At 63.6% G+C, this 54,519-nt stretch carries 40 protein-coding genes, 2 pseudogenes and 2 riboswitches; of the genes and pseudogenes, 20 read left to right on the top strand and 22 right to left on the bottom strand.

Annotated features, from left to right (window positions below; all coding sequences use genetic code 11):
• Window positions 1-95: 95 nt before the first annotated feature.
• Window positions 96-590: a DUF934 domain-containing protein gene (locus tag M1B35_RS22410; RefSeq protein WP_123335984.1), complete on the bottom strand. Its 495-nt coding sequence runs from the start codon at window positions 588-590 to the stop codon at window positions 96-98.
• On the bottom strand, window positions 574-2,232 hold the full coding sequence (locus M1B35_RS22415; protein WP_123335986.1) for a nitrite/sulfite reductase: 1,659 nt from the start codon (window positions 2,230-2,232) through the stop codon (window positions 574-576). Before M1B35_RS22415 ends, M1B35_RS22410 begins: the two co-directional genes overlap by 17 nt.
• A 599-nt stretch (window positions 2,233-2,831) precedes the next feature.
• On the opposite strand from M1B35_RS22415, the gene M1B35_RS22420 reads away from it, so the two are divergent.
• The gene (locus M1B35_RS22420) at window positions 2,832-3,917 is read left to right on the top strand and encodes an ABC transporter substrate-binding protein (protein WP_268263105.1); all 1,086 of its coding nucleotides are present in this window, start codon (window positions 2,832-2,834) and stop codon (window positions 3,915-3,917) included.
• Between the two features lie 4 nt (window positions 3,918-3,921).
• Here the strand turns inward: M1B35_RS22420 and M1B35_RS22425 are convergent, their stop codons facing one another.
• Window positions 3,922-4,140 (bottom strand): DUF2970 domain-containing protein, encoded by a 219-nt coding sequence (locus tag M1B35_RS22425; protein ID WP_123335990.1) that lies wholly within the window; start codon window positions 4,138-4,140, stop codon window positions 3,922-3,924.
• Window positions 4,141-4,302: 162 nt separating this feature from the next.
• A pseudogene (gene metH / locus M1B35_RS22430) lies at window positions 4,303-8,012 on the bottom strand (methionine synthase).
• A gap of 154 nt (window positions 8,013-8,166) precedes the next feature.
• Here metH and M1B35_RS22435 point away from each other — a divergent pair.
• Together M1B35_RS22435 and nfuA are read left to right on the top strand one after the other, a co-directional pair.
• A complete protein-coding gene (locus M1B35_RS22435; protein WP_268263106.1) occupies window positions 8,167-10,458 on the top strand; it encodes a fatty acid cis/trans isomerase in 2,292 nt (763 codons plus the stop codon).
• A 156-nt stretch (window positions 10,459-10,614) separates the two neighbouring features.
• Window positions 10,615-11,199: a Fe-S biogenesis protein NfuA gene (gene nfuA / locus M1B35_RS22440; protein WP_123335996.1), complete on the top strand. Its 585-nt coding sequence runs from the start codon at window positions 10,615-10,617 to the stop codon at window positions 11,197-11,199.
• 155 nt (window positions 11,200-11,354) lie between these two features.
• Here the strand turns inward: nfuA and cobM are convergent, their stop codons facing one another.
• The 4 genes from cobM to M1B35_RS22460 form a co-directional block, all read right to left on the bottom strand.
• Window positions 11,355-12,101 carry a precorrin-4 C(11)-methyltransferase gene (cobM, locus tag M1B35_RS22445; protein WP_268263107.1) on the bottom strand — a complete coding sequence of 249 codons (747 nt, stop codon included), beginning with the start codon at window positions 12,099-12,101 and terminating at the stop codon, window positions 11,355-11,357.
• Between the two features lie 81 nt (window positions 12,102-12,182).
• Window positions 12,183-12,596, bottom strand: coding sequence for a cobalamin biosynthesis protein (locus M1B35_RS22450; RefSeq protein ID WP_123335999.1), 414 nt, complete (start codon window positions 12,594-12,596; stop codon window positions 12,183-12,185).
• Complete coding sequence (locus tag M1B35_RS22455) at window positions 12,593-13,294, bottom strand: CbtA family protein (protein WP_268263108.1); 702 nt, start codon at window positions 13,292-13,294, stop codon at window positions 12,593-12,595. Before M1B35_RS22455 ends, M1B35_RS22450 begins: the two co-directional genes overlap by 4 nt.
• Before the next feature lie 11 nt (window positions 13,295-13,305).
• Complete coding sequence (locus tag M1B35_RS22460; RefSeq protein ID WP_123336003.1) at window positions 13,306-13,494, bottom strand: CbtB domain-containing protein; 189 nt, start codon at window positions 13,492-13,494, stop codon at window positions 13,306-13,308.
• Window positions 13,495-13,593: 99 nt separating this feature from the next.
• Window positions 13,594-13,814: riboswitch (cobalamin riboswitch) on the bottom strand.
• Window positions 13,815-13,953: 139 nt separating this feature from the next.
• A riboswitch (cobalamin riboswitch) is annotated at window positions 13,954-14,164 on the top strand.
• A 96-nt stretch (window positions 14,165-14,260) separates the two neighbouring features.
• On the opposite strand from M1B35_RS22460, the gene cobW reads away from it, so the two are divergent.
• The 6 genes from cobW to M1B35_RS22490 all read left to right on the top strand — a co-directional run bounded on the left by cobW (window position 14,261) and on the right by M1B35_RS22490 (window position 23,392).
• Entirely contained in the window at window positions 14,261-15,328 is a 1,068-nt protein-coding gene (gene cobW, locus M1B35_RS22465) for a cobalamin biosynthesis protein CobW (RefSeq protein ID WP_279653303.1), read from the top strand.
• A 3-nt stretch (window positions 15,329-15,331) separates the two neighbouring features.
• Window positions 15,332-19,105, top strand: coding sequence for a cobaltochelatase subunit CobN (cobN, locus tag M1B35_RS22470; protein ID WP_268263109.1), 3,774 nt, complete (start codon window positions 15,332-15,334; stop codon window positions 19,103-19,105).
• A gap of 67 nt (window positions 19,106-19,172) precedes the next feature.
• Window positions 19,173-20,180 (top strand): magnesium chelatase ATPase subunit I, encoded by a 1,008-nt coding sequence (locus M1B35_RS22475; protein WP_268263110.1) that lies wholly within the window; start codon window positions 19,173-19,175, stop codon window positions 20,178-20,180.
• Window positions 20,181-20,182: 2 nt separating this feature from the next.
• Window positions 20,183-20,851, top strand: a complete 669-nt coding sequence (locus M1B35_RS22480) for a vWA domain-containing protein (protein WP_425273438.1) — start codon at window positions 20,183-20,185, stop codon at window positions 20,849-20,851.
• A 244-nt stretch (window positions 20,852-21,095) separates the two neighbouring features.
• Entirely contained in the window at window positions 21,096-22,655 is a 1,560-nt protein-coding gene (locus tag M1B35_RS22485) for a tyrosinase family protein (protein WP_185039387.1), read from the top strand.
• Window positions 22,656-22,657: 2 nt separating this feature from the next.
• Window positions 22,658-23,392 carry a copper chaperone gene (locus M1B35_RS22490; protein WP_268263111.1) on the top strand — a complete coding sequence of 245 codons (735 nt, stop codon included), beginning with the start codon at window positions 22,658-22,660 and terminating at the stop codon, window positions 23,390-23,392.
• A 54-nt stretch (window positions 23,393-23,446) separates the two neighbouring features.
• Here the strand turns inward: M1B35_RS22490 and M1B35_RS22495 are convergent, their stop codons facing one another.
• From M1B35_RS22495 to M1B35_RS22505, 3 genes are all read right to left on the bottom strand, one after another.
• The gene (locus M1B35_RS22495; protein WP_268263112.1) at window positions 23,447-25,462 is read right to left on the bottom strand and encodes a hypothetical protein; all 2,016 of its coding nucleotides are present in this window, start codon (window positions 25,460-25,462) and stop codon (window positions 23,447-23,449) included.
• Window positions 25,463-25,571: 109 nt separating this feature from the next.
• Window positions 25,572-27,296 (bottom strand): thiamine pyrophosphate-binding protein, encoded by a 1,725-nt coding sequence (locus M1B35_RS22500; protein ID WP_123336019.1) that lies wholly within the window; start codon window positions 27,294-27,296, stop codon window positions 25,572-25,574.
• The gene (locus tag M1B35_RS22505; protein ID WP_268263113.1) at window positions 27,283-29,040 is read right to left on the bottom strand and encodes a flavin monoamine oxidase family protein; all 1,758 of its coding nucleotides are present in this window, start codon (window positions 29,038-29,040) and stop codon (window positions 27,283-27,285) included. The genes M1B35_RS22500 and M1B35_RS22505 overlap by 14 nt, the downstream gene beginning before the upstream one ends.
• Before the next feature lie 492 nt (window positions 29,041-29,532).
• Between M1B35_RS22505 and M1B35_RS22510 the strand changes: the two genes are divergently transcribed.
• From M1B35_RS22510 to M1B35_RS22535, 6 genes are all read left to right on the top strand, one after another.
• Window positions 29,533-30,081, top strand: coding sequence for a hypothetical protein (locus M1B35_RS22510; protein WP_123336022.1), 549 nt, complete (start codon window positions 29,533-29,535; stop codon window positions 30,079-30,081).
• Window positions 30,082-30,179: 98 nt separating this feature from the next.
• Window positions 30,180-31,388 carry a PAAR domain-containing protein gene (locus M1B35_RS31965; protein WP_279653873.1) on the top strand — a complete coding sequence of 403 codons (1,209 nt, stop codon included), beginning with the start codon at window positions 30,180-30,182 and terminating at the stop codon, window positions 31,386-31,388.
• The gene (locus tag M1B35_RS22520) at window positions 31,385-31,840 is read left to right on the top strand and encodes a hypothetical protein (RefSeq protein ID WP_123336026.1); all 456 of its coding nucleotides are present in this window, start codon (window positions 31,385-31,387) and stop codon (window positions 31,838-31,840) included. Before M1B35_RS31965 ends, M1B35_RS22520 begins: the two co-directional genes overlap by 4 nt.
• Window positions 31,841-31,970: 130 nt before the next feature.
• Entirely contained in the window at window positions 31,971-32,492 is a 522-nt protein-coding gene (locus M1B35_RS22525) for a sigma-70 family RNA polymerase sigma factor (RefSeq protein WP_268263114.1), read from the top strand.
• A gap of 6 nt (window positions 32,493-32,498) precedes the next feature.
• Window positions 32,499-33,473 carry a FecR family protein gene (locus tag M1B35_RS22530; RefSeq protein ID WP_268263115.1) on the top strand — a complete coding sequence of 325 codons (975 nt, stop codon included), beginning with the start codon at window positions 32,499-32,501 and terminating at the stop codon, window positions 33,471-33,473.
• Window positions 33,474-33,548: 75 nt separating this feature from the next.
• Complete coding sequence (locus M1B35_RS22535) at window positions 33,549-36,002, top strand: TonB-dependent siderophore receptor (RefSeq protein ID WP_268263116.1); 2,454 nt, start codon at window positions 33,549-33,551, stop codon at window positions 36,000-36,002.
• An 86-nt stretch (window positions 36,003-36,088) separates the two neighbouring features.
• On the opposite strand, the gene M1B35_RS22540 is transcribed toward M1B35_RS22535, so the two are convergent.
• The 3 genes and pseudogenes from M1B35_RS22540 to M1B35_RS22550 all read right to left on the bottom strand — a co-directional run bounded on the left by M1B35_RS22540 (window position 36,089) and on the right by M1B35_RS22550 (window position 39,806).
• On the bottom strand, window positions 36,089-37,504 hold the full coding sequence (locus M1B35_RS22540) for an amino acid permease (protein ID WP_268263117.1): 1,416 nt from the start codon (window positions 37,502-37,504) through the stop codon (window positions 36,089-36,091).
• Window positions 37,505-37,664: 160 nt separating this feature from the next.
• Window positions 37,665-38,719: pseudogene (locus tag M1B35_RS22545) on the bottom strand (ornithine cyclodeaminase).
• A gap of 58 nt (window positions 38,720-38,777) precedes the next feature.
• On the bottom strand, window positions 38,778-39,806 hold the full coding sequence (locus M1B35_RS22550) for a histone deacetylase family protein (protein WP_268263118.1): 1,029 nt from the start codon (window positions 39,804-39,806) through the stop codon (window positions 38,778-38,780).
• A 124-nt stretch (window positions 39,807-39,930) separates the two neighbouring features.
• On the opposite strand from M1B35_RS22550, the gene M1B35_RS22555 reads away from it, so the two are divergent.
• Window positions 39,931-40,467, top strand: coding sequence for an Lrp/AsnC family transcriptional regulator (locus M1B35_RS22555; protein ID WP_123336041.1), 537 nt, complete (start codon window positions 39,931-39,933; stop codon window positions 40,465-40,467).
• 69 nt (window positions 40,468-40,536) lie between these two features.
• On the opposite strand, the gene poxB is transcribed toward M1B35_RS22555, so the two are convergent.
• Window positions 40,537-42,303, bottom strand: coding sequence for a ubiquinone-dependent pyruvate dehydrogenase (poxB, locus tag M1B35_RS22560; protein ID WP_268263119.1), 1,767 nt, complete (start codon window positions 42,301-42,303; stop codon window positions 40,537-40,539).
• Between the two features lie 470 nt (window positions 42,304-42,773).
• On the opposite strand from poxB, the gene M1B35_RS22565 reads away from it, so the two are divergent.
• The gene (locus M1B35_RS22565; protein ID WP_268263120.1) at window positions 42,774-44,360 is read left to right on the top strand and encodes a TerC family protein; all 1,587 of its coding nucleotides are present in this window, start codon (window positions 42,774-42,776) and stop codon (window positions 44,358-44,360) included.
• A gap of 401 nt (window positions 44,361-44,761) precedes the next feature.
• On the opposite strand, the gene M1B35_RS22570 is transcribed toward M1B35_RS22565, so the two are convergent.
• The 7 genes from M1B35_RS22570 to M1B35_RS22600 all read right to left on the bottom strand — a co-directional run bounded on the left by M1B35_RS22570 (window position 44,762) and on the right by M1B35_RS22600 (window position 50,980).
• Complete coding sequence (locus M1B35_RS22570) at window positions 44,762-45,223, bottom strand: YccF domain-containing protein (RefSeq protein WP_123336047.1); 462 nt, start codon at window positions 45,221-45,223, stop codon at window positions 44,762-44,764.
• 28 nt (window positions 45,224-45,251) lie between these two features.
• Entirely contained in the window at window positions 45,252-45,701 is a 450-nt protein-coding gene (locus tag M1B35_RS22575) for an Sbal_3080 family lipoprotein (protein ID WP_268263121.1), read from the bottom strand.
• Window positions 45,702-45,966: 265 nt separating this feature from the next.
• The gene (locus M1B35_RS22580) at window positions 45,967-46,998 is read right to left on the bottom strand and encodes a hypothetical protein (RefSeq protein WP_268263122.1); all 1,032 of its coding nucleotides are present in this window, start codon (window positions 46,996-46,998) and stop codon (window positions 45,967-45,969) included.
• Window positions 46,999-47,067: 69 nt separating this feature from the next.
• A complete protein-coding gene (locus tag M1B35_RS22585; RefSeq protein WP_268263123.1) occupies window positions 47,068-48,426 on the bottom strand; it encodes a hypothetical protein in 1,359 nt (452 codons plus the stop codon).
• Between the two features lie 203 nt (window positions 48,427-48,629).
• On the bottom strand, window positions 48,630-49,280 hold the full coding sequence (locus tag M1B35_RS22590) for a response regulator (RefSeq protein WP_268263124.1): 651 nt from the start codon (window positions 49,278-49,280) through the stop codon (window positions 48,630-48,632).
• Window positions 49,277-49,957: a sensor histidine kinase gene (locus M1B35_RS22595; protein ID WP_268263125.1), complete on the bottom strand. Its 681-nt coding sequence runs from the start codon at window positions 49,955-49,957 to the stop codon at window positions 49,277-49,279. Before M1B35_RS22595 ends, M1B35_RS22590 begins: the two co-directional genes overlap by 4 nt.
• Before the next feature lie 543 nt (window positions 49,958-50,500).
• A complete protein-coding gene (locus tag M1B35_RS22600; RefSeq protein WP_123336059.1) occupies window positions 50,501-50,980 on the bottom strand; it encodes an Lrp/AsnC family transcriptional regulator in 480 nt (159 codons plus the stop codon).
• Window positions 50,981-51,114: 134 nt separating this feature from the next.
• Here M1B35_RS22600 and M1B35_RS22605 point away from each other — a divergent pair, with 134 nt between their 5' ends.
• From M1B35_RS22605 to M1B35_RS22615, 3 genes are all read left to right on the top strand, one after another.
• A complete protein-coding gene (locus M1B35_RS22605; RefSeq protein ID WP_268263126.1) occupies window positions 51,115-52,155 on the top strand; it encodes a zinc-dependent alcohol dehydrogenase family protein in 1,041 nt (346 codons plus the stop codon).
• Between the two features lie 224 nt (window positions 52,156-52,379).
• Complete coding sequence (locus tag M1B35_RS22610; protein WP_268263127.1) at window positions 52,380-53,813, top strand: RtcB family protein; 1,434 nt, start codon at window positions 52,380-52,382, stop codon at window positions 53,811-53,813.
• A gap of 306 nt (window positions 53,814-54,119) precedes the next feature.
• Window positions 54,120-54,519 (top strand): two-partner secretion domain-containing protein (locus tag M1B35_RS22615; protein WP_268263128.1); only part of this gene is annotated, 400 nt, incomplete at its 3' end.

Below are 54,519 nucleotides of genomic sequence, written 5' to 3' on the forward strand. Positions count from 1 at the left end.
AAGCCGGGCTCCTACAGGTTTGTGGTGTCAGCGGGAACAAAAAAGCCCTGAACCGGGATGACCGGCTCAGGGCTTTTTGTTTTAGCGCTTAAGGCTTAACGACGACGGAACAGCGGCAGCGGTTCGTCGGTGGCGGCCTGGTAGGTCACCGAAAAGTCCTTGAGGCTTTCCAGGGCGTCGTACGGGTCTTTGTCGGCCCGCAGCGCGTAGGCGTCAAACCCGCAGCGGCGCAGGTAAAACAGCTGGTCGCGCAGCACATCGCCGATCGCCCGCAGTTCGCCTTTATAACCGTAGCGGTCGCGCAGCAGGCGGGCGTTGGAGTAGTTGCGGCCATCGGTGAAGGCCGGGAAGTTCAGGGCGATGACCTGGAAGTGCTCCACGTCAGCGCCGATTTCTTCGGCTTCTTCATCGCTGTCCAGCCATACGCCGAGGCCGCCATCGCGGGCCTTAAGGGCGTGGGCATGTTCGCGCCACAGGGCCAACGGCACGATCAGGTCGTCGCAGTTGGAGATGCCGTCGAGGGTCGCGTCCTTGGGCAGCAAGTGCCAGGTTTCGTCGACCACCTCATTGTTCTTAATGATTCGCTGCATAGACGCGCTCCTTGAAGAGGTCGATACCGATACGTTGGTAGGTGTCGATAAAGCGTTCGTCTTCGGTACGTTGTTCCACGTAGACGTCGATCAGTTTGGAGATCACATCCGGCATGGCCTCCTGGGCGAAGGACGGGCCGAGGATCTTGCCCAGGCTTGCATCGCGGCTGGCGCTGCCACCCAGGGATACCTGGTAGAACTCTTCGCCTTTCTTGTCCACCCCGAGGATCCCGATGTGACCCACGTGGTGGTGCCCGCAGGCGTTCATGCAGCCGGAGATGTTCAGGTCCAGTTCGCCGATGTCGAACAGGTAGTCCAGGTCGTCGAAACGGCGCTGGATGGATTCGGCGATCGGGATCGACTTGGCGTTGGCCAGGGAGCAGAAATCGCCGCCCGGGCAGCAGATGATGTCGGTCAGCAGGCCGATGTTCGGCGTGGCGAAACCGCCTTCGCGCAGCTCGCCCCACAGGGTGAACAGTTGGCTCTGTTCAACGTCCGCGAGGATGATGTTCTGCTCGTGGGAGGTGCGCAGTTGGCCGAAGCTGTAGCGGTCGGCCAGGTCGGCGACGGCGTCCAGTTGCTTGTCGGTGAGGTCGCCCGGGGCAACGCCGGTAGGCTTCAACGACAGAGTCACGGCCACATAACCCGGCTTTTTGTGAGCCAGGGTGTTGCGGGTGCGCCAACGGGCGAAGCCCGGGTGTTCTTTGTCCAGGGCCGCCAGTTCGGCGTCCTGGTTAGCCAGGGCTTTGTAGTCTGGATCGACAAAGTGTTTGGCGACGCGGTGCACTTCGGCGTCGGTCAGCGTGGTCTGGCCACCGCGCAGGTGTTCCATTTCCGCGTCGACTTTTTGTGCGAACACTTCAGGCGTCAGTGCCTTGACCAGGATCTTGATCCGCGCCTTGTACTTGTTGTCACGACGGCCGTAGCGGTTGTAGACCCGCAGGATGGCGTCGAGGTAGCTCAGCAGGTCCTGCCACGGCAGGAACTCGTTGATAAAGGCGCCGACCACCGGGGTACGGCCCAGGCCGCCCCCCACCAGGACTCGGAAGCCCAGTTCGCCGGCCGCGTTGTGTACTGGCTCCAGGCCAATGTCGTGGACTTCGATGGCTGCGCGGTCCGAGGTCGAGCCATTGATGGCGATCTTGAACTTGCGCGGCAGGTAGGCGAATTCCGGGTGGAACGTCGTCCACTGGCGAACGATCTCGCACCATGGGCGCGGGTCAATCAGCTCATCGGCGGCCACACCAGCGAATTGGTCGGTGGTGACGTTGCGCAGGCAGTTGCCGCTGGTCTGGATGGCGTGCATCTGCACGGTGGCCAGTTCCGCGAGGATGTCCGGGATGTCTTCCAGGGCCGGCCAGTTGAACTGCACGTTCTGCCGGGTACTGATATGGGCGTAGCCCTTGTCGTAGTCGCGGGCGATCTTGGCCATCATTCGCGTTTGTCGCGAGGTCAGTTGCCCGTAAGGCACGGCCACCCGCAGCATGGGGGCGAAACGTTGGATATAGAGGCCATTCTGCAGGCGCAGGGGGCGGAATTCTTCTTCGCTCAGCTCGCCTGCCAGATAGCGTCGGGTCTGATCACGGAACTGCTTGACGCGGTCCTCGATGATCCGCTGATCGTACTCGTCGTATACGTACATATAGGTCCAGTTCTCAGGCTACAGGTGTCGCACAAAGCGGCACTCGGCAAATACTTCGGTGAAAGCCTTGGGGCAGTGCTGGTTGACCGGGGTCAACATGGCGCTTGCGCCCGTCTTCGCCTCGTCTTGCCTTCGTTTGCGCTTCAGGTCACCCATGTAAGCAAATCTGCGCGCACGGCCGCGCACTCCCAACGGAGCCGGGGGAAGATACCAGTTTGCAGTTATGCGCAAAAGTGATGTTTGAGTATATGCAAAGAACCAAAACGACTAACGGTAGTCGCTGATGCATTACCCACATTTGAGCTAAGGGCAATCCTGAACTTTACTGTGAGCGAGTCTTTGAGCAATCACCGATAAAACCGACAAGAGGCGATGCTATGAGCAATCCAACCAAGGCCAGGAAAACTGACAGCAGCGTGGATGCCTGGGCCATTCTGTTTCTGATCATTCTGGTCGTGGGAACGGCCGTGTTTTGGGTCAGCCACCAGTAATCGATAGCAGTAAAGAGCCCAGATTGTCGGACAAATACGACGATTTGCCGCCTTTGGCCAGGATTTAGCTCGCTATACTACGGCGATTATTCTGGGGCTCTTGTCACGATGTTGAAGGTGTTAGGCAAATGTTTGCTGTGGTTGAGTATTCCATTCTGGGCTTGCGCCCACGCCACTTCAGTAGTGTTCCTCAACCCCGGTTCCTCGAATGAAACCTTCTGGGTCAGCTACTCGCAGTTCATGCAGGCGGCGGCCAAAGAGCTGGGGTTGGATCTGCAGATCCACTATGCCGAGCGCAACCCCGATCGCACCCTTGAGCAAGCTCGCAGCGCGCTGCAAGGCGCCCGGCGCCCGGATTACCTGCTGCTGGTCAATGAGCGCTACGTGGCACCGGAAATCTTCCGTCTGGCCGAGGGCAGCGGGGTCAAGTTGTTTGTCGTCAACAGCCCGCTGACGGCGGATCAACAGCGCCTGCTCAGCGAGCGCCAGAGCGCCAGCCCTGAGTTGATTGGCAGCATGGTGGCCAACGACGAGGAGGCCGGTTACCAGATGCTCAAGGCGCTGATCCGCAAGCACGGCCCGGTCGCATCGGGGCAGCGCATCGATCTGTTGGCATTTTCCGGCTTGAAGGTCACCCCGGCTGCCCAGTGGCGCGAACAAGGGTTGCGCCGTGCCCTGGCCGAGCACCCCGAGGTGCGGTTGCGCCAGGTGGTCTCCGGCGAGTGGAGTCGCCAGCGCGCCTATGAACAGGCGAGCCAGTTACTCAAGCGTTACCCCAAGACGGCCCTGGTATGGTCGGCCAACGATGAAATGGCCCTAGGGGCCATGCAGGCGTTTCAGGAGCAGCAGCGCCAACCCGGCAAGGACGTGTTGTTCAGCGCCATCAACACGTCGCCACAAGCGTTGCAGGCCTTGCTCGACGGCCGTCTCAGCACGCTGTTCGGCGGTCACTTCACGTTGGGGGGCTGGGCCATGGTGGTGGTGCATGACCATGCCCTGGGAATCGACGTCAAGCGTATGGGTGGCCCTGACTGGCAACTGGCGTTGTTTCAGTCGCTGACCAAGCTCCAGGCCCAACGGTTGCTGAACGCCAGCGCCAGCCAGGATTACGGTGTGGATTTTCGCCGTTTGTCCGCCCAGGGGCAGGCGGACGGTTACCGCTATCCGTTCGGCTTGCAGTTGTTGATGCGTTAAGCGCTCAAAGCCCTGACAGGTGCAGCACCAGCTTGACGATGCCCAGCAGCGTCAGGGCGAAAATCGCCGTGAACAAGATGCCCAGGAAAATGAAATGGCTGGGTTTGCCGTGGGTGAAGTCACGGGCGCGGTTCTTGCCGCTCTGCACCCCGAACGCGGCGGCGATGACGCTTTGCAGCATCTGCCAGAAGGTTGGAGGCTTGCCGTTGCTTGGGTCGTCCATAAAGCCCTCGACACGGATGAGTGTGCACAGAGCATAGACGGTCCGGAGCGTGCTCTCGTAGGAGCCGGCTTGCCGGCGATGGGGCCCTCGGGTTTTGCATAGCGGTGAGGGCGTTATCGCTGGCAAGCCAGCGCCTGCAAAGCGGCTTCTACAAGGTGGGTATCAGTTGTCGTAGCCCAGGTTCGGTGCCAGCCAGCGTTCGCTTACGGCCAGGTCCTGGCCTTTGCGTGCGGTGTAGCTCTGCACCTGATCCTTGTCGACCTTGCCCACGGCGAAGTACTGCGCCTGTGGGTGGGCGAAGTACCAGCCGCTGACCGCCGCGGCCGGGAACATGGCGTAGTGCTCGGTGAGGAACACGCCGCTGCGGCCGGCCTTGAGTTCGCTGGCCTCGGGGTCGAGCAGGGCGAACAAGGTGCTCTTCTCGGTGTGGTCCGGGCAGGCCGGGTAGCCCGGGGCAGGACGGATGCCGCTGTACTGCTCCTTGATCAGCGCCTCGTTGTCCAGTTCTTCGTCCTTGGCGTAGCCCCAGTGCTCTTTACGTACTTGCTGGTGCAACCACTCGGCGCAGGCTTCGGCCAGGCGGTCGGCCAGGGCCTTGACCATGATTGAGTTGTAGTCGTCGCCGGCGTCCTGGTAGGCCTTGGCCACTTCTTCGGCGCCAATGCCGGCGGTGGTGATGAAACCACCTACGTAATCGGTGACGCCGCTGTCCTTGGGCGCGACGAAGTCGGCCAGGGAGAAGTTCGGCTTGCCGTCGGTCTTGATGATCTGCTGGCGCAGGTGATGCAGGCGGGCCAGGGGCTGGCCGTCATCGCCGTAGACTTCCAGGTCGTCGTCCAGCACCTGGTTGGCCGGCCAGAAACCGAACACGGCGCGGGCGCTGATCAGCTTTTCATTGATCAGTTTGTCGAGCATTTCCCGCGCGTCTTTGTACAGCGCAGTAGCCGCTTCGCCCACCACTTCATCGGTGAGAATGCGCGGGAATTTGCCCGCCAGGTCCCAGGAGATAAAGAACGGCGTCCAGTCGATGTACTCGGCCAGTACCTTGAGGTCGATGTTGTCCAGGACCCGGGCGCCGGTGAAGGTCGGCTTGACCGGCTGGTAGCTGCTCCAGTCGAACTGCGGCTTCTTGGCGATGGCCGCGGCGTAGCTCAGGCGTTCGGTGCGGGCGCTGCGGTTGGCAGTGCGTTCGCGGACTTCGATGTATTCCTCGCGGGTCTTCTGCACGAAGCCGGCCTTGAGTTCCTTGGACAGCAGCTGGGTGGCCACGCCCACGGCGCGGGAGGCGTCGGTGACGTAGATCACCGCGTCATTGCTGTACTTGGGCTCGATCTTCACCGCGGTGTGGGCTTTGGAGGTGGTGGCGCCACCGATCATCAGCGGCAGGTGGAAATCCTGGCGCTGCATCTCGCGGGCGACGTGGACCATTTCGTCCAGCGACGGGGTAATCAGCCCGGACAGGCCGATGATGTCGCACTTCTGCTCCTTGGCCACCTGGAGGATCTTCTCCGCCGGCACCATCACGCCCAGGTCGACGATGTCATAACCGTTGCAGCCCAGGACCACGCCGACAATGTTCTTGCCAATGTCGTGCACGTCGCCCTTGACCGTGGCCATGAGGATCTTGCCCTTGGCTTCCGGCTTGTCGCCTTTTTCCAGTTCGATAAACGGGATCAAGTGGGCCACGGCCTGCTTCATCACCCGGGCGGATTTCACCACCTGGGGCAGGAACATTTTGCCAGCGCCGAACAGGTCGCCAACGATGTTCATGCCCGACATCAACGGGCCTTCGATCACTTCGATCGGGCGCGCGAATGACTGCCGGGATTCTTCGGTGTCTTCAACAATATGCGTGGTGATGCCCTTGACCAGCGCATGCTCCAGACGCTTGTTGACGTCCCAGCTGCGCCACTCTTCGGTTTCGGCTTCCTTGACGCTACCGTCGCCTTTGTATTTGTCGGCGATGGCCAGCAGGGCGTCGGTGCCTTCCGGGGTGCGGTTGAGCACCACGTCTTCCACTGCGTCACGCAGCTCGGCCGGGATCTGGTCGTAGATCTCCAGTTGGCCGGCGTTGACGATGCCCATGGTCAGGCCATTGCGGATGGCATACAGCAGGAACACCGAGTGGATCGCCTCGCGCACCGGGTTGTTGCCACGGAACGAGAACGACACGTTGGACACGCCGCCCGAGCTCAGGGCGTAAGGCAGTTCGTCACGGATGTAGGCGCAAGCGTTGATGAAGTCGACGGCGTAGTTGTTGTGCTCTTCGATACCGGTGGCCACGGCGAAGATGTTCGGGTCGAAGATGATGTCTTCCGGCGGGAAGCCGACTTCATTCACCAGGATGTCGTAGGAGCGTTTGCAGATCTCTTTCTTGCGCGCCTCGGTGTCGGCCTGGCCGGCTTCGTCGAAGGCCATCACCACCACGGCGGCGCCGTAGCGCTTGCACAGCTTGGCGTGGTGGATGAACTGCTCCACACCTTCCTTCATGCTGATGGAGTTGACGATGCCCTTGCCCTGGATGCACTTGAGGCCGGCTTCGATCACGTCCCACTTGGAGGAGTCGATCATGATCGGCACCCGGGAGATGTCCGGCTCGCCAGCGATCAGATTGAGGAAGGTGACCATGGCCTTCTTCGAATCCAGCATGCCCTCGTCCATGTTGATGTCGATCACCTGGGCGCCGGCTTCCACCTGCTGCAGGGCGACTTCCAGGGCTTCGGTGTAGTTGTCCTCGCGGATCAGCCGGGCGAATTTGGCGGAGCCGGTGATGTTGGTGCGCTCGCCGACGTTGACGAACAACGAGCTGCGATCGATGGTGAACGGCTCCAGACCCGACAGGCGGCATGCCTTGGGAATGTCCGGAATCGGGCGCGGCGCGTAACCGGCCACTGCCTTGGCGATGGCTTCAATGTGGCCCGGCGTGGTGCCGCAGCAGCCGCCGACAATGTTGAGGAAGCCGCTCTGGGCAAACTCTTCGATGACCTTGGCGGTCTCCGTCGGCAATTCGTCGTATTCGCCGAATTCGTTGGGCAGGCCGGCGTTCGGGTGCGCGGAAACGTGGGTATTGGCCTTGTTCGACAGCTCTTCCAGGTACGGGCGCAGTTCGCTGGCGCCCAGTGCGCAGTTCAGGCCGACGGAAATCGGTTTGGCGTGGGCCACGGAGTTCCAGAAGGCTTCGGTGGTCTGGCCCGAGAGGGTGCGGCCGGAGGCGTCGGTGATGGTGCCGGAAATCATGATCGGCAATTCGACGCCCAGCTCTTCGTACACGCCCTGTACGGCGAAGATCGCTGCCTTGGCGTTGAGGGTGTCGAAGATGGTTTCGATCAGGATCAGGTCGGCGCCGCCTTCGATCAGCCCTTTGGTGGCTTCGGTGTAGTTTTCCACCAGCTCATCGAAGGTTACGTTGCGGTAGCCGGGGTTGTTCACGTCGGGCGACAGCGAGCAGGTACGACTGGTCGGGCCCAGCACGCCGGCGACGAAACGCGGCTTGTCCGGGTTCTCCAGGGTCTTGGCGTCGGCGATTTTGCGCGCCAGGCGTGCGCCTTCTACGTTTAATTCGTAGGCCAGTTCTTCCATGCCGTAGTCGGCCATGGAAATGCGCGTGGCGTTGAAGGTGTTGGTTTCCAGGATGTCGGCGCCGGCATCCAGGTAGGCTTTTTCAATACCGCCGATCACGTCCGGACGGTGATCACCAGCAGGTCGTTGTTGCCCTTGACGTCGCTGGGCCAGTCGGCGAAGCGTTTGCCGCGGTAGTCCTGCTCCTCGAGCTTGTAGCTCTGGATCATGGTGCCCATGCCGCCATCGAGAATCAGGATGCGCTCTTTGAGAGCTTGCTGGAGGGCTTGAAGGCGAGCACTGCGATCGGACATGGGAACTACCTGGTAAGGCCATTGCGAAGGGCGTGGATCATAGCAAACCTGCGAGCTATTGGAGCATGGGGCGGTTTTGCATGAATATCGCTCATGTTGCGGCCGGGGGTAGACCGGTAGAATCGCGGCGATTTTTACTTTTGGGACCAGGGACATGCCGTACCGCTTTGTCGTCAGCAGCGTTTTGCTGCTCTTAAGCTCGTGGGCCTCGGCGCAAGGTCCAGCGCCGACCATCTCCTACACTCGCGATATCCAGCCGATCTTCACCGAGAAGTGTGTGGCCTGCCATGCCTGTTACGACTCCGCCTGCCAACTGAACCTGGGCAGTGCCGAGGGCGCGGCGCGGGGCGCGTCGAAGATCCCGGTCTACGACGGCGAGCGCAGCCAGGCCCAGGCCCCGACCCGACTGTTTTATGACGCCTTCGGCAAAGCCGCCTGGCAGCGCAAGGATTTTTATTCGGTCCTCGATGCCCAGGGCAGCCAGGCGGCGCTGATGGCGCGCATGCTGGAACTGGGGCACAAGACGCCGTTGCAGCCCAACGCCAAACTGCCCGCCGAGATCGTCCTGGGCCTGAGCCGGGACAACGTCTGCCCGCTGCCCGGTGAGTTCGATGCCTACGCCGGCGCCCATCCCAAGGAAGGTATGCCCCTGGCCGTGACCGGGCTCACCGACCAGCAATACCAGACCCTGCAACGCTGGCTGGCTTCGGGTGCACCCATCGACCCGCAAGGCCTGGCCCCCAGCGCTCAGGAAGCCATGCAGGTGCTGCAGTGGGAAAACCTGCTCAACGCCCCCGGCGCCCGGGAAAGCCTGGTAGGACGCTGGCTGTACGAACACTGGTTCCTCGCCCATGTCTATTTCGACGGCGGTGAGCCGGGGCATTACTTCCAGTGGGTGCGCTCGCGCACTCCCAGCGGCCAGCCCATCGACCTGATCAACACCCGTCGCCCCAATGACGACCCGGGCACCCAGGTTTACTACCGCCTGTGGCCGGTGCAGGGGGTGATTGTGCACAAGACCCACATCACCTACCCGCTGAGTGCGGCCAAGCTGGCACGGGTCAAGACCCTGTTTTACAGCGGCGACTGGCAGGTCACGGCCTTGCCCGGTTATGGCCCAGCCAGACGGGCCAACCCGTTCGAGACCTTCGAGGCGATCCCGGCCAAGGCCCGTTACCAGTTCATGCTGGATAACGCCGAGTACTTCGTGCGCACCTTTATCCGTGGCCCGGTGTGCCGCGGGCAGATCGCCACCGATGTGATCCGCGATAACTTCTGGGCCCTGTTCCAGGACCCGAGCCACGACCTTTACATCACCGATCCGGCCTATCGCGGCCAGACCACACCGTTGCTGGCCATGCCCGGGCAGAACGATGACGTCGGCAGTGTGCTCAGCCTGTGGCTGGCCTACCGCGACAAGCGCAACGAGTACGAGGCCCTGCGCCGCGACGCTTATGCCGATCTGCCCGCGCCCAGTTGGTCGACGCTGTGGGCCGGCAACGACAACGCGCTGCTGAGCATCTTCCGCCACTTCGACAGCGCCTCGGTCACCAAAGGCCTGATCGGTGAGGTGCCGCAGACGATGTGGCTGTTCGATTACCCCTTGCTGGAGCGCACCTATTACCAGTTGGCGGTGAATTTCGACGTGTTTGGCAATGTCTCCCACCAGGCCCAGACCCGGCTTTATTTCGATCTGATCCGCAACGGTGCCGAGCAGAACTTCCTGCGCCTGATGCCCGCTGGCACCCGTGAGGACTTCCTCGACGACTGGTACCAGAACAGCGGCAAGCTCAAGCTGTGGCTGGATTACGAAGCCATCGACGATGACAAACCCAGCGCCCTGAAACTGAGCCCGGTGGACCCCAAGCGTGACTTCGCGCAACAACTGCTGGCCCGTTATGGCGACCTCAATGCCAAGCCTGACCCGATCAACCGGTGCGACGGTGCCTATTGCTCACGGCCCAATATCGACCCGGCGCTGCAGGATGCCGAGCAGGCCCTGAGTCGCCTGACTGCGCGGCCTGCGGCGGGGCTCAAGGTCATCGATCAACTGCCGGAAGCCAGCCTGCTGCGGATCGAAACCGCCAGCGGCAAGCGCGAGTTCTACAGCCTGTTGCGCAACCGCGCCCACAGCAACGTGGCCTTTATGCTGGGCGAGGCCCTGCGTTACCAGCCGGGCCTGGACACCCTGACCATTTACCCGGGGGTGCTCAGCAGCTACCCGAATTTCATCTTCAATATCCCGGCGCAGCAGGTGCCGGAGTTTGTGACCCAGATGGAAAATGCCAAGGACGCCGCCGCTTTAGAGAAAATCGTTGACCGCTGGGGCATCCGTCGCAGCCACCCGCAGTTTTGGCAGTACTTCCATGACCAGACCCGTTACCTGGATGAAACCGACCCCCGGGAAGCCGGGGTGCTGGACATGAACCGTTACGAAAACCTCTAGGCGGCGACCGGCTTTCGGGTCTGTGCCTGGCGCCTCGCCCCCGTTGCTGCGGGGTGGGGCAGGGGGCCATCGTCGCGACTATCCCGACAAAAACACTAGGACTTTGTGCAGCGCCCTGATTGGCGTAAACTGCGCCAACGTCTGCGAGGAAATTCCATGAGCGCCATTACCATTACCGACGCCGCCCACGATTATCTGGCTGATCTGCTATCCAAGCAGAACACCCCGGGGATTGGCATCCGCATCTTTATTACCCAGCCAGGTACTCAGTACGCCGAGACCTGCATCGCCTACTGCAAGCCAGGCGAAGAGAAACCCGAAGACACCGCCTTGGGGCTGAAAAGCTTCACCGCGTACCTCGATGCCTTCAGTGAAGGCTTCCTGGACGACGCCGTGGTGGACTACGCCACTGACCGCATGGGCGGCCAGCTGACCATCAAGGCGCCGAACGCCAAAGTGCCGATGGTCAATGCCGACAGCCCGCTCAACGAGCGCATCAACTACTACCTGCAAACCGAGATCAACCCGGGGCTGGCCAGCCACGGCGGTCAGGTGAGCCTGATCGACGTGGTCGATGACGGCATCGCGGTGCTGCAGTTCGGTGGCGGTTGCCAGGGCTGCGGCCAGGCTGACGTGACCTTGCGTGAAGGCATCGAGCGCACGCTGCTCGAGCGCGTGCCCGAGCTCAAAGGTGTGCGTGACGTCACCGACCACACGCAGAAAGAAAACGCCTACTACTAAGGCGTTCGCTGCGAACAAAAAAACGGCGCCCCGTGAGCGCCGTTTTTTTATGCCTGCTTCCCTTGTAGGAACCGGCTTGCCGGCGATCAACGCCCCTGAATATTGCATCAGGCTCAGGGGCGTCTCGCTGCAAGCCAGCTCTTGCACAGAAGGTCTCAGGGCCGGTAAAGGTGGGCATGCCCCGCGCGGTACAGGGACGATTCGCTGAAGTTGTCGGTGGCCAATACCCGGCCTACCAGAATCAACGCGGTCCGCCGAAAGCCCTTGGCCGCGACTTGATCGGCAATGTCCGCGAGGGTGCCCAGCACCCAGTCCTGATCCGGCCAGGAGGCGCGGTGCACCACGGCAATCGGGCAGTCGGCGCCATAGTGAGGCAGCAGTTCGCTGACGATCTTCGGCAGGTGATTGACCCCCAAATGAATCGCCATGGTGGCGCCATGGGCGGCCAGGCTGGCGAACTCCTCCCCCGGTGGCATCGCGGTCTTGTCGGCATAGCGGGTCAGGATCACGCTCTGGGAGACGTCGGGCAGGGTCAGCTCGGCCCCCAGCAATGCCGCGCAGGCTGCGGTGGCGGTGACTCCGGGAATGATCTCGAAAGGAATACCCAACTCGCGCAGGCAGCGAATCTGCTCACCAATGGCGCCATACAGGCTGGGATCGCCGGAATGCACCCGGGCCACATCCTGGCCCTGGGCATGGGCGTTCTTGATCAGTTCGATGATCTGTTCCAGGTGCAACTCGGCGCTATTGATCACCTGCTCGGCACGGTGGCCCTCAAGCACGGCGGTCGGCACCAGGGAGCCGGCGTAGATGATGACCGGGCACCGATGGATCAAACGCTGGCCTTTGACGGTGATCAGGTCCGGGTCGCCGGGGCCGGCGCCGATAAAGTAGACGGTCATGGCCTTCTCCTGTGAAAAATGGTCAACACGAGCCCGCAGATGAAGATCGCTCATGATCGGAAACGGGGATTGTCGGGGATTTTACGCGCAGCCGGCCAATGCCAGGGTGGCCTGGGCGTATTTTTGTCGCGAGATCAGCAGGGTGGCCGGTCCGTTGCTCAGTTGTTCAGCCAGGGCTAGGGCTGCACTTTCGGCCACGCCGTAACAGCCGGTGCGTTCGAAAGCGATCTGCGAGCGGTGGCTCAATTGCTGGGCGTAGCGGGCCAGCTCAGTGCTGCTGAAACAGGTCAGGGGCAGGTTCAGTTGTGCGGCCAATTCCAGCAGGCCGGGCTCCTCACGCTTCAAGTCGATGCTGGCCAGCGCCTTGACCTGCCGCAGGTCAAGGCGATGGGCTTGCAAGGCCTGGTCGAGCAGGGCGCGCAGCGTGCTTGCCGGGCAGCCTTTCTGGCAGCCCAGGCCGACCACCAGGGACGGCGCCGCGCGCAGGTCGATCATGCCGAGTATTGACCGTCACTCTTGCGTCGGAACAACCAGGCGCTGATCAGGCCCAGGGCCAGCCAGAACAGGGCATTGGTCAATTGCGAAGCGATCTTGAACTGGGCTTCCAGGGCTTGCGGTGCAAGCATCGAGTGCACTTCCGGCTGTGGCGCGCCAATCACATGGGGCACTGCCAGAATGGCCGCGCCCAGCACCTTCAGCAGCCAGTTCTGGGCGAACACCAGCAAGGCGATGCCCACGGCGGTGGACGCCGCAGTGCCGACCCACCAGATTTGCCGTTGTGCCAGATCGGCGGCGGCAGTGCCCGGCAGCTCCGGCGGCAGGCCCAGGGTCGGCGCCAGGCAGAAGGTGGCGTAGCCGGCCAGGCCCCACAGCAGGCCTTGGGAGGTGCGGTTCGGTGCACGCAGGGTGTACAGGCCGGCGAGCATCAGGGCGAAGCCCACGGCGACCACCAGGTTACCGCCGGTGGTGGACAGGACGCGTTGCCAGCCGTCTTCCGGCTCCCAGGCTTCGGCGTCGTGGCTGTGGGCGGCCATGGCGCCGTCGGCGTGCTCATGGACTTCGGCGGCAGGGGCGTTCTCGTAGGTTTCCGCCTGCAGAATCAGCGGGGCGACCCAGAAACTTTGCAGCAGGGTCAGCAGCAGGGCGGCCAGAAGCCCGCTGAAACCGGCGGTTTGGGCAATGCGCTTGATCATCGGGGCAGGTCTCAGTGGCAAGGGAACGCGGCGCTGTGACGGGTATCGTGAGCGGCGTTGTGCACCGCTTCGATGTGCGAGAAACCGGCGAAGTACACCAGGCAGGCGCCGAGGATCGACGCGCCGATGGCGGCGACCAAGCGTTGGCTCAGGGTGTGGGTGGTGCTGGCGGAATGGCTGGTGCTGCTGATGATCGACATGGCGCTTCCCTCTGGTCTGGCAGTGGGTGCAACGTGCGCAAGAAAACCCCGCGAGCAGGCCCGCAGGGTTTTAACAGCGCCCGCCCACCGCGGGTTTGTTATTTATGTGTGCAGCGGGCCGGTCTCCGGGCTCACGAGGGGTCGGGCTTGCGCCTGGCCGACAAGTGTCTCCTTCCCATGCCGTGGCACAGTGGATTTGACACTTCGCTCGCTTACCGTTGCGGGGGCAGCACCGGACTGGTCAAGGCTTTGAGTAAAGCACGTGATTCACCGGTTTCCCGTTTCACCCTGTGAAGGGCACCCGTAACAAGTTGTGTAGGAGAGCATGGGCGGGGAGTGGGCGTCAATTGGCAACCGTTCTCACTGGCACCGTGCAGCGCCCCAGGCACCCGCAATGGCCTGGGCCGGGGCTGTTGCCACTCTCGTCACATTGCGCATTGACCGGCCCCCGCGCTCTGCGTAGCCTTGCGCCTTCGAGGTTCTTCGGCATGCCGAAGCTAAGACGGGAACGCGGTCAATGCCGCGGCTGCCCCCGCAACTGTGAACGGTTCCGCTTCTGCACGGCCACTGCCCGCTGCCTCCCGGCATGCGTGCGGGAAGGCGCAGGGGCCGCCGGTCGAACGACCGGCACACCGTCAGCCAGGAGACCTGCCTCGACACAGATTCTCACTACAACCGGGCGGGGTGATCCGGTGGCGAAATCGTCCGCGCGCCAGGCGCTGCGGCCCTCGTCCCGTATGCCCGCCACCTTGCCAAAGGGCATCCGATGAAAACACTGGCCAAACTTCCCGTCACCATCGTCACCGGCTTTCTCGGCTCAGGTAAAACCACCTTGCTGCGGCACATGCTGGACAACGCCCAGGGCCGACGCATCGCGGTGATCGTCAACGAGTTCGGCGAGCTGGGCATCGACGGCGAAATCCTCAAACAGTGCTCCATCGGCTGCACCGAAGAAGAGGCTAATGGCCGTGTTTATGAACTGGCCAACGGCTGCCTGTGCTGCACCGTGCAGGAAGAGTTCTTCCCGGTGATGCGTGAGCTGGTGGCACGCCGTGGCGACCTCGACCACATCCTGATCGAAACCAGCGGCCTGGCCCTGCCCAAGCCTTTGGTGCAAGCCTTCCAGTGGCCGGAAATCCGCAGCGCCTGCACCGTCGATGCGGTGATTACCGTGGTCGACAGCCCGGCCGTGGCCGCCGGCACCTTCGCCGCGTTCCCGGACCAAGTGGACGCCCAGCGCAAGCTCGACCCCAACCTGGACCACGAATCGCCGTTGCACGAGCTGTTCGCCGACCAACTGTCCAGCGCCGACCTGGTGATCCTCAACAAGGCCGACCTGATCAGCCCTGAAGACCTGGCCAAAGTGCGCCTGGAAGTCGCTGAAGAACTGCCGCCGGCGGTGAAAGTCATCGAAGCCAGCAGTGGCCGCCTGCCCCTGGACGTGTTGCTGGGCCTGGGTGCCGGCTCCGAAGAACACATCGATAGCCGTCACAGCCACCACGATCACCACCACGACGGTGACGATCACGATGACCACGATCACGACGCCTTCGACTCCATCTCCATCGAACTGCCCCAGGCCGAAGAAAGCCTGCTGCTGGACGCCCTGACCCAACTGGTGGTCAAGCACGGCATCCTGCGGGTCAAGGGCTTTGCCGCCATCCCCAACAAGCCGATGCGTTTGCTGATTCAGGGCGTGGGCACCCGTTTTGACAAACACTTCGACCGTCAATGGGGCGCCGATGAGGCCCGTACCACACGCCTGGTGCTGATTGGCCAGGAACTGGACGCGGCCCTGCTTGAAGCGCAACTGCGCGCTGCCCTCAGCGTTTAAGCCATGCACCTGCTCAGGACCCAGCCCGGCGGATTTGTCTCGGATGACAACATTGCCGACTTAGGACAAACCCCCGCCGAGCTGGTGATCCTGTGCAGCGGCGATTCCAGCCTGGCGCTGCTGGCCGAAGCGGCCCAGCAGTTGCCGGAGGATTACCCCAGCTTTCGCCTGGCCAACCCCATGCAAGTGCAGAACCACGCCTCGGTGGACCTGTACGTCGACCAGGTGTTGCGCCACGCCAAGGTGATCCTGATTTCCCTGCACGGCGGCATTGGCTACTGGCGCTACGGCGTCGAGCGCCTGGTGCAACTGGCCGAGCGCGGCGTGCAGCTGATCCTGGTGCCGGGGGACGATCGTCCCGACCCGGAACTCAGTGACCTGTCCAGCGTGCCGGCCGAGTTGCGCGATCGTCTCTGGCAGTTTCTGCGCCAGGGCGGGCGTGACAATGCCCTGGACTTCTACCGCTGCCTGGCCAGCACGTTGCTCGGTCGCACCTATCCCTGGGGCGAACCGCAAACCCTGCCGCGCACGGCGATCTACCACCCCCATAAAAGCCACGCCACCCTCGACCACTGGCAAGCCGATTGGCAGGCCGGGCAGCCGGTGGCGGCGGTGTTGTTCTACCGCTCGCACTTGCAGGCGGCCAACACCGGTTTTATCGACGTGTTCTGTGAGCGTTTGCAGGCGGCGGGGCTCAATCCCTTGCCCATGGCGGTGGCCAGCCTCAAGGAGCCCGGCTGCCTGAGCGTGGTCGAAGACCTGCTGGACCAGGCCGCTGCCGGGGTGATCCTCAACACCACTGGGTTCGCCCAATCCAGCCCCGAAGCGCCCCATCTGCGTCCGTTTCGCCGCAATATCCCGGTGATCCAAGCCATCTGTGCCCAGGACAACCAACCTGGCTGGCGTGCCAGCGAGCAGGGGCTGGGCCCCCGTGACCTGGCCATGCACATCGCCTTGCCGGAACTGGACGGGCGGATCATCAGCCGGCCCATCAGCTTCAAGGACCTGGCCTGGCGCAGCGAGCGCAGCCAGTCGGACGTGGTCTGTTACCGGGCCGCGCCCGAGCGCATGGACTTTGTCGCCCAACTGGCCCGACGCTGGATTGAACTGGGGCGCTTGGCCAATGGCGACAAACGCATCGCCCTGATCCTCGCCAATTACCCGACCCGCGACGGTCGCATTGGTAACGGCGTGGGCCTGGACACTCCGGCCGCCGCCTTGAACATCCTTCGGGCCTTGCACGCCGAGGGTTATCCGCTGCCGGCCGAGCTGCCCGAGAGCGGTACCGCGCTGATCCAGCAACTGCTGGGCGGGGTCAGCAATGACCTGGACAGCATCGATCTGCGCCCCTGTGCGCAAAGCCTGGCCCTGGATGATTACTGGCTGATGTTCAACGCCCTGCCTGAGGCTAACCGCCAGGCGGTGCAGGCGCGTTGGGGCCGCCCGGAGCAGGACCCGATGTTCCGCGGCGGGCGAATGATGATCGCCGGCCTGCGTTTTGGCCTGACCTTCGTCGGCATCCAACCGGCCCGGGGTTATCAGGTGGACCCCAGCGCGGTCTACCACGACCCGGACCTGGTGCCGCCCCACGGTTACCTGGCGTTCTACTTCTGGTTGCGCCAGGCCTACGGCGCCCACGGGGTGATCCACGTCGGCAAGCACGGCAACCTGGAATGGCTGCCGGGCAAGGGTGTGGGCCTGTCCGAAGCGTGCTGGCCGGACGCGCTGCTGGGGCCGTTGCCCAACATCTATCCGTTTATCGTCAACGACCCGGGGGAGGGTGCCCAGGCCAAGCGCCGCACCCAGGCGGTGATCATCGACCACCTGATGCCACCCCTGACCCGGGCCGAAACCTATGGCCCGCTGCGTGACCTGGAGTTGCTGGCCGACGAGTATTACGAAGCCCAACTGCTGGACCCGCGCCGGGCCCGGGAGCTGCAACGGGACATTCTTGCGTTGGTGCGCGAAACCCATATCGACCGCGAACTGCAACTGGGCGAGGCGCTGGACAGCGATGCCGATGCGGCAATCTGGCTGCCGCGCCTGGACACCTACCTGTGCGACTTGAAAGAGTCGCAGATCCGCGACGGTCTGCATGTGTTCGGCGAGTCCCCCAGCGGGCGCTTGCGCCTCGACACCCTGCTGGCTCTGTTGCGAATTCCCCGGGGCGACGGCAAGGGTCAACACGCGAGTCTGCTGCGGGCTCTGGCCAAGGCCTTTGAGTTGGGTTTCGACCCGCTGGACTGTGCCTTGGCCGAACCCTGGAGCGGACTCCGCCCGACGCCATTGCAGCAGGTCAGTGAGGCGCTGTGGCGCACGGCTGGCGATACCCGCGAACGCCTGGAGCTTTATGCCGGGCAGTTGATCGAGGCCGCGCTCCAGGGGCCGGTGGCGGCATTGGACGCTGCCGGCTGGGAGCCGGTGCAGGCCATTATCGACGGGCTGCGCGAGGTGGTTGCGCCGCGCCTGGACGCCTGTGGTCCGGCGGAAATGCGCGGCCTGTTGGACGCCCTCAGCGGGCGCTTTGTCCCTGCTGGCCCCAGTGGTGCGCCAAGCCGGGGTCGCCTGGACGTGCTGCCCACTGGGCGCAACTTCTTCTCGGTGGACGTACGCAACCTGCCCACCACCACGGCCTGGCGCATTGGTTTTCAGTCGGCCAACCTGATTCTTGAACGCCACCTGCAAGACCATGGCGACCACCTGCGCCAGCTCGGCCTGTCGGTCTGGGGCACGGCGACCATGCGCACCGGTGGCGACGACATCGCCCAGGCCATGGCCCTGATGGGGGTGCGCCCGGTGTGGGCCACCGGCAGCCAGCGCGTGGATGATTTCGAAATCCTGCCCCTGAGCCTGCTGGACCGGCCCCGGGTCGATGTGACCCTGCGCGTTTCGGGGTTCTTCCGCGATGCCTTCGCCAACCTGATCCGCCTGTTCGATGCGGCAGTGCAGGCGGTGGCGGCCCTGGATGAGCCCGACGACCTGAACCCGCTGGCGGCCAAGGTTCGCGCCGAGCGCGAGGCCCTGGTGCAATCGGGCCTGGACCAAGACGCTGCGGCGCGTCAGGCCGGTTGGCGGATTTTCGGGGCCAAGCCCGGTGCGTACGGTGCCGGTGTGCAAGGGGCGATCGACGGCCGCCTGTGGCAAAGCCGCGAGGACCTGGCCGAGGTGTACCTGAATTGGGGCGGTTATGCCTATGGGGGCGCCGACGAAGGCACGGCCGCCCGCGATCAGTTCGCCCAGCGCCTGAGCCAGGTACAGGCGGTGGTGCAGAACCAGGACAACCGCGAACACGACCTGCTCGATTCCAACGACTACTACCAGTTCCAGGGCGGCATGCTCGCCGCCGTGGAAAGCCTCGGCGGAACCAAGGCCGCCAGCTATCACGGCGACCACAGCCAGCCGGACCTGCCGAAGATCCGCACGCTCAAGGAAGAACTGAACCGGGTGATCCGCTCGCGGGCGGCCAATCCGAAGTGGATCGAAGGGGTCAAGCGCCATGGCTACAAGGGCGCCTTCGAAATGGCCGCGACCCTGGATAACCTGTTCGCCTTCGACGCCACCACCGAGCTGATCGACGATCACCAATACGCCTTGCTGGCGGACGCCTACCTGCTGGATGACTCGACCCGCGAGTTCGTTCGCCAGCATAATCCCCACGCCCTGCGCGACATGACCGAGCGCTTGCTGGAGGCTCAGCAGCGGGGTTTGTGGCAGGAGCCGGGGGATTACCGTGAAGCCCTGGAAAACCTGTTGCTGGATATAGAAGAAGATTCCTGATCCGGCGCAGATCGCGAGCAAGCGTCCCCCCGGACACTCCCTGACCCGACCCAAGCGAGACCCCGACATGAGCGACACCCCACATTTTCCGCTGTCCGCCGTGGTCGGCGCCGATGCCTTAAAACTGGCTCTGTGCCTGACGGCCATCGATCCGAAGATCGGCGGGGTGCTGATCGAGGGGCCGCGGGGCATGGCCAAATCGACCTTGGCCCGGGGTTTGGCGGATCTGCTGGCCGGTGGCCCGTTTGTCACCTTGCCCCTGGGCGCCACCGAAGAACGCCTGGTGGGCACCCTGGACCTCGACGCGGCCCTAGGCGAAGGCCGGGCGCAGTTTTCCCCCGGGGTGTTGGCCAAGGCTGACGGCGGCGTGCTCTACGTCGATGAAGTCAACCTGCTGCCCGATCACCTGGTGGACCTGTTGCTGGACGTGGCCGCCAGTGGCACCAACCTGATTGAGCGTGACGGTATTTCCCACCGTCATTCGGCGAAATTTGTACTGATCGGCACCATGAACCCGGAAGAGGGCGAACTGCGTCCGCAACTGCTGGACCGCTTCGGCCTCAATGTGGCCCTGGACGGCCACACCGCACCTGCCGAACGTGGGCAGATCATCCGTCGGCGCCTGGATTTCGACAGCGACCCCGAGGCGTTCTGCGCCCAGTGGGACGCCGCCCAACAGGCCCTGCGGGAGCGTTGCCACAGCGCCCGGGCGCGCTTGGCCAGCATCCCGCTTGACGATCAGGCCCTGGAGCAGATCACCGAGCGCTGTTTTGCCGCCGGCGTCGATGGCCTGCGTGCGGACCTGGTCTGGCTGCGTGCGGCCCGGGCCCATGCGGCCTGGCGCGGGGCCGAGGCCATCCGCGACGAAGACATCGACGCGGTGGCCGAGTTTGCCCTGCGCCATCGGCGGCGGCAGAGCCCGCCGCCTCAGTCGAGCCAGCCGCCTTCTGCCCAGGCGCCGGCACCGCACCACAGCAACACCGGCGAAGGCCAGGGCCAATGGGGTGACATGCCTGCCCAAGCGCTGCCCACCGGCGCCCGCCGAGACGTGCCGAGCTGGCCAAAAAAGCCCTAGGCATTCGCCCTCGATCGACCGCGGGGGCGGATGCCAGGCCCCGGGCGGGGCAGCTTGAACAAGGCCGGCAAGGGCGTAGCCGAGTGGCGATCAGCGGTTCGATCCACTGGCCGGGGACCCTGCTTAAAGGGCGTCCCCGGCAACGTGCCGACCTGCTTTACCAACTGCGCAGCCGGGCGCCCCATGATCTGTGGCTGGTGATTGTCGACGCCTCGGCGTCCACCCGGCGGCATTCGGCCCTGAGCGACGCCAAAGGCGTGCTGGCCCAGTTGTTCGATGACGCCTATCGGCAGCGCGCGCGCCTGGCCTTGCTCACCGCCAGTGGCCGAGTGCCCCGTTGGCAGGTGCAGGGCCTCAAGGCCTGCAAAGACCTGCGGCACTGGCTCGACGACCTGGGGGCCGGCGGCGGCACGCCTCTGGCGGCGGCCCTGGAGCAAGCCGCAGACTGGTTGGCGGTGCGCCAGCGGCGCCTGCCGGCGGAGCAGCAACGGGTGTTGCTGATCACCGATGGGCGCTTGAAAACCTTGCCCCAAGCCCTACCGCTGCCGTGCCCGACCGTGTTGCTGGACATCGAACGCGGCCCCATCCGCCTGGCCCGAGCCCGGGCCCTGGCCGACGCACTGCAAGCCACCTACCAGCACATCGACACCCCAAACCCCACCCCCCTGTGAACGCTGGCTCGTCAGCGACTAGGTTGTAGGGGCTGGCTTGCCAGCGATTAGGCCCTCAAGACCCCCATCGCCGGCGAGCCGACGCCTACAAATCGCCGGACAACCCGGAAAATCCAAGGTTCAAAATTCTTTGCCGCCGGTCTGCTTTTCTGGGCTCGGGCAAGGCGAATTGATATCACCTGATCTAGCGTTGCCGTCTGAGGAACGACTTCCTCATCCACGCGGTTTTTCAGGGAGATCTACCATGGCGTATGTACGGCGTGATGTATGGAAACTGGGCTCGGACTGGAGCGACACCTTGTTGTGGTACGCACGCGGGGTGGGCGTTCTGCAGCAGCGACCGATCACCGACCGCACCAGCTGGCGCTTTCTGGCGGCGATCCACGGCATCAACTTCCAATTGTGGCGAGACGCTGGCTACCTGCGAGCGGACACGCCCTTGCCACCTCTGGCGGACCAGGACCTGTACTGGAACCAGTGCCAGCACCAATCCTGGTATTTCCTGCCCTGGCACCGGGGTTATGTGGCCTCTTTCGAGCAGATCGTACGGGCGGCGGTGGTCAGCCTCGGCGGTCCCAAGGACTGGGCCCTGCCTTACTGGAACTACAACGAAAACCCGCAAAACCTGAAAATGCCCGCCTGTTTCGGTCACACCCACTTGCCCAACGGCGAACAGAACCCGCTGTACGTGGACCGGCGTTTCGGCCCCAAGGGCAACCGGGTGATTGTCCTCGACGAGCAACGCATCAACCTGCGCCCGGCCCTTACCGACCATCAGTTCGCCGGCTCCGGCAATGGCGGTTCGCCGGGCTTTGGCGGGCCGGTCACGGCCTTTGAACACGATGGCGAGGTCAGTGGCCTGCTGGAATCCCAGCCCCACAACTACGTGCACGTGGCCGTGGGTGGCCGCGAGGAATTGAGCCATGTGCCGGGCCTGATGATTGACCCGGACAGCGCCGGGCTGGACCCGATCTTCTGGCTGCACCACGCCAATATCGACCGGCTGTGGGATGTCTGGCTGCAGCGCGACCCGATCAACCACAACCCCGGCACGTCCTTGTGGCTTGATGGCCCGCCGGCCAATGGTCGAGCGTTCGTGGTGCCGCACAGCGACGGCCAGCCGTGGTCGTTCAAGGTCCGCGAGATGCTCGATACCCGGGCGCCGCAACTGGATTACGTCTACGAGGACACCAGTGATCCGCTGCCGGGCCAGCAACTGTTCGCCGAACGCTTGAAAACCCTCGGTGCCCAGCCGCAACAGATCACCGCCGCTGCCGTGGAGAACAAGACCTTGACCCCAGCCACCCCCGCCGAACTGCTCGGCGCCAACGACCAGACCCTGGTGCTCAGCGGCGGCAACGTCGACACCTCGGTGCGCCTTGACCAGGCCAGCACCGGCACGCTGATGGGCAACCTCAAGAGCAAGGCGTTTGCCGCCACGGTCCCGGAGCATTCCCTGGACCGGGTATTCCTCAACCTGGAGAACATTCGTGGCGACAACGATGGCGCGACCTTCGACGTCTACCTGAGCTTCCCGGTACCGGGGCAACATTCGGCCCTGCCGGACCAGCGGGTGGGTTCGATCTCGCTGTTCGGGGTGCGCAAGGCCAGCCGCCCCGACAGCCAGCATGGCGGCAAGGGCGTCAGCCATGTGCTGGACATCACCGAGGTGTTCGACAAGCTCAGCGCCAGCAGCGGACCATTGCTGGGGCAATTGAGCGTGCGCTTCGTGCCAGTCACTGATGTCCGCGCCGAAGATCGGATCACCGTGGGGCGGGTGAGCCTCTATCGACAGGGCAACTGAGCATGGGGCAGTACTTGGTACTGGCCCTGACCCGTGGCTCCCGGCCCTGGCTGTTGTTGCTCAGCCTGGCCGGTTGGGGCTGGCTGCTCGGCTCGGCGGGGATGCTGTCGATCCCCTCGTTCTGCACCAGCCTGCCCCTGGCCGGTTATGCCCTGGGCTGGCAGGGGATTGAGCAGGCGTTGCTGTTCAATCCGCCGCGCCAATTGCTGCTGGCCTGGCTGCTGATGCTGTTGGCCATGACCCCGATGCTGTTGGTGCACCCCTTGACCTATGTCTGGCAACGCAGCCTGTTGCGCAAGCGCTGGCAGGCGGTGGCGCTGTTCCTGCTGGGGTTTGCCACGGTCTGGACCTTGATGGGGCTGTTGCTGATGACCGTGGTGGTGCTCAGCCGAGTGTGGCTGGGCGTTTCCGAAACCCCGGCGTTCATCGCTTGCCTGGCGCTGTGCCTGGTGTGGCAGGCTTCGCCGATCAAGCAGCGTTGCCTCAACCATTGCCATCATCAGCCGCGGATCTCGGCCTTTGGCCTGGGTTTTGTCCGCGATTGCCTGGGCTTTGGCCTGAGCAGCGGGTTGTGGTGCATCGGTTCCTGCTGGCCCTTGATGCTGTTGCCGATGCTGGCGGAGCAAGGCCATGTGGCGTTGATGGCGCTGTGCATGGGCTGGATGCTGTACGAGCGGATGCAACGTCCGCGCCCGGCACACTGGCATTGGCCGTTTGCACTGCGTTGGCGGCGTTGAGGCAGGCCGTGCTGGCGATGGGGCTTGTGTGGGCCCCATCGCCGGTCGCGGTTTCTAGTGTTTCGGTGCCGCAGGTACGGTGGCGTTGCGCCAAGCGGTCTGCAACTGTTCCCCAAGCAGCGCGGGGACGGTGCTGCCGGGCTGTTTTTCCAGGCTCAACTTCAGGCCATTGAGGGAACGCCCGCTGAGGCGATTGCCGGCCAGATCCTCACGGAATACCCGTTCTGCTTCGGCGTATTGGCCTTGCTCCAACAAGGCATAGCCCAGGGATTCACGCAGGGTGTAATACCAGTCCGGCGGCTCGTTGTAGCTGAGGGTATCTTGCACCTGGACCGCCTTGCGCCAGGCACTCAGGACTTGTTGTTGGGCGTTGCCGTCCAGGGCTTGCAGGTCGGTGTTGAGGGGTTGCTCCGGGTTCATCACTTGGTTGGCGGTGGCCTTCAGCGCGGCCAGGTCGAGTTGGCCCTGGCGGCCGTCCTGGGCCTTGTTCAGCAGAATCAGGTTAGCGATACGGAACAATTCCACGGCCGGGTTGTTGCCGTAAGCCAGGTTCGGGTGTGCCTTCAACGCGTCAACCACCGCTTGCCAATAGCCCTTGAGGGCATCCCGGGCCTGATCGTTGCTCAGGTTCGCGGCCGTGAGTTGCCGGTAGGCCAGGGCATAGGCCTTCATCACCCCGGTGTAGGGCGCGGCCAGGGGGTTCCAGGGCGTCGGGTCGCCTTGGGTGGCTTGGCTGCAGACCGTGTTGATGGTCTTCAGCCCCTCGGTGATTTTCGGCTCGATACGGGCCAGGGCGTCCCAATCCTCGAAGCGCACGGCGAAGTAGTAGGGCACCGCATAGAAATAATCGGACTTGGTGGCGATCTCCTTGGGGTATTGGCGGCAGAGGAACGCCAGGGCCGAGTATTGGGTGGTGTTTTCCACCAGCTCCTCGGCCATGTTCAGCGCCTCGTTCTGCCGGCCTTCAATGGACAGGGTCCAGGTCAGGAAGTGGATGTTGTGCCCCAGGTAATGCAAGGGGTAGGGGCTTTGCGGCTGCACCTGGTGGGCGTAGGCGCGGTCCACTGCGACGGCGGTGTAGTTGGCGGTGCTGGCCAGGGCGTTGTTGCCGGTGCGCTGGTAGATGTGCGACGCCATGTGCACCAGATGGCCGATGGCCGGGTTTTGCACGCGGAAACGATCCGCCATGGGCAGGCCACTGTCGGGGAACGGCGACTCTTCGATGGCGTGGATATAGAAGTGGTTGGCGCCGGTGTGTTGCTGGTCCTGCACCAGTACACGGTTGAGCACCTGCAGGGCCTCGTAGGCGGCCGGGGTCGGCGCGACCTTGTCGGACACCGCTTCGTCACCGTCCCACCATTTCCAGGGCGTCAGGTTGAGCAGGGCGTCGGCGTGCAAGGTGGCTGCGTCGAGGTCGTCGAAGTAGGTGTGGGACAGGGCCTTCATGGCGTCGGCGTAGCGCTGGTTGCCTTCCTTGCTCAGGCTGACCTTGCCGTCCTGTTCACTGTACTGGGTCAGGAAAGCCTTGGCGTAATCCACCTCGCGCTGCAATTGGCGTTCGCTGAAGCGCGCCTTGGCCTCGGGGTTTTGCAGGCGACTCTGGGCGCGTTCCAGGGCCGTCTGCGCCGAGCGATAGGCCAGGCGGTCGCAGCCGTCGGTGGCGTCGCTGTTGATGTTGGAGTTGGCCGCCAGAGCGATACCCCAGTAAGGCATGGCCGCGTCCTTATCGAAGCGGCTGGCGTGGTAGAAGGCGCGGATCGCTTCGGAGAAATTGAACCCGTATTGCAGGGCCATGCCTTGGCTGTAAAAGGCTTCGACCTGCCCCGGCTCCTGGAGGCTGACCAGCGGGTAACGGGTGCCGCCCAGGCCGGAGAGCAGGACCCCGCTGTCGGTGTCTTGCTGGCTGACGCATTGCAGCAGCACCTCTTGGTAGGGCTGGTCGGCAGGGGCCGGAACAAAGCTCTTGAGGGTCTCCGGGGCGCCGTGGTTGAGGGTGTGGGCCTGGGCCATGGGCAAGCCGGCCAGCAGCAGGCTGCTGACCAGGGCATTGCGCAGGAAGGGGACGTCCATGTGCGGGTACTCCTTGTGTGGATAGATGGCCGTGTGGGAGCTGGCTTGGGGCGATGGCGCTCTGGCGGGCGCGATCGCTGGCAAGCCAGCTCCTGCAGGGGGCAAGCGTTCAGTCGTCGTCGCGGGCGTGTCGGGCCACGAACAGCGCGCTGCCCGGCTTGGCCAGGCGTCTGATTTGTGGTGCCAGGGTCTGCTGCGGGATGACCACTTCGACCAAGGCCGGTCGCCCTTGCAGTTCCAGCAGTTGCGGCAGCAATTCGTGCAGTTCCGCCAGGGTCGAGACCCGGTAGCCCGCCGCGCCAAAGCCCTGGGCCAGGGCCGGGTAGTCCCAGGCGGGAAGCACATCGAACGGGGCGAACTCGCCGCCCGGATCGAAGGCCTTGATCTCAACGAAGGCCTGTTCAATCGCATACACCTGGTTGCTCATGACAAACACCAGGGCGTTGAGGCGCTGGCGCACCAGGGTCGACAGCGATTGGCAGATCATCATGAAACCGCCGTCGCCGGCGACCACGATCGGCCGGCGTCCACTGCCCAAGGCCACGCCCAGGGCGCAGCCGGTTTCATGGCCCAGGGAGCCCCAGATCGCATCGGCGACAAAGCTGTCCCGGGGCAGGCCGTTGAGGTTGCTGGCGGCGTACAGCGCCGAACTTTCCCCGAGGATCAGGCTGCTGCTGGCCCACAGACCGCGCTGGCGCACCTGCTGGTCCAGGGTATTGAGGAACAGGTCGTAATCCAGGGGCGTTTCGGCCGGTGCCGCCTGCGCTGGCCGGGCCGCTGGCAACGGGTGGCTGGCCAGGGGGTAGCGCGGGTCCGGGGCCAGGGTGTGCAGCAAACCATCGAGGTAGGCGTCCAGCGGCACGTGGGGGTAATACTGCAACCCGGTGCGGGCCTGCTGGCTGTTGACCAGAATGATCCGGCTGAAGTCCTTGGCCAGCAGTTGCAGGTAGTCGTCGGTGAAGATCACCCCCAGGGCCAGCACGCAATCCACCTGCTCCATAAAGGCGCTGGTTTCGAGCCGTGAGGCGGTGCCGGCATAGGTGCCGATGAATTGCGGGTGGCTTTCGTCGAGGACGGTCTTGGCTTCCAGGGTGGTGGTGAACGGCAGGCCGCTGGCTTCGATCAGGCGCAGGGCCTGCTCCTGCAGACCGTAACGCGCCACCTCGATGCCGAGCATGATCACCGGCGACCTGGCCTGGTTCAGGCGCTGGCGGCTGGTGTCGAGGGCGGCGTTCAGCGAGTTGGGGTCGTAGGCCTGTGGCAACGGCGCCAGAAGCCCCTCGGGGCGTGGGCAGGTCTCGCTCCAGACGTTCTGCCAGGCCTCCAGGTAGATCGGTCGGCGCTGGCTGATGGCCGCGACCAGGGCTCGGTCGATCAAGGCCCCGGCGCCGCTGTTGTCGGCGAGGATCAGGCTGGCCACGGTGACGTTCTCGAAGACCTTGGGGCCCACCTCCAGGTCGCCGGTGGAATGGTGGTACAGCACGTCTTCGGACCAGATCAACTGGCGGTTCTTGTCCGAGGGGCTGGCGCTGATGACCACCACCGGGTTGCGTTCCACGTAGGCCCCGGCAATGGCATTCAAGGCGCTGAAGGTGCCCACGCCGTATTGCAAAGACACCGCGCCCAGTCCGGTGTAGCGGGCATAGCCGTCGGCGGCGTAGGCGGCGCCCATTTCATTGATGTCACCCACGGCGTCAATGCCGTCGAAGGCTTCCAGGGCGTCCATGAAACCCGAAACGTAGTCCCCGGGAACCTGGAACACTTGGCGCACCCCCAGCTGTTGCAGACGGATCAGCAGGTAGTCGGCGACGCTGACAAGTTCATTGCTGGCCATGGTCGATCCCCTTGTAAGCGAATTCGGTGACGTCCTTCAGGGTCGTGCCGCAGTCCTGGCAGGGCAGGGGCTGGCTGGGGTCGAGCGAGCAGCCGTCGGGCGTGGGCACCGGCAGCAGGGCGTAGCTTTTCGGCAGCCAATGGGGGCGCTTGAGGCCGAAGAAGTCCTGCAAGGTGGACTCGGCCACCGTCAGCGCGCCCTCGACCCAGCCCTGACCGAAGGAATAGGCCTCGCCGACAATGTGGATCTGCTGGTCCGGCACCGGGTGGCGCATGCGGCAGATGATCTGGTCGAGGCGGTAGTTGGCTTTCCATTCGTGCCAGCCACCGCCGAACGGGTCCGCATCCCAGGCGTGGTAGACCGCCGAGTAGGGGCGCGGCAGCTCCACCTGGTCATGCACCTGGGTCACTTGCATCTGGGCCACGCGGACCATCTCGTCGCTGACCGTGAACTGGGTCTTGGGCACCACCAGCTCGGCCTTGAGCAGGCCCTTGGCACTGGCCGGCGGGTAGCCGACAAAGGGGGCGCCGCCTTCCAGGCCTTTCCAGAACGGCACGGTGCCGATGTCGTTGTAGGAGGCCATCAACAGGGAGTTGAGGCTGGGTTCGCCGCCGGGCTGCTCGCACTCGGTGCCCATGTAGTAGATCTGCCGCACCGGCAGGTCGGTGACCGAACGCCCGGCCACCAGGCCCAGGCTGCGCCACCAGGGTTGCTCGTAGGCCAGGAACAGCTTGAAGGCCGACTGCATCAGCACCGAGCCGAGGTTTTCCTTGAGCCACGGGTCGTCGAACACGGGCGCCTTGATCAGCTCCAGCGAGCGGCGGGGCATGGCGAGGATGATCTTTTTCGCCTTGACCACTTGCTGCCCCTGGCCGTCCCGGGTGCTGCCGTCTTCAGTCACCGTGGTCTGGAAATGCAGGCGATAGGGGAAGTCCGCGTCCTTGGCGTAGGTGATTTCCACCAGGCGCTGGTTCATCTGTACCCGTTGCTTGGCCGGCAGTTTGCCCGGCAGTTTGGCGAACTTGGCCGCCAGGGTCAGGGGCAGGCTCTGAAAACCCTTGGTCAGGGTCAGGAAGACGGTTTTGTCGCTGTATTCGGTGGCCGGCAGTTGGGTGACCGCACTGGCGTTGGCGACGTTGGCGTCATAACCGCCTGCGTCCTTCATGAACTGGTAGCCCTCGTTGCTCATGACCCGGTACAGCAAGTCCCAGAAGCCGTACTTCCAGATTTCCTTGCCGAACACCTTGACCTGCATCTGCTGGCACAGGCTGAGCTTGTCGAAGCCCGGGTACACGTAGTTCATCACCTTGACTTGCAGGTCTTCGGGGCCAAAGCCGCGCTCCGACCAGGCCAGGTCATAGGGGATCTTGTGCGGCGCCTCGCTGAAGTCGCGGTAGCGGAAGCGCTTGCCGCGCAGGTAGAACAGGTTGTTTTCGGCGCCCACCGGGCCGTCCGCGCCCATGGGGAATTTCTGGCTCGCCAGCTTCAGTTGCTTGACCAGGTTGTCCACCAGCACATGGCCATCGTCGCCAGGGATGTAGCGCATGCCGCCGACTTCCGCCACCACATTGGGCAGCCCCGGCAGGTTGATGCTGAACAGCCGGCCGCCGATGCGATCGCTGTATTCGAACAAGCCAATCTGCTGGTGTTCGCCTTGTTCATGTTGCAGGCGCCAGGCGCTGTAGGTGCCCGACGCACCGCCACCGACCACGGCAACGTCCAGTTCCAGTTGTTCTGATTTCATGGAGAATTCCCTTTCGAGTTGGAGGGGCTGCGGAGTCCTTGCGCGACGAAGTATTGTTGAGTTTTGCCGAAATGCCAGTTTGCCATCATTGCGGTTTTACGCCCGCAGCGACTGGGTTTGGCTGGCGTGCCAGGCGCCGTCCAAGGCCCACCGCGTGACGAGCCGTTTGCCCTGCGCAGCCCTCCTTGCGCGAGGTGCAAGGGCCTTGCTTGCCAAGGGCTGATCCGGGTTTAAACGGGCGGCGTTTTTGCACCGGCCTGTACCTGCAACGCCGCTTCAGGGGCATTCGCGATAACCGCGTTGAGGCATAGCAGGCTGGACGAATAACAGGGTGCACACGGCGCGGGGCAGTGCTCTGGGTGGCAACTTCGCCACCGTGTCAGGCGACTCAAGCCCGCTCATTGCAGAAAAATGCACAGCGACGTTTCTCCGTCGCTTATTCAGCTTTAGACTGCGCGACGAATTTGCTCAGCATTGCTCATGGAAAGAGATATGGATCCGTTGCTTCCCGCTTCCGAAGACAGCTCCTCGGAGAACACCTTCGATATCGATCACGCCACTGCTCATCAGGCGGTGCTCGATACCATCAACCTTATGGCCGCCCATGCGCAGGCCAGCGAAGACGAGATCGTCGCCTTGCTCCAGCAGCAGGGCTACTCGCGGATCGCCGCCGAGAAACTCAATGCCATGGTGCCTTCAGGCTTGTCCTGGGTGGTGCTCAAGCGCCTGGGCGTGGCGTCCTTGCCCAACCATTTCATCCTGTATGACGACGATGAGCAGGAAGTGAAAGTGCCCGTGGCCACCCAGCACTTTTTCACCGCCGCCCTGCACCTGTCCTACTCGACCTTCGAGCACGGCTGGAGCAAGGTGCTACCACGCGATGTCTTCGAGTCGGTGGTCAACCGCAGCGCCGAGATGTCCATCGTGTTTGATGTGTTGAATGCCGGCGGATCCCTGGAAGGCACCACCTTGAGCCCCGTGCAACTGTTGCGCATCAGCGCTCAGGAGATGCTGGAGTCGGGCCCGATGAGGGCGTCTTGAACCTGGTGGCTCAGGTGTTTGCACCGAGCTGTTCGGCGGATCAACCCGAAGCCTCGCCTACGCACGGGGCTTTGCTGCACAGGCACGGGCGCACGTAGATGGATGCACTGGCAGCAGCACGTTTAGGCGATGAAATCGCCCACGGCTTTGGCGTGGCGGCGATGGTTGCGGGCGCGGTGGCCGGGGCCTTGATCGGCGCGGCGATCATCGGCGCCACGGCCGCCACCGGTGGTTTGGCTGCGGTGATCCTGGCCGGCTCGGTGGCGGCGGGCGGCTTGTCGATGTTTCAGGTGGTCAAGGGCATCAGCAGCATTTTCAACCTGCCCGAACCCACGTCCGGGGTGCTGATCCAGGGCAGCCTGAACGTCTACATCAACGGCCGCAACGCCATGCGCGCCGGCATCGACCTGTCGGCAGAATGCTCCGGCTTGCCCTTCAACCATTTCCCCTGGACGCAGCCGCTGATCGCCGAAGGCAGCATCAAGGTCACCATCAATGGCAAGCCGGCGGCGCGCCTGCAAAGCAAGATGGTCTGCGGTGCCCATATCAAGAGCGGTAGCGAGAACACCCTGATTGGCGGCGCCAGCGTGCAGGTGGCCTTTGTTTTCGACGTCGAGGACTGGTTGCACACCGGGCTGGAATTCCTCGGCGTGGGCGCCTTGATCGGGGCCGGGGTGATCGCTGCGTTTGCCGGGTTGGCGGCCTTTGTCGGTTTTGCAGCGATTACCGGCGCGAGCTTTGTCGGCATGTCGCTGCTGGGGGACCTGGGAGATCGCCTGGGGCCGGGTTACCGCGATTTGTTGCAAGGCACGGTGGGCCTGGTGACCCTGGGCCTTGGGGCCAAACTGGCCGGGGTCGGCAAGACCAAGCCACCGGTGGAGGAGACGGTGTTCCACGTCACCACCAGCGAAGGGGCCGCCGCCGGTGTGCTCAAAGGCGTGGACCCGAAATTCCTCAACCCGGAAAGCCGCTTCGGCAAGGCCTTCTACGTCGGCGAGAAACCCGGCACGCCCCTGGCCGAGCTGGCGCACCACAACGCGGTACCGACCCACGGCATTCGCTACAACGTCAATACCAGCAAGACCAAGGTCCTGGACCTGACCGACCCTAAGGTCGCCAGCAAATGGGGCTATGACGGCGGTCCCATCAGCTCCAAGACCAAGCAGATCGGGATCGATGCCCGGGACCAGGGCTACAATGTGATCCGCTTCAACTCCGAGCGGGATCCGGGCGGGGTCAACCTGGCGGTCCTCGACAACTTCAATGAAATCCTCACTCCTCAGATGATTACTCCGGTAGACCCATGAAATTTTACCTCTACAACTACCTGTGCAAGGGCTGCGGCAACTCGTTCAAGGCGCCCCAGGTCCCGCCCCACAGCTACGGCGCGTTCCTGATGCGCAGCCTGTCCGGGGAGACGCGCTACCTGGATGGCCTGAACGATGAGGTGTACGACGACGTCGACAACCTGCTCAAGGAACTGCTGCACGGCCAGGGTGTGAGCGACTACCAGCGCTCCGAGATCCTCGCCCGGGTGTTCGGCGTGGCCTGTGACCCGGACGCCCAGGGCCGGTTGTTCAGCCTGAAGATCGGACCCCAGTGCCCGGATTGCGCCAGCGTCGAGATGGATTCCTGGGAGGGCACCGAGCCGCCGGAATACCTGGAGCTGGACTTCCCCAAGGTGAGCCATGTGCACTGGCAGTCGTTGAGCCGCGTGGAAAAACTCCAGCGCCTGGCACAGGCCGTCGCCCACCCTTGATGGCGTTACGGCCAGTAAGGCCGGCTTAGGCGGGGCGTGCCGGCAGGGCGCAACAATGGCCACTTGCTTTCAAGGCGCGGCCCCCGCTAATCTTGCGAATAGTTCTTATCCGCAGATGCCGTCGCCCGCCATGTCCGCCGCCGAACTCCCCCTGCAACAAGCCGTCCAGGCGCTCTATGCCGAGCACCATGGCTGGCTGTTCGGCTGGCTGCGAAAAAAGCTCGGCTGCCCGCACAACGCCGCCGACCTGTCCCACGACACCTTTGTGCGCATCCTCACGTCCCGCGAGGCACTGGGCGTCTTGCGCGAACCTCGGGCGTTTCTCACCACCACCGCGCGTCACCTGATCATCGACCGCGCCCGTCGGCGGCAGATCGAAGACGCGTATCTGCGCGAGCTGGCCCTGACCATCGAGGTGCTGGAAGGCTGCCAGCAGTCGCCGGAACAGATCCTCCTGACCCTCGAAGCCCTGGAACAGATTGCCTTTGTCCTCGACGGCCTGTGCCTGAATGCCCGGCAGGCGTTCCTCCTGTATTTCCTCGAAGGCCTGCGCCAGGGCGAGATCGCCAGCCAGTTGCAGATCTCCGAACGCATGGTGCGCAAGCACCTGATGAATGCCCTGGCCCACTGCAACCATGCCTTGGATGTCTGAAGGTCCATGAGCGAAGCGCAATCGACCATCGACGATCAGGCCGCCAGTTGGGTGCTGCGCCTCAGCGAGGGTGTGCTCAATCCCCAGGAACAGCAGCAGTTCGAACAGTGGAAAAACCAGGACCCGCGACATGCGGCGGCGATCGAGCGTTTGCAGGGGTTTATCGGCCGCTTGCAAGGGCTGCGTTCCCAGCAGGCGCCGGCACGCGCGGCGTTGGATGCGGCGCTTGTGACCCGGCGGCGCAACCTGCCGCGCCGGGCGTTGCTCGGCCTGTTGTTGGCGCTGCCGTTGGCGCTGGTGTGGCGCAGTGACCCGGCGAGCTACTGGCTGGCCGACCAGCGCACCGCGCCGGCGCAATGGCAGAGCCTGCGCCTGGATGATGGCTCGCAATTGATCTTGAGCGGCAACAGTGCGGTGGACCTGGACTTCAACGGCCAGCAGCGGCAGGTCAAATTGCTGCGGGGGGAAATCCTCGTGCAGGTGGCCCACGACAGCGCCCGACCGTTCACCGTGGTCACCGAAGACGGGCGCATGCGGGCCCTGGGCACGCGCTTTACGGTCAAGCGCGAGGCGCCCGGCACGCTGCTGACCCTGCTGGAGTCCAGGGTCGCGGCCCAGGGCACGGACAACCCCGGGGAAACCCAAGTGGCCGCCGGCGAACAGGCGCGGATCACCCCACAGAGCGTGCAGGTGCTGGGCAAGGTCGACAGCCGCGCCCTGGATGCCGCCTGGCAACAGCATCAGTTGGTGGTGCAGGACCGGCCGCTGCCCGAGGTATTGACCGAGTTGGCGCGCCAGTACCCGGGGCATGTGCAGTTCGACCCTGAACAACTGGCGGGCTTGCGAGTGTCTGCGGTGCTGCCGCTGGATGATCCGCAGCGGGCCCTGCAATTGATTGCCGAGGCCTTGCCCGTGCGCATTCGTCCATTCGGCCCTTGGTGGCTGGCCATCGAGCGCCTGGAGCCGGCACGCGAGCGATAAAGTTTCGCTGCACGGTTCCGCTTTTTTTGCCTGCCCCGTCAAGGAAGGAAGCACCCCATTACAGGAATGTCTTCCATGTCGTCGGATTTCACCGTGTTGCCTTCTTCCAAGCGCCAGCGCCTGCCCTTGAGGCCGTTGGCGATGGCCATCCATTTGGCGACTGGCACGCTGCTCGGCCTGGGCGCCAGCGGCCAGGCGCTGGCCCAGAACGAGAGCCCGAGCGCACAGCGTTATGCCATTCCGGCCGGTGCCCTGGGGCCAGCGTTGAACCAGTTCGCCCAGCAGTCGCGCATTGCTCTGTTGTTCGATGCCAACGCCGTGGCCGGCCTGTCTACCTCGGGCCTGCAGGGTGAGTTCGGCATCAGCCTGGGGTTTGCCCAGTTGCTGCGGGGCAGTGGTTTCCAGGCGCGCCAGGGCACCAACGGTTTTGTCCTGATGGCGGTGAACCCCGCGGACGGCACGTTGGAACTGGCGCCCACCGACATCACCGGGCAGAGCGCCGAGAGCACCACGGGGTACGTCAAAGGCTACGTCGCCAAGCGCAACATCAGCGCGACCAAGACCGACACGCCGATCATTGAAACCCCACAGTCACTGTCGGTGGTCACCAGCGATGAAATCCGCGATCGGCAATCGGAAACCCTGTCCCAGAGCCTGGACATGACCCCGGGCTTCACCAGCCAGCCCACCAGCTTCAACCGTACCTCCGACCGTTTCCGCATCCGCGGCTTCGATGTCGAGTCGGCCACTGGCGGTTCCCTGCGGGATGGCCTGCGCTTGCAGAACAACTCCTACGACGGCGTGCAGGAACCCTATGGCCTGGAACGTGCCGAAGTGATTCGTGGCGCGGCCTCGGTGCTCTACGGCCAGCTGTCCCCGGGCGGCTTGATCAATACCGTGAGCAAGCGCCCGAGCCAGACGCCGTACCACGAAGTGAACCTGCAGACCGGGCAGAACGACCGCAAGCAACTGTCCGCCGATTTCACCGGCCCCCTGGGTGACAGCGAGACCCTGAGCTATCGCCTGACCCTGTTGGAGCGCAAGAGCGAGACCAGCGCCGATCACATCGACAACAACAAGACCTACATCGCCCCGGCCCTGACTTGGCGGCCCAACGACGACACCTCACTGACCCTGCTGTCCTTCTATCAGAAGACCGAAACCGGCTTTTCCGCGCCACTGCCTTATCAATTCGTCAAAGGCGTGGGCAACGGCCCGTTCCAGATCGGCCGGCACGATTTCATCGGCGAGCCGGACTACGACAAAATGAACGGCGAGATGTCGGCCCTGGGCTACGAGTTCGAACACCGCTTCGACGAGCACACCCGCATCAGCCACAAGCTGCGCTACTACCAGTCGGACGTGACCTGGCGCTACCTGCAGGTCAACACCGGGCTCGCCGCGCTGCAGGCGTCCTTGAACAGCGGGATCCTGCGCCGCCAGTACAGCGACCGCGAAGAGCGCTCCCGGGGCCTGGCCAGCGACACCAGCCTGGAAAGCAAATGGCAGTTCGGCGACTGGGGTCATACCTTGCTCCTGGGCTTCGATGGTTATGACACCAGCTACGACTCCCATAACTTCCGCGGCGCTGCACCGTCCCTGGACCTCACCCGCTACAACTACGGGCAGCCGGTGGTGGTGACCAAGAACCCTCTCGCGGATCGCGGTTCCCAAGTCGACACCCTGCAAAAGGGCATCTACTTCCAGGACCAGATCAAGTTCGACGAGCACTGGATTCTGCTGCTTGGCGGGCGCCACGACTGGGCCGACCAGAGCACCGAGGTCTATCGCACCTCGAGCACCACCCATCAGGACGACGAAGCCACCACCTGGCGCGCCGGCCTGGTGTACAAGGCCGACAATGGCCTGGCGCCGTACCTCAGCTACAGCGAATCGTTCTTCCCGGTGGCCGGAACCAATACGGCAGGGCAGGCGTTCGTGCCCACCCGAGGCAAGCAGTACGAGGTTGGCATCCGCTACCAGCCCGAAGGCAGCGCCACGCTGTTGAGCGCGGCGGTGTATGAACTGTTGCAACAAAACGTCCTGACCCCGGACCGCAATGACAACGACGCCTTTGTACAGACCGGTGAAGTGCGTTCACGCGGCCTGGAGCTGGAAGCCAAGACCGAGCTCAACCCCAACCTGAGCCTGATCGCTTCCTACGCCTACATCGATGCGCGCATCACTAAAAGCAACGCCGCTGCAGAAGTCGGCCAGCGCAGTGAAGACACGCCTTATCACCAGGCTGCGCTGTGGGCCGACTATCGCCTGGCCGAGCTTGGCCTGCCGAAGCTGCGGGTCGGTGGCGGTGCCCGCTACAAAGGCACCACCCAAGCCTCTCAGGTCCCTTCGGACATGCCGGCCTACACCCTGTACGACGCCCGGGCCAGCTACGAGATCGACGCCAACTGGGAGGTGGCGGTCAACGCCAACAACCTCACCAACAAGCGTTACACCTACTGCGAGTTCGCCATCTGCCGCTATGGCGATGAGCGGCAACTGGTGAGTTCTGTGACGTACCGCTGGTAAGTGCTTCGGGCGTTGCTGCGGGAGCGGTAGAAAGAGGTTTGCCTCGGGCCGTGCCGATCCCTGGCACGGCCCGAGGCGTTTTGGCGTTAGCGGTATTGCGCCGCCACTTCCGGGGCAGGCTTGCGTTTACGCCCGGCGGTCAGTTGGTAGGCGATGGCCAGCCAGATAAACCAGGCCGGCATCACGCACAGCGCCAGGCGGGTATCCGGGCGCAGGGCCAGCAGCCCCAGGACGAACATCAGGAAGCCCAGGGAGAACCAGGCCACGGGCACGCCACCGGGCATTTTGTAGTGCGAGCGGGCGTGCAGTTCCGGGTGCTTTTTGCGGTAGGCGATGTACGACGCGAGGATGGTCGACCAGGTGAAAATCACCAGGATCGCCGACACCGTGGAGACGATGGTGAAAGCGGTCATGACCTCGGGCACGATGTACAGCAGCAAGACCCCCAGCAGCATCAGCAGGGTGGTAAAGGCCAGGCTGATGACCGGCACGCTGTGGCGTGACAGGCGCTTGAACAGGCGCGGGGCGTTGTTCTGGTCGGCCAGGCCGAACAGCATGCGGCTGGCGGAGAACACACCGCTGTTGGCCGAGGAGGCGGCGGAGGTCAGCACCACGAAGTTGACGATGCCTGCGGCGGCCGGGAAGCCTGCAATCAGGAACAGCTCGACGAATGGGCTCTTGCTGGGGGACACCTGCTGCCAGGAGGTCACGGCGATGATGCAGGCCAGGGCCAGCACGTAGAACAGGATGATGCGCAGCGGGATAGCGTTGATCGCCTTGGGCAGGGTCTTGTGCGGGTCACGGGTTTCGGCGGCGGCGGTGCCGATCAGCTCGGTGCCGGCAAAGGAGAAGATCGCCATCTGGAAGCCGGCGAAGAACCCGAGCAGCCCATTGGGGAAGGCGGCTTGGCGGTCCAGCAGGTGGCTCAGCGAGGCGGTCACGCCGGAGGGCGAGACAAAGGAGCTGGCGATCAGCACCAGGCTCACGGCAATCAAGGTGACCACGGCGATGATCTTGATGATGGCGAACCAGAACTCCACTTCGCCGAACAGTTTCACCGTCAGCACGTTGAGCGCGAACAGGGTCAGCATCATGGCAATGGCGGGCATCCAGGCCGGCACGTCGGGGAACCAATACTGGAAGAACCCGCCCACCACCACGGCATCGCCCACCACTGCCACGCTCCAGCTCAGCCAGTACGACCAGCCGAGAAAGAACGCCGCACGCGGGCCCAGGTAAGCGCCGGCGAAGTCGGCAAAGCTCTTGAAGTTCAGGTTCGACAGCAGCAGCTCGCCCATGGCGCGCATCACCAGGTACACGAACAGGCCAATGATCATGTAGATCAGGATGATCGAGGTGCCGGACATGGCGATGATCTTGCCGGAGCCCATGAACAGCCCGGTGCCGATGGCGCCGCCCATGGCCATGAGCTGGATATGACGGTTATGCAGGGTGCGTTGCAACGCTGGGCGCGCGGGGGCGCCGAGGGTATCTGGAGTCATCTCAAAACCTCTTGATTTTATAGTTGTCGAGTTTTGGCAGGAAAAAGGTCGGGGGTGGTTGGGCCTGCTGCCGGTGGTTTTTATCGGGGCAGTCAGGTGGATCGGGGCCTGGCCCATGAACCCGGGCGGGAACGTGCCGCCCTGTTCAGGGACGGGGCCGTCAGCCGGCGGCTACCTGGCGCGTCGGCACTGCCGTGGCGCTGGGTTGCAGCAGTTGATACAGGTCTTTGATGTTGGTCGGTGTGGGCACCAGGTGGATCGACTCGCCGATGGCCTGAGCGCGGGCCTGGTCGTGCAAGTAGCGCAGGGAGGAGAAGTCCTCCAGGGCAAAGCCCACCGAGTCGAACACCGTGACCTGGGCCGAGTCCTGGCGGCCCGGTTCCAGACCCTGGGCGATGCGGAAGTACTCGGTCACTGGGAAATCGGCGGGCAACTGCTGGATATCGCCTTCGATGCGGGTCTGGGGCTCGAATTCGACGATGACTCGGGCGTTGCGCAGGATGTCGGCGTGCAGTTCGGTCTTGCCTGGGCAATCACCGCCCACCGCGTTGAGGTGCATGCCGGGCTCGATCAGCTCCGGGGTGAGAATGGTCGCGTAGGCCTTGTCTGCCGTCACCGTGGTCACGATGTCGGCGCCCTTGACCGCGTCGGCCACCGAGTCGGCGATGCGCACCTTGAGGCCCGGCCAGGCTTGCAGGTTGTGCTTGAGCTTGTGGGACGCCTCGACGTCGATGTCGAAGATTCGCAGCTCGTTGATGCCGAGCATTTCGTGGAAGGCGATGGCCTGGAACTCGCTCTGCGCGCCGTTGCCGATCAGCGCCATGCTGCTGGCCCCCTGCGCGCCAGGGACTGCGCCACCAGGGCGGAAGTCGCGGCCGTGCGCACGGCGGTGGTCAGGGTCAGTTCGCTGAGCAGCAGCGGGTAGCCGCTGTCGACCTCCGCCAGCACGCCAAAGGCCATGACGGTCAGCAGATGACGGGCCGGGTTGCCGGGGTGGCCGTTGACGTACTTGAACGCGTATTGCTGGCCGTCGTCGGCGGGCATCAGTTCGATGACGCCGGTGGCCGAATGGTTGGCGGTGCGCGGGGACTTTTCGAACGCCTGCCAGCGCAGGTAATCCGCGTGAATGTACTGAGCCATTTCACGGATGGCCCGGCCGATGCCCAGGCGCGAATACAGGGCGGCGGCGTGATCCACATCGATGAACAATGTCATGGGGTTTTCCCTCGGGTTCGGAGCGTTGAACGCCGCGTAGGGGCGCGACGCGGGTGGGTCAGCGCTGGGCGTGGCCGTGCAGCACATTGACGGCGTTGATGCCGATCTCATCGACCATGTAGCCGCCTTCCATGACGAACAGCGTGGGTGCACCCACCGTGGCGATGACTTGGCCCATGCCGAGGAAGTCCTCGCTTTCCAGGAGGAAGTGGCTGATGGGGTCGTCCTTGAACGTGTCGACCCCAAGGGACACCACCAGCAACTCTGGGGCGTACGCCCGCAGCTGGGCGCAGGCCTGGACCAGGGCTTCGCGGTAGTGCTGCCAGGTGGTGTTTTTCGGCAGTGGCAGGTTCAGGTTGTAGCCTTCGCCGGCACCGCTGCCGCGTTCGCTGGCAAAGCCCGAGTAGTAGGGGTAGGACACGGCCGGGTCGCCGTGCAGCGAGACGAACAGCACATCGTCGCGGTCGTAGAAAATGTTCTGGGTGCCGTTGCCGTGGTGGAAGTCCACGTCCAGCACCGCGACCCGCTTGGCGCCCTGAGTGATGGCGTGTTGCGCGGCGATGGCGGCGTTGTTCAGGTAGCAATAACCGCCCATGTATTCCCGTGCGGCGTGATGGCCCGGCGGGCGGCACAAGGCAAAGGCGCTGTCCTGGCCTTCGTCGATCAGGGCCAGGCCGGTGAGGGCGATGTCGGCGCTGGTGCGCACCGCGTCCCAGGTGGTGGCGGTAATGGGCGAGCCGGCGTCCATGGCGAAGAACCCGAGCTTGCCGTCGATAAACTCCGGCACCTGCTGGTTGGCCAGGTCGCGCACCGGCCACACCAGCGGCAGGGCGTCATGGCTGCGCCCGGTGGCTTGCCATTCGCCCCAGGCGCTTTCCAGGAAGCTCACATAGCGTTCGCTGTGGGCGGCCACATAGCAGGCGCGGTCAAAGCGGCGGGGCGCGATGATCTCGCCGAGCGCCACATGTCGGACCCGGTCGCGAACCGTATCGGCGCGGCTGGGTTGCTCGAAGGAGGGCTTGAGCACCCCGTCCTTCAACTCGGTGCCATGGTGCAAACGGTGGGAGTCGCTGAAGACTGTAAGCATGCTGATCGCATCCATTGTTATTGTCCGGTGCAAATATTTTGTTCCGGCATGGCTGCGAAATCTTTGCTTTTTGTTTGTGTTTAATGCGATTTTTGAGTCATATTTTTCTTTTTGGTGGCCTGATATGAGAAAAACAACTCGGCATGTCGCGCTCGACGAAACCGACCTGGCAATCCTCTCGCTGTTGCAGCAGGACGCGAGTATTTCCAACGCCGAATTGAGCGAGCGGCTGTCCCTGAGCCTCACGCCCTGTTGGCGTCGACGCAAGCGCATGGAAGAAGAGGGGGTGATCAAGGATTACCAGGCCAACCTGGACCGGCGCCTGCTCGGGCTGGACATCATGGCCTTTGTGCAGGTGCGGTTTGCCACGCACTCCGACCAGACCCCGGATGACTTCGAGACGGTGATCATGGGCCTGCCGGAGGTGCAGGCCTGCCACAAGATCACCGGCGACGCCGACTACCTGCTGCAGGTGCTGGCCCAGGACCTGGACAGCTACAGCGACTTCATTGAGCACGTGCTCAGGCGCCAGCCGGGCATTGCGTCCATTCAGTCGAGCCTGGCGCTGCGGGAGGTCAAGGCCACCAGCCGCCTGGCGATCCCCGAGCCGCAGCCCGGGGGCCGACGTTTGGCCGGGGAGCGATCTGCGGACCGTCCTTGAACCGCAGATGCTGGCGGCTGGGGCCATGACGCCCCGCGCCGTGCTCGCCTTGCCAGCGCCGGGGGGCTGTCAGTGATCGCTCTTGCCTAGACCCAGTGCGCCGAGCAGGCGACCGTTCAGCCAGTTGGTTTTCGCCAGTTCGATGACCTCGTCGCCACGCCCGCTCATGACCGCCTTGAGCATGTACAGGCTGAACCCCTTGGCCTGTTCCAGCTTGATCGCCGGGGGCATGACCAGTTCCTGCTTGGCAGTGACCACGTCCACCAACACCGGGCCGTCATGGGCCAACGCGGTGCGCAGGGCGCCTTCAAGGTCTTCGGACTGCTCCACCCGCAGGCCGAGAATGCCCATGGCGTTGGCCATGGCGGCAAAGTCCGGGTTGTGCAGGTCGGTGCCGGTGTCGAGGTAGCCGCTGGCTTTCATTTCCATGGCCACGAACCCTAGCGATGCGTTGTCGTAGACGATGATCTTCACCGGCAATTTAAGCTGGGCCAGGGAGATGAAATCGCCCATCAACATGCTGAAGCCGCCGTCCCCCGACAGCGAGATTACCTGCCGCCCGGGAAACGCCGCCTGGGCGCCCATGGCCTGGGGCATGGCGTTGGCCATGGAACCGTGGTTGAACGAACCCAGCAGGCGGCGTTTGCCGTTCATCTTTAAGTAGCGCGCGGCCCACACCGTGGGGGTGCCGACGTCGGCGGTGAAAATCGCGTCCTCGTCGGCCAGTTCGCTGAGCAAGCGGGTCAGGTACTGGGGATGGATTGGTTGGTTGGCGGGAGAGGGCTGGGCCAGTTCGTCCAGGCCCTGGCGGGCCTTGGCATAGTGCGCCAGGGATTCTTCAAGGAAGCTTCGGTCGGCCTTGTAGGGCAGGCGCGGGAGCAGGGCGGCGAGGGTTTCGCTGACATCAGCGGCGATACCCAGGTCCAGGGTCACGCGGCGCCCGAGGGCCTGCGGGTCGCGGTCGATCTGCACCACGGTGGCGTCGCTGGGGTAGAACTGGCGATAGGGGAAGTCGGTGCCGAGCATCACCAGGGTGTCGCAATTGAGCATGGCGTGGTAGCCCGAGCTGAAGCCGATCAGCCCGGTCATGCCGACGTCGAAGGGGTTGTCCCATTCCACATGTTCTTTGCCGCGCAGGGCATGCACCACTGGTGCGCCCAGGGCCTCGGCCAGGGCCACCACCTGATCGTGGGCGCCGGCGCAGCCACTGCCGCAGAGCAGGGTCACGGCCTTGCTCTGGCTGAGGATCTCCACCAGCCGGTCGAGGTCCGGGGGCGCGGGCAGGGTGCGTGGCGCGCGCAGGGGCGTCCAGGGTTTTTGCGGGCTTGGGACCTCTTGCAGGGCCACGTCCCCGGGGATCACCACCACCGCCACGCCGCGGTTGAGCAGGGCACTGCGTATGGCTCGGTGCAGCACCTGGGGCATTTGTGCCGGGTTGCTGACCAGCTCGACGAAGTGGCTGCACTCCTTGAACAGCTCCTGGGGGTGAGTCTCTTGAAAGTAGTTGAGGCCGATTTCCGAGGACGGAATCTGCGCGGCGATGGCCAACACCGGCACATGGTTGCGCTGGCAGTCGAACAGGCCATTGATCAGGTGCAGGTTGCCCGGCCCGCAACTGCCGGCGCAGACCGCCAGTTCGCCGGTGGCGGCCGCGTCGGCGCCGGCGGCAAAGGCCGCGACTTCCTCGTGGCGCACGTGCATCCACTGGATGCTGTCCATGGTGCGCAGCGCGTCGGTGAGGCCATTGAGGCTGTCGCCGGTCAGCCCCCAGATGCGTTTGACGCCGGCTTGTTCAAGGGTGGTCGCCAGTTGCTGGGCAAGGGTGGTGGTTGCCATGGAGTTCTCCAGCCGGGTAAGGGATGTCGTTCGCTGAAGAAAGGACCGCCATCGCGGGCCGATGATTCCGTTTAATTGTCGCCATGCGCCAAGCGTTGCTGCAGCAGATGGAGGTGAAGGCAGCGCCGCGGCTGTTCTTAAAACTTTGAAATGATTTCCCGCTGGGGGAAATGTGACCCGCGCCTGTAATCTCCAAGTCCGTTTTTTCTTTCAGGATTTGCATGAACACCCGTTCGGAGCCTCCCAGTTGTCGCCACTCGCGCGCACACAGTTCTAACCTCGCTCAATCCGCCTCGCGGCCTTCGCTCGCTCAGCGGTTCGGCTGCCTAGCCGGTCTACCCTTCATTCGACGCTCACCCACCCTTGCCGGGTCTGCCGTGCAACGTTGCCCCATCGTTCGCCGTTCGCCCAGGGTTGACGCCTGGTCGTGCCTGGCCGTCTGAAATCACTAGAGAGATAGCGTCGTTTATATGGAATGGATTGCAGACCCCACGGCCTGGCTTGGCCTTCTGACCCTGATTGTCCTGGAGCTGGTGCTGGGCATCGATAACCTGGTGTTCATCGCCATCCTGGCCGACAAGCTGCCACCGGAGCAGCGTGACCGTGCGCGGCTGATCGGCCTGTCCCTGGCGCTGCTGATGCGCCTGGGCCTGTTGGCAAGTATTTCCTGGATGGTGACCCTGACCCAGCCGCTGTTCGAGGTGTTCGACAAGAGCTTCTCGGGCCGTGACCTGATCATGTTGTTCGGCGGTGTGTTCCTGTTGTTCAAGGCCACCATGGAATTGCATGAACGCCTGGAAGGCCACGTCAGCCAGCGGACCGGTAATGCTGCCTATGCGATGTTCTGGCCGATCGTGGCGCAGATCGTGGTGCTGGACGCGGTGTTCTCCCTGGACGCGGTGATTACCGCCGTGGGCATGGTCGAGCACCTGTCGGTGATGATGATTGCGGTGGTGGTGTCCATCGGCGTGATGATCGTTGCCAGCAAGCCGCTGACGCGCTTCGTCAACGAACACCCGACGGTGATCATGCTGTGCCTGGGCTTCCTGATGATGATCGGCTTCAGCCTGACCGCCGAAGGCCTGGGCTTCCATATCCCCAAAGGCTACCTGTACGCGGCCATCGGCTTCTCGATCCTCATCGAGCTGTTCAACCAGGTCGCCCGTGCGCGGCGCAAGAAGTCCATGCAGGGCCTGCGCCCCATGCGTGAGCGCACCGCCCATGCGGTTCTGCGCTTGCTGGGCGGGCGCAAGCTGGCCGCCGAGGAGGTGGGCGAAGAGATTGCCGACCTGCTGGACAACGGTGAGGAAAACACCGCCGAGCTGTTCGACCGCCGTGAGCGGGTGATGATCAGCGGTGTGCTGCAACTGGCCGAACGGCCGATTCGCACCCTGATGACGGTGCGTGCCGATGTGGATTACATCGACCTGGCCGACAGCCCGGAAGTGATCCGGACCAAGCTGATGCATTCGTCCTACTCGCGCCTGCCGCTGATTCGCGACGGTGCGGTGGATGAACCCCTGGGGTTCGTGCACAAGAAGGAGTTGCTCAAGGAATACCTGGCCGGCAACGAGCCGAACCTGGAACACCTGGCGCGTCAGGCGATCAACCTGCTGGACAGTTTTTCGATCCTCAACGCCCTGGAGCAGATGCGTAAGGCCTCGACCCACATTGCCTTTGTGATCAACGAATTCGGCGACTTTGTCGGCGTGTTGAGCATGACCGATATTCTGGAGTCGATTGCCGGCGAGCTGCCCGATGCCAGCGAAATCGAAGGGCCGGACATTGTCGAGGAGCAGGGTGGTTTTGTGGTCAGCGGTGCCTTGAACCTGTCGCAGATCCGCCAGCGCACCGGCTTCCAGGCCGAAGCCACCGAGGACTACCAGACCCTGGCCGGCTTGGTGATGAGCCTGCTGGACCGTCTGCCGGTCAAGGGCGACCGCCTGGAGTGGCAAGGCTGGAGCCTGCAGGTGGCGGCCGTGGAGGAGCGACGGGTGACCCGAGTGCTGCTGTCGCCGTTGGCGCCGGTGCAGGGTGTGGAAAGCACGCTGCCTTGATGGCCCCGAGCGCGGTGTGAGCTGCGCTCGACCCTGTGCTGAGGCTGCCTGGCGAGCGGTTCAACGAGGTCGGGTAGCTGGAAAACTGGCGACGTTAAATTGGCGATAATCGCCATTTGTCGGGAGATGAAAAAACGCCTCAAGAGAGGCGTGTCAAAATGATGTCACTCGCGGTTACTATGCGCCTCAGACCGCAGGCTCCATCAGAGAGCCGCGGCAACAACGTTGGGTTACTGGGGAGCACAGATGATGGGACGAGGTTTAGTGATGTACGCCTCAGGGATGCTGCTGGTATTGGCGGCGTTCGCCATCGTCATGCTGACGCTTCTGGGCTGACCGCTGATGCGTTGAATTTCGTTATCGTTGAAAAAGGCATCCCTGGATGCCTTTTTTAATGCCTGTCAGTTCGGTTGACGCACTTTCAGGGCCACGCTCTCGGCGTTGAAACGACGAGAAGCGGCAGCCACTTCCTTGCTGACCACGGTCTTGCCGATGGGCGCCAGGGCAATCCCGGCCAGCTTCAAGTGCTGGATCCCGAACGGGATGCCGATGATGGTGATAAAGCATGCCAGGGCCGAGCACAGGTGCCCGATGGCCAGCCAGATGCCTGCCACCAGGAACCAGATGATGTTGCCGATCAAGCCCAGGCCGCTGGTGCCCAGGTCCTCTCGGTTATTCAACTCTTTGCGGCTGATGGCCTCCTTGCCGAACGGGAAGAACGAGAAGCTGCCGATCACAAAACAGGCTCGGCCCCAAGGGATGCCGATGATGCTGATAAACGCCAGCAGGCCATAGAGCCACCAGAGCAGGCCCATAAACACGCCGCCGAGGATAAACCAGAGAAAATTGCCGATTGCACGCATTTGCCGCTTCCTTGATTGCAGATGGATTTCACGGGGCGGAGGGTAGCGGATGTACACCCACGGGGAAAAGCTGGTCGGTCAATTCCTCGATCTTTTCCTGCGCATTGATAAATTTGTCCATGCGTGCGCCGCCGGATTGCGAGTTGTAACTGGCGCTGCCGATGGGCTTGCCGTCCTGATACACAGTGATCTGCGCCATGGCCATGTACAGCGCCATGTCCCACCGCCACAGGCCGATGTACTGGCTGGACAGCGGGCAGGCGTCAGGCTGGGCCGTAGAAGGCAGGGTCAGCACCTCGAAACCCTTGTTTTGCAGGGCCTGACCATAGGCCTGGGTGAAGCCCTCACGTAGTCCGGTAGCGGGGATCAGGCATATTTTGCTACCTGCGGCGGGCGTCGGGTTCACCGGTGATACGTGCTGGGTAATGCTGCAGGCGGTCAGCAGCGAAACAACGCCAAGCAGGAGCAGTGAGCGCATAAGAACATCCATGTGTCGGTCGCCAAGGGGGGGGGCGGGGTGGCCATATGCTATCCATTCAGGTGAAGGGCGCATAGGCACCGGCCAAGCCAATGTGACCATGGGCGAGCGCAACCCGACCTTTCGCGCAGGGCCGGTGACGGTGCTGGAGTTGGGCGGGGCCATTGCGCCGAGCTCGGGCCTGTAAACCGACGGTGCGCTCTCCTTGGTCGCCGGCCTGCCGGAGCATTGGGCCAGCGAACGTTGGTAGAGACCGTTGAGGTTTTTACGACGTGGGCAACGGCGGTTGGCTAAGCACCCCCAGCAACACCGGTATGTCCGAATCCTGCGCCGCAAAGTGGACCGTCACTTCACCTGTACCCGCTCCAGTGATCACCGCCGTGGCCTGGACGTGAAACGGCCCTATGCGAATGACATTGCTGGCCAAGTCCTGGGCCTGCCCCAGGCTGTGGGCGGTCAAGGTCATGTTGGGCCGAAAGCCGACCAGTGCCCCTTTGGGCAGCAGGCCGATGGCGCCGTTGGCGCTGAAAAAATCGGGTGCGGTCGCCGGCAGCGGGTACCGGCCGGGATCGAACAGCGCCGGGTTGAACCAGGCACCAGGGCTGAGGGGAAAGCGCCCAAACTGCTCCACGGACAGATCCATCTCGACCCAGGTATCGCCCGTCGGAGGCGAGGTCGATTGCAACGATGTGTTCGGGCGCCGCTCGATAAAGGGCGGCCATTGCGCTCCGCCCAGGGTTTGCCCCAGCAAGGCGGGTTGAGGCACGGGCGACACGCGGATGCGTGCCCGGTGCAGCAATCGTTGGCGCGCGCGAGGGCCCTTGAGCACCGCGGTGCTGTTGCGCCAAGTGGGCAGTGTCTGGTCCCAGTTGTCCAGGCGGTAGCTGGGGCAAAACAAGGTGCTGGCCTGCGCTGCGTTGGCGGCCATATTGACGGCGGTCGGTTGTTGCAGGGAGGCCAGCTGGTATTGCTCCAGCGCCATCGGCAAGGGCGCCACCGGGATAGCCGGCGACGTGCCGGGCGCGGCCGGGTGCAACGGCGGCGCGCTGCTCAGCAGGTAGTCGAGGTAGACCCCGTAGGCGGAAAACAGGTCGCTGTGTGGCGAGTAACTGGGCGTGGGGGCGGGGATGGCATTGCCCAGTTGGTAGATGCTCCAGTTGCGGATCCCGGGGTCTGCGCTGCCCAGGTCACTGAAGGTGTTGATGGCGGTGATGGACAGTAGTTCGCCGCTGGCGACCTGTGCCCACTCGGTGAGGGTCTGTTGGTACAACTGCCAGATCGAGGAGTCGTTCGGCACGAGGCAGGCTCTTTGTGGTGCGTTCGACTCCCCCTTGGTTGTCGTGGCCAAGGGGGAGTCGGGCAGGGGCTAGACGCCGAGTTTATTGCTGATAACGCCGAGTAGGATTGGCACGGTGCTGCTCAGTGGGCCGATAGTCACCGAGGCGGAGGCATCGTTGAACTGGATGTCCTGCTTGCTGCCGTTGGTCGAGGTGCTCAGGGAGCCGAGACGGAACGGACCGATGCCGATCGATGTGGTGGTGTTGGCTTGCCAGTTGCTTTTGACGTTGCTGTAGTCATTGGCGTTCATGGTCAGGGTCACCGTGGGTTCAAAACCCAACACCACTTGGGTAGCGATCGCGGACAAAGCGCCGCCGTCGCCGAAAAATGCCGGTGCGCCGGACTTCAGACGGTTGTGATTGAGGGCCACCAGGCCGGCATCCCACCATTGCCCTGGCGCGATGAAAAAGCTGCCGAGCCCGGTGAAGTCCACTTGCAGGGAGAAGTCGCTGCTGCTGGTGTTGATGCTGGTTTTCTGGCCGCTGGTGGAGCCTCCCAGAGAGAAGTTGAAGAAGTCGCCGAACAGGCTGGCATTGGCGGAGGCGCTCCAGCCGAACTGGTCCAGGCTGTAGGAGTTGCTGCTGGAAGTAATGCGGATCGACCCTCCGGCTTGGTGCTTGCCCGCGACGCTGGCGGCTTGCCACTCGCTGTATTTGGTACCGAATGCCTGGAGGGTGTAGGACGGTGCCAGTGAGAAAACCAGGTCGCTGGTGGGCGTTGGCGCGTTGCCGCCGATCGTCACCGGCTGGGAGCCTGGTGGGGCGATGCTGCCGGAGGCCACCTTCATGTTGAAGGCATTCTGGCCCAGCAGGCTTTGCGCGCCGTTCAGCCCAACTTTGGTCCTGGCTTGCTGGAGGACGGTGTAGCCGGGGCCGTAGACCTGGATCATCAGGCTGTCATAGGCGCTGGCAGCGCCGATCAGTGCATTGTTCGCAGAAACATAGGCCGGGTAGTTTTGCCCCACCCAATCCTGGAAGGCCGGGATGTTGGGGAAGATGTTTTTAGCCGTGTTATAGGCGCTGAAGGCTTTGCCCTGGGCAGTGGTGAAGGTGTCTTGCGCCGAGTTCAGATTGGCGGTGGCGATGTTCACCTGGCTGGTCAGGTTCGGGTTGAGCACGGCGCCCGGATCGATCCAGTCGAGGAAGGTGGCATAGCTCGAAAGCAGGCTGCTGCCGGCCGAGTAGGATGGGCTGTTGGCCGGCACCACATCGCCGAGGCCATGGATGTAATAGTTGCCGACGGCGGGCTCGCTATTGCCCAAATCGATATTGAGGGTGGTCGAGCCAGCACTGAATTGTTGCTGCGGGCCAATGCCAGCCGGCAGGGCGATTGCCTGCAGCTCTCCCATCCATTTTTTCCACAAGTCCAGCGTATCCACATTAGCCATGTCGTCTTGCTCCATATCGGTTGGGAAAACCGCGCATCGTGGCCACTGCCACGACCTCCAGTAGCGTTCGATGGGGTGCATCCATCGCTCGCCGGGAACAAAAGACTAAGGGTTGGTGGTGTGCGTGAATCTGCGCCTGCTGCTGATTTGCGGCCTCCAGGAGGCTGATTTCCCATCGGTATGTTTACCGATGCCTCCGGGCATTAACACCAGCCTTCGCGCAGGGCATAGCGGGTCAACTGGGCAATGCCCTTGATCCCCAGCTTGCGCATGATGTGCTCGCGGTGGGTGCTGACGGTCTTGCTGCTGATGTGCATGCGCTCGGCAATGTCCCGGGTGGTCAGGCCCTCCACCAGCAACTGGAGGATCTGCCGTTCCCGCGGACTCAAGGGAGGCCCTTCACCACCGGGTTGTCGGGCGGGGTTCGAGCGCTGGCTGATGACCATCGCGGTGGCGATCTCCGGGGACAGGTAAAACTTGCCTTGGGCCACGGCCTGCACGGCCTTGAGCAACTCGTCCACGGCGCAGTCCTTGAGCAGGTACCCCGAGGCCCCGGCGTCCAGGGCGGCACTGACCCGGCGTTGCTCGCCGTGGGCCGAGACGCAGAGAAAACGCGGCGCCAGAGCCTTGCGTTGGGCGCGCAGCATGGTGTCGATGCCGTTCAGCAGCGGCATTTCAAGGTCGATGATCACCAGGTCCACAGGTTGTTCGGCGATCAGCGCCAAGGCTTCCAGGCCATTGGCCGCGTGCCCGACGATTTTCAGTCCGGGCTCCTTGCCCAGTAACGCGGCCAAGCCCTGGCGAAACAGCACATGGTCGTCGGCCAACAGGATGTTCATCGGGCTGGGCGTCATGAGGCACCCCGTGCTGCGCGGCCGAGCGGTTGGCCTGGCACCAGCAGGTGCACGCGAGCGCCCAGGCCTGCATTGCCCTCCAGCACGAGCGAGCCCTGCAGGGCTTTGAGTTGCAAGGCGATGCTGCACAGGCCGAAGCCTCTGGACGAGCCCCTGACCCCCGGTGGAAAGCCACAGCCGTTGTCTTCGACGCTCAGGGTCAACTGCCGGTCCCGATAGGTGCAGCGCAGGGTGGCCTGGGTGGCGCCGCTGTGCTTGCGCACATTGCTCAGCAACTCCTCGGCCATGCGCAACAGGGCCTTGGTGGTGTCCGGGGGCAATGGGCTGTGAAGGTGCTGCAGCTCCAGGGTGATGGGCGCAGCGTCGGGAAAACGCGCCCCGAGTTCACGAACCAGCCTGGCCAACCCTTGTTCCAAGGGCGGCGGTGCCTGGTTGCCGAGGTCATGCAGCACCCGACGCAGGCTGCTGGAGGCTTCGCGGATCAACGCTTGGACCTCTTCGACCAAGGGTTTGACGTCGCTGGCGGCAACCTGCTCCCCCAGTTCGGCCAGGCGCAGTTGGGCCAGTGCCAGATGCTGTCCGGCGTGATCGTGCAGTTGGCAGGCAATCCGCAGGCGTTCGTGCTCCAAAGGGGACGGGCAGGCAGGCGGTGGGACACACTTGGGGTGGCGTGACATTCCATGTCTCCATTGACGACGTTTAGGTTCGTGCGCAGTGCCCGAACAGGTGCAGTGCTGCTGGCCTTCCTGGCCATGGCCGCCGTTGTGCGGGAGGTGGCCAGGAGGGGATGGGTCGAGGCAGTGTCGAGAGGTTGCGGTTGCCGCTCAGAGTGCGCCTGTTGCCCTGTGCCGTGAATGTCCGGTGCCGTTCGGGGTTCCCTGTTTCGAACGGGCTGTGTTGAACCGGGCTCGGCCGACTGTGCTCCGGCGATGGGGCAATATCCTGGCTGGCGATTCCTCCGGCAATGAAGCTCGAGGGGGAGGGCACGCCTGCTTGGCCTGCCCTGGCCCGAAGGTGGTGATGAGGTAACGGATAATGGCTAATTGAAATTAAGCTGGGCGAGTGTAGCGTGGGTTTTGTGGCCGGGTGAAGCCGTTATACGCCCGCCGGCTGGGGAATTTTGTAAAGGTTTCGAGACAATGGAGACGCACGATGGCGCCACCTGGACTATCGAGCCGCGCAACTCGGCGGGGCCGGGCCTTGGCTCGTCTGCCAGGGGGTCAGCTCAACGTCAGGTAGGTGAGAGGCAAGGTGTTGCTGACCTTGATGTCTCGCAGGGAAATGTTCGAGCAGATACTCAGCACACCGGGCAGTTTTCTCAGGACTTTTTCCACGAAGCGGCTGTAGTCGTCCAGGTCCCGGGCCACCACCTGCAATAGGAAATCGGCTTCGCCCGTGGTGTTGTGGCAAGCCAGGACGTTGGGGCAGGCGATGATGATGTTTTCGAACTCGGCGGTGACCTCTTCCCCATGCTGGGTGCAGGCGATCTGCACAAAAGCCATGACCCCCATGCCGAGCTTTCGGCGGTTCAGCAAAGCCTGGTAACCCTCGATCACCCCAGCGTCTTCCAGGCGCTTTTGCCGACGCCAGCAAGAGGCCTCGCTCATCCCCAGTTGCTCGGCCAGCTTGGCATTGGACAGCTTGCCGTCCTGCTGCAGGCGGTCGGCAATGGCGGCGTCCAGTTTGTCGAATTTTTCCACCTGCAAGATCCTTTCAGTAACGGCTGGAGATCTGTAAGGCTATTTCGAGTTCTTCGATTATTCAACGGCAAATAGAAAGGTAAATTCACTCAGCGTCTTCATACTGATGAAATGTTTCAGATAAGGAGTAGTTCATGAAAGCAGTGGTTTTCGAAGCATTCTCCGCGCCGCCAACCATCCAGACCGTCGCCGACCCTACGCCCGAGAATCACGGCGTGGTGGTCAAGGTCATGGCCACCGGCGTCTGCCGCAGCGACTGGCACGGCTGGGTCGGGCACGACAGCGACATTGAACTGCCCCATGTGCCCGGGCACGAACTGGCAGGGATTGTCGAGGCGGTGGGTAAGGACGTGACCCGCTGGAACGTCGGCGACCGCATCACCGTGCCCTTTGTCGGCGGTTGCGGCGCTTGCCCGGAGTGCAGTGCCGGCCACCACCAAGTGTGCGACCGGCAGTTCCAACCCGGCTTCACCCACTGGGGCTCGTTTGCAGAATACGTGTCGTTGCACCAGGCCGACATCAACCTGGTTGCACTGCCCGAGAGCCTGGATTTCACCACTGCCGCCAGCCTGGGGTGCCGCTTTGTCACCTCGTTTCGCGCCGTGGTCGACCAGGGCCAGGTCCGCGCCGGGCAGTGGGTGGCGGTCCACGGTTGTGGCGGCGTGGGCTTGTCGGCGGTGATGATTGCCAGCGCCATGGGCGCCAACGTAGTGGCCATCGACATCGCTGAAGACAAGCTGGAACTGGCCCGCAGCCTGGGCGCGGTCGCCACCGTCAACGCCAACCAAGTGGCGAACGTGGTGGAGGCCGTTCGTGACATCACCCAGGGCGGCGCCCACGTCTCGCTGGATGCCCTGGGCCACCCCACGACCTGCTTCAATTCCATCAGCAACCTGCGTAAACGCGGCAAGCATGTGCAGGTTGGGCTGATGCTGGGCGAGCAGAGCACGCCGATCATTCCCATGAGCACGGTGATCGCCAAGGAACTGGAAATTCTCGGCAGCCACGGCATGCAGGCGCACCGCTACGACGCGATGTTCGCCATGATGCAGTCGGGCAAACTGGAGCCACAGAAACTGATCGGCAAGACCATCAGCCTGGAACAGTCGATCGACGCGCTGATGAACATGGACAAGTTCGAAGTGGCAGGGGTAACGGTGGTCAATCGCTTCTAAAACGTGGGGGCGGTATTGCTCATCAGGCCGGTCGCTGACCCACGTAGGAGCCGGCTTGCCAGCGATGCCGCCCCCGATATCCCTGGCAAAAAATCTCCCAGCCCGTCTTTACATCCACCCTCCCATTCCTCATCATCCGCGCCGTCTACGTTTCGCTGCTGACCAGACAATTCCAGCCACCAATCGGGTGGTTGTTTTGTTGCGTCCAAGAAAAGCAGTTGAAAATGACCCAGACACCTCTCAAAAGAATTCAGCACAAGCTCGCCCGTTCCGGGGTGGCCATCGAACGCCTGAATCCCAACTCTCTTTCTATCTCTTCGACCAATGCTGCCGGGCTCAAGGTGGATTTGCTGCTGCCCGAGAACTTTGCCATCGAAGAAAAAGCCATCCTCCAATTGATGGATTTCGCCAAGGTCGCCCACCCCCATGGCGGCGAGGTGAAGTGCGCCTGCGCCACGCCCGACTTCCACACCGGCAGCCCGATTCCGGTGGGCAGTGTGATTGTCACCAGCCACGACATGGTGGTGCCGCAAGCCATCGGCACCGACATTAATTGCGGCATGCGCCTGCACAAACTGGGGTTGAACTACGAGCAGTTCATGGCGCAAAAAGCCAAGTGGACCGCCCTGGTACGTGGGGATCTGCTGGAGGGCACGCGCAATATCCCCACCAGCCCAACGGCCATGACCGCACTGTTTCAAGCGGGACTGGGGGACTTCTGGGCCCAGGTGCAGCAGCAGGACCCGATCGGGTTGTTTGCCGGGGCGGATTTCGCCCAGTTACAGCGTGAGCTGTCGGGCCTGCATGAGTCGTCGTTCGCCCGAGGCAGCGCCGACTACGCGCCGGAAGCCTTGCAGGACCGTTCGCGGAAAATCCTCCGCGACCCGGGCCTGGGTTCCCTGGGGGGCGGCAATCACTTTGTCGAGATCCAGGTGGTCACCGAACTGGTGGACCGCCAGGCCTGTTTCGCCCAAGGCCTGTCTGTGGGGCAGGTGGTGATGATGATCCACACCGGCTCACGGGACGTGGGCTTCTATGTCGGCCGGCGCTGGATGGACAAGGCCAAGGCCCTGTGGCCGTTGGGGATCAAGCACCCTGAATCGAAAATCTTTGCCCTGCTTGGCGACATGGCCGATGAGTACCTGTTGGCCATGCACAGCGCTGCCCATTACGCCGACGCCAATCGGGCGCTGATTGCCGAGATGGTGCGCCAGCGTACGCGGCAAGTCTTTGGTGCGGGCATCGAGGCGCCGCTGATCGTCGACGTGCCCCATAACATCGTGCTGCGCGAAGAAGACGGCAATGTCCACCGCAAGGGCGCCACACCGGCCTACGCCGGGCAACCGCTGCTGATCCCGGGGAGCATGGGGCACGATTCCTACCTGCTCACCGGGCTGGGCAATCAACGCTGGCTGCGCTCGGCCAGCCACGGTGCGGGGCGCTCCATGTCCCGCAGTGAGGTGGTGTTCAAAGCCAAGAAGGACAAGGCCTTCCTCGGCCTGCAGGGCGTGGAGTGCATCACCACCAAGGAAGAACGGATGATCGAAGAGGCACCGGGCGCCTACAAGGAGATTGGCCAGGTGATCCAGTCCCAGGTGGAAGAGGGCACGGTATCGGTGATGGCGCGCTTTTCGCCGATTTTGACCTTCAAGGCCTAACACACACCCTCGTTTTGGGTCTGTACGCACATCCATTGCTGTGGGAGCTGGGCGTGCGGATCAAAAGCCAGAACACACAAAGGCATCTGAGAGCGTTCAGTGAGCGCTGGGGAGCGGCGGTTTGCTGCTCTGGCCGCGATCAAGCGTTTTTTTGAACATTCAGAAGTGCCTGATGTGTCGGTGACTTGGGCGAATCTAGTATCGACATCCGTTGAAGGGCCAAAAGGCTGGTGGCCGCGCAGCAAGGACGAGAGCGGCTACCAGGACCTGCTCCTCTAATCCCGATTTTTACTTGAGATACACAACATGGACGTTCGTCAGTTTGCCTTCCTGGCTCGCCAGCCTTCTGCTGCCCTGCAATCCCGGCATTCCTTCTGGGGCCTGCCAAAGCGCGGACTGGCCTTCATGCTGGCCAACCTGATGTTCTGGCAGCCGCTGTGGGTGATGGCCGACGGCATCGTGGTCAACGGCAGCGGCACCCGTCTCGGCCAGGCGGGCAATGGCGTGCCCATCGTCAACATCGCCAAGCCCAATGGCGGCGGCCTGTCCCACAACAAGTTCAGCGATTACAACGTTGGCTCGCAGGGGGTGATCCTCAACAACGCCACGAGCCGCACCCAGGAAACTCAGCTCGGTGGGATCATCCTCGGCAACCCCAACCTGGGCGGCCGTTCGGCCACGGTGATCCTTAACGAGGTCAACGGCG

Origin of the sequence: Pseudomonas morbosilactucae, from assembly GCF_023241665.1 — a bacterium.
In the GTDB taxonomy this organism is placed as follows: Bacteria; Pseudomonadota; Gammaproteobacteria; order Pseudomonadales; family Pseudomonadaceae; genus Aquipseudomonas; species Aquipseudomonas morbosilactucae.

What these genes read in the sequence shown, in the direction of transcription:
- M1B35_RS22500 (WP_123336019.1), bottom strand. Translation starts at nt 27,296, where the DNA reads ATGGCCAGCAATGAACTTGTCAGCGTCGCCGACTACCTGCTGATCCGT.
- M1B35_RS22535 (WP_268263116.1), top strand. Translation starts at nt 33,549, where the DNA reads ATGTCGTCGGATTTCACCGTGTTGCCTTCTTCCAAGCGCCAGCGCCTG.
- M1B35_RS22550 (WP_268263118.1), bottom strand. Translation starts at nt 39,806, where the DNA reads ATGCTTACAGTCTTCAGCGACTCCCACCGTTTGCACCATGGCACCGAG.
- M1B35_RS22495 (WP_268263112.1), bottom strand. Translation starts at nt 25,462, where the DNA reads ATGGACGTCCCCTTCCTGCGCAATGCCCTGGTCAGCAGCCTGCTGCTG.
- M1B35_RS22435 (WP_268263106.1), top strand. Translation starts at nt 8,167, where the DNA reads ATGCCGTACCGCTTTGTCGTCAGCAGCGTTTTGCTGCTCTTAAGCTCG.
- M1B35_RS22490 (WP_268263111.1), top strand. Translation starts at nt 22,658, where the DNA reads ATGGGGCAGTACTTGGTACTGGCCCTGACCCGTGGCTCCCGGCCCTGG.
- M1B35_RS22460 (WP_123336003.1), bottom strand. Translation starts at nt 13,494, where the DNA reads ATGTCGATCATCAGCAGCACCAGCCATTCCGCCAGCACCACCCACACC.
- M1B35_RS22605 (WP_268263126.1), top strand. Translation starts at nt 51,115, where the DNA reads ATGAAAGCAGTGGTTTTCGAAGCATTCTCCGCGCCGCCAACCATCCAG.
- M1B35_RS31965 (WP_279653873.1), top strand. Translation starts at nt 30,180, where the DNA reads ATGGATGCACTGGCAGCAGCACGTTTAGGCGATGAAATCGCCCACGGC.
- M1B35_RS22540 (WP_268263117.1), bottom strand. Translation starts at nt 37,504, where the DNA reads ATGACTCCAGATACCCTCGGCGCCCCCGCGCGCCCAGCGTTGCAACGC.
- cobW (WP_279653303.1), top strand. Translation starts at nt 14,261, where the DNA reads ATGAAAACACTGGCCAAACTTCCCGTCACCATCGTCACCGGCTTTCTC.
- M1B35_RS22450 (WP_123335999.1), bottom strand. Translation starts at nt 12,596, where the DNA reads ATGATCGACCTGCGCGCGGCGCCGTCCCTGGTGGTCGGCCTGGGCTGC.
- M1B35_RS22510 (WP_123336022.1), top strand. Translation starts at nt 29,533, where the DNA reads ATGGATCCGTTGCTTCCCGCTTCCGAAGACAGCTCCTCGGAGAACACC.
- M1B35_RS22420 (WP_268263105.1), top strand. Translation starts at nt 2,832, where the DNA reads ATGTTGAAGGTGTTAGGCAAATGTTTGCTGTGGTTGAGTATTCCATTC.
- M1B35_RS22410 (WP_123335984.1), bottom strand. Translation starts at nt 590, where the DNA reads ATGCAGCGAATCATTAAGAACAATGAGGTGGTCGACGAAACCTGGCAC.
- M1B35_RS22570 (WP_123336047.1), bottom strand. Translation starts at nt 45,223, where the DNA reads ATGCGTGCAATCGGCAATTTTCTCTGGTTTATCCTCGGCGGCGTGTTT.
- M1B35_RS22565 (WP_268263120.1), top strand. Translation starts at nt 42,774, where the DNA reads ATGGAATGGATTGCAGACCCCACGGCCTGGCTTGGCCTTCTGACCCTG.
- M1B35_RS22555 (WP_123336041.1), top strand. Translation starts at nt 39,931, where the DNA reads ATGAGAAAAACAACTCGGCATGTCGCGCTCGACGAAACCGACCTGGCA.
- M1B35_RS22585 (WP_268263123.1), bottom strand. Translation starts at nt 48,426, where the DNA reads ATGGCTAATGTGGATACGCTGGACTTGTGGAAAAAATGGATGGGAGAG.
- M1B35_RS22415 (WP_123335986.1), bottom strand. Translation starts at nt 2,232, where the DNA reads ATGTACGTATACGACGAGTACGATCAGCGGATCATCGAGGACCGCGTC.
- M1B35_RS22505 (WP_268263113.1), bottom strand. Translation starts at nt 29,040, where the DNA reads ATGAAATCAGAACAACTGGAACTGGACGTTGCCGTGGTCGGTGGCGGT.
- M1B35_RS22525 (WP_268263114.1), top strand. Translation starts at nt 31,971, where the DNA reads ATGTCCGCCGCCGAACTCCCCCTGCAACAAGCCGTCCAGGCGCTCTAT.
- cobM (WP_268263107.1), bottom strand. Translation starts at nt 12,101, where the DNA reads ATGACCGTCTACTTTATCGGCGCCGGCCCCGGCGACCCGGACCTGATC.
- M1B35_RS22455 (WP_268263108.1), bottom strand. Translation starts at nt 13,294, where the DNA reads ATGATCAAGCGCATTGCCCAAACCGCCGGTTTCAGCGGGCTTCTGGCC.
- M1B35_RS22485 (WP_185039387.1), top strand. Translation starts at nt 21,096, where the DNA reads ATGGCGTATGTACGGCGTGATGTATGGAAACTGGGCTCGGACTGGAGC.
- M1B35_RS22530 (WP_268263115.1), top strand. Translation starts at nt 32,499, where the DNA reads ATGAGCGAAGCGCAATCGACCATCGACGATCAGGCCGCCAGTTGGGTG.
- M1B35_RS22610 (WP_268263127.1), top strand. Translation starts at nt 52,380, where the DNA reads ATGACCCAGACACCTCTCAAAAGAATTCAGCACAAGCTCGCCCGTTCC.
- cobN (WP_268263109.1), top strand. Translation starts at nt 15,332, where the DNA reads ATGCACCTGCTCAGGACCCAGCCCGGCGGATTTGTCTCGGATGACAAC.
- M1B35_RS22575 (WP_268263121.1), bottom strand. Translation starts at nt 45,701, where the DNA reads ATGCGCTCACTGCTCCTGCTTGGCGTTGTTTCGCTGCTGACCGCCTGC.
- M1B35_RS22520 (WP_123336026.1), top strand. Translation starts at nt 31,385, where the DNA reads ATGAAATTTTACCTCTACAACTACCTGTGCAAGGGCTGCGGCAACTCG.
- M1B35_RS22475 (WP_268263110.1), top strand. Translation starts at nt 19,173, where the DNA reads ATGAGCGACACCCCACATTTTCCGCTGTCCGCCGTGGTCGGCGCCGAT.
- M1B35_RS22595 (WP_268263125.1), bottom strand. Translation starts at nt 49,957, where the DNA reads ATGTCACGCCACCCCAAGTGTGTCCCACCGCCTGCCTGCCCGTCCCCT.
- nfuA (WP_123335996.1), top strand. Translation starts at nt 10,615, where the DNA reads ATGAGCGCCATTACCATTACCGACGCCGCCCACGATTATCTGGCTGAT.
- poxB (WP_268263119.1), bottom strand. Translation starts at nt 42,303, where the DNA reads ATGGCAACCACCACCCTTGCCCAGCAACTGGCGACCACCCTTGAACAA.
- M1B35_RS22590 (WP_268263124.1), bottom strand. Translation starts at nt 49,280, where the DNA reads ATGACGCCCAGCCCGATGAACATCCTGTTGGCCGACGACCATGTGCTG.
- M1B35_RS22425 (WP_123335990.1), bottom strand. Translation starts at nt 4,140, where the DNA reads ATGGACGACCCAAGCAACGGCAAGCCTCCAACCTTCTGGCAGATGCTG.